This window comes from Pseudomonas sp. L13 (assembly GCF_009935965.1).
In the GTDB taxonomy this organism is placed as follows: domain Bacteria; phylum Pseudomonadota; class Gammaproteobacteria; order Pseudomonadales; family Pseudomonadaceae; genus Aquipseudomonas; species Aquipseudomonas lactis.
Genome location: NZ_QODJ01000010.1, coordinates 1 through 57,671, shown reverse-complemented (window position 1 = coordinate 57,671; position 57,671 = coordinate 1). Strand labels below are relative to the sequence as shown.

Below are 57,671 nucleotides of genomic sequence, written 5' to 3'. Positions count from 1 at the left end.
CTCCTTGGAGATCACCAGGGCGTCCAGGTCGGCACGGCGGTGGGCGTTGACCTTGCGCATTTCCCAGGTGGCCTTGCGTGAGGCCACCAGCGATTGCGCTTGCTTGACGGCAATGCGGTAGTGCTCGGGGTCGATCTGCATCAGCAGGTCGCCTTTTTTCACCAACTGGTTATCACGTACCGGCACGTCCACCACTTCGCCGGTAACATCAGCGGCCACATTAATGATATCGGCACGTACGCGGCCATCGCGGGTCCACGGCGTTTGCATGTAGTGCACCCACAACGTGCGGCCAATCCAGATCGCCAAGGCCAAAACCAGCAAGGTAGCGAGCAGGCTGAAAAACTTTTTCATCGGGGCATTCTCAACGGTAGACGCTCAGCGCCAGGGCGCCGAACAGGCAAGCGAACAGGCTCAGGCGCAGCAGCGCCGGGTGCCAGAAAAACCGGTACAGGTCGAACCCAGCCAGGAAGCGGTCAACCGCCCAGGCCAGCCCCGCTGCGATCAAGAACATCAGGGTCATGGTCGGCATGTAAATGCCATGGAATGCAATTTCACGCGGCATTCGGGGCTCCTTTGAGGGCGGCCAGAGGCGATTGCGGGTCGAGCAACGAGGTGCGAATAAAGTGCAGGTAGCTCTTCACCCGGCGCAGGGCCGAGGTGTCGAAGTGCGGGGCGAAGGGTTCGTCGGTGGCCTGCACGCGGCTGATCGCATGGTCGACAGCAATCAATCCGCGCTCCAGGTTGCTGGCGCTGGGTTGCAGGAACAGCCGCACCAGCGAGCGCCCCATCACACGGATCGCCTGGCGCCACGGCTGGGATTCGGCATACGCCGGGTGCACCGGCAAAATCGCCTGTTCCTTGCGCAGCTCGATGATCGCGTGGCCGACCTCCAGCACCACGAACATCCAGCGCAGCAAATCGCGTTGCACCTGTGGCTGGCCGGCCGCGAGGCCATACGCCTGGTGCAGCAGGTCGCGGGTGCGGCTCTCAAAGCTCGACGCCAGGCCTTTGAGCTTGCCGCTGATCGCATACACCACTTGCTCACGCAGGTCTTGCTCCAGGCGGCGCCACAACCAGCGGCTGTTGGGCGGCAGAATGATCGCCCCCGCCGCCGCGCACACCAGCATGCCGATGACCATGGCGATGTAGTCGTTAATAAAGAGGTAAGGGTTGTAGACGGTGAGGTTATCCGGCACCGAACCGGTGCTGAAGAAGATCAGCAGGCCCACGCCCACACCGGCGTATTGCGGGCGTGAGGACAGGAAGGCACCGAAGATGATCACCGGTGCGAGCATCACGCACAGCAGCGGGAAACCGTCGATCCAGGGGAACACGAAGAACATTTCGACAAAGCCGACCAACGCGCCGATCAAGGTGCCGCAGGCCATCTGGAATGCCATGCGCTTGGGATTAGGCGTGGCGGCAGACAGGCCCACCGTGGCCGCCGCGATCAGGGTCATGGTGGCGCCGCTGGGCCAGGCCGTGGCCACCCAGTAACTGCCCAGCACAACCAGGATAAACGAGGCGCGTACACCGGCCGCAGCGCAGGCCAACCAGTTGGTTTTTGGTGTGTAGGCTTCGTGCCAATCCTCCCGCGCATGACGATGGTCGGCCAGGGACGCGTGGGTTTGCGCGTAGTTGTGCAGGTCGTCGACGAAGCGGTACAGCAGCTCGTAGGCGGTGTGGAAATCCAACTGCTCGGCGTCCGTCGGGTTGTCTTCCTGGAAGCTCGCCCGCAGGCTGCGCACCTTGGCGGGCAAGCCGTCCTTGTAGGCGCTCAGTTGGTTGACCAGGCGCGCGGCATCGGGGCTGGTGAGGGCGCGGCCAGAGAAGCTGTCGAGCACTTCGGCCAGGTCTTGCAGGCCGGGTTTGATCGCTGCCACCACATGGTCGGCCTCATCGGCGCGCAAGCGTTCAAGCAATTGGTGCAAGGCGTTGAAGCGCGTGGTGATGCTCATGAATTCGCTGTTGAGGCGACTGAGCCGCCCATTGCGTCGACGCATGTGCGGGTCTTCAAACACGGTGACGCTACGCAAGCCTTCCAGGCCCACGGCTTCGGCAATAAAGCGCACGTTGCTGGCCTCGAAGCCTTCGCGCTGGCTGCGCCCGCGCAGGCCATCGGTCACGAACAAGGCGAACACGCCAAAGCGCTGGTACAACGCGTTGCGCATGGCCGCGCTGGAGGTCTGCGGCAGGATGGCGGCGCTGACCAGCGTCGAGCACAGTATCCCCAGGGAAATTTCCAACACCCGCCACACCGCCGCCATAAAGGCGCCGTCCGGGTGGGCCAGGGCCGGCAGGCCGACCATCGCCGCGGTGTAGCCGGCGAGCACGAACCCATAGGCGCGAAAGTTGCGGTTGCGCGTGGCGCCAGCGGTGCAAATGCCCACCCAGATCGCCAGCGCACCGAGGAACAGTTCGGTGTTCTGCGCAAACAACGCGATCAGCAGCACCATCACCGCCGAGCCCGCCAAGGTGCCGAGGAAGCGATAGAAGCTCTTGGCGAACACCTGGCCGCTCTGGGGCTGCATCACGATAAATACGGTGATCATCGCCGTGCGCGGTTGCGGCAGTTCCAGGCGCATGGCCAGCCACAGCGTCAGGAACGCAGCGACCAACACTTTGAAGATATACACCCAGGTCACGCCATCGCTGCGTGCCCAGTCGAAGAAACCACGGCGCCACTCAAGGGAATGCAGCCAGCGCAGCGGTGCAGGCAAGGTAGTCATCAAGGCCTACTCAGTGATCAAACACGGCGAGCGCCGCCGGGGTCTTGCTTGGGATTGTCTTGGCATCCGCAGGCACATCGTCGCCCGCACCGAGGCCGCCGCCCAGGGCGGTCACCAATTCGGCATGGGCGCTCAGGCGTGCCGCCTGCACCTGTTGTTCGATTTGCTGCTGACGAAACAACAAGGTTTGGGCGTTGAGCACGTTGAGGTAGTCAGTGAGGCCACGTTGATAGGCGATCATGGCGATGTCGTAGGTCTTCTGCGCCGAGGCCACTGACTGCGCGGCGAAGGCCGATTGCTTGTCCATGGACTCGCGACGGATCAACTGGTCGCTGATGCCCTTGAGCGCATTGACCAGGGTCTGGTTGTACTGGGCCACCGCGATGTCATAGCCGGCACTGGCTTCACCCAATTGCGCACGCAGGCGGCCGCCGTCGAAGATCGGCAAGGTGATCGCCGGGCCGACGTTGTAGTTGAATTTCTTACCGGCCAGAAACTCCAGCATGCCGCCGCCAGTGGCCATGTAGCCGAGGCTGCCGACCAGGTCGACGTTGGGGTAGAAGCCTGCATGAGCCACATCGATACCCCGCGCCTGGGCCGCTACCTGCCAGCGACTGGCAACCACGTCCGGGCGTTGGCCGAGCAACTGCGCGGGCAGGCTGGAGGGCAGTTTCAACGGCGCGGCGAGGGCCAGGGTCGGACGCTGCAATTGCGCGCCCTCCCCCGGGCCTTTGCCGGCCAACGCCGCCACTTGGTTACGGCTCAGGGCGATTTCCTCGTCCAGGGCATCCAGTTGGCGATGGGTTTCTGGCAGCGGGGTTTCGGCCTGGCTGACGTCAAAGTGAGTGCCGATCCCGGCGCTCAGGCGTTTGTTGGCCAGGTCCAGGATCTGCTGTTGCTGGGCCAGGGTGGCGGCCGCGATGTCGCGGTTGGCGTAGTGCAACGACAGCTGGATATAGGCGCGCACCACGTTGTTTTGCAGTTCGAGTTGCGCCAAGCGCGCTTCGGCGGCGCTCATGTGCGCCAGGTCGACGGCGCGTTCGGTGCTGTTGCTTTCCCGGCCCCACAGGTCAAGGGCGTAGCTCAGGCCCAGGGACGAGTTGTTGTCCCAGGTGTTGGCGCCGCTCAGTTCGCCGGGGCCGTAGAACTGATCCTTGGGCCAGTTGTGGCGCTTGAGGGTAGTGTCGCTGTTGATCTGCAGCGACTCGGCCGACTCGGCCACCCCGGCCAGCGCCCGGGCTTGGCGCACACGGGCGGCGGCCACGGCGAGACTGGGGCTGTTATGGGTGGCGAGTTCGACCCAACGGTTGAGCTGCGGGTCGCCGTAGGCCTGCCACCATTGGGCGGTAGGCCAGTGGGCGTCGCGGGCGGCGCTCTGGATCGCGGCGTCGGTGGCCAGGCTATTGGCGTTGATCGCCTGCCCTTGGGGGGCGATTCCTCCGGTTCCGATGCAACCGCTGATGACTGACGTTAAAGCCCAAACACTGAGAGTCTTCAGCTCTCTACTGATGCGACGCGGCACGGCAAGCGAATTCCTGAGAGGGTGTTGCGCAAGAGGTGGCGCAATTCTAGGCGGCGCCATGGAGGACGATAAGCTGGCATTCCTGTGAATCTTTGTTACCGTTCAGGCGATAATCCGTTGGTAGGGATCACTGAAAGCGTAACTTTCTGTCACAATTTGCTATCTCCCTTGAGAACACTCCATGGACACTTTGCAAAACATGCGCGCCTTCAGTTGTGTGGCCGAGGCCGGCAGCTTCACCGCCGCCGCCGTGCAACTGGACACCACCACGGCCAACGTCTCGCGCGCGGTCTCCAACCTTGAGGCCCACCTGCAAACCCGCTTGCTCAACCGCACCACCCGACGCATCGCGCTGACCGAAGCCGGCAAACGCTATTTGCTGCGCTGCGAGCAGATCCTCGCCTACGTCGAAGAGGCCGAGGCCGAGGCCAGCGACGCCCACGCACGCCCGGCCGGGCAGTTGAAAGTGCACACCATGACCGGCATCGGCCAGCATTTCGTCATTGATGCGATTGCCCGCTACCGCCGCACCCATCCCGACGTGACCTTCGACCTGACCCTGGCCAACCGCGTGCCGGACCTGCTCGACGAGGGCTACGACGTGTCCATCGTGCTGGCCAGCGAACTGCCGGACTCAGGTTTTGTGTCCCAGCGCCTGGGCATCACCTACAGCATCGCCTGCGCCTCGCCGGACTACGTCAAGGCCAAGGGCTGCGCGCAACGGCCCCAGGACTTGCTCAACCATGCGTGCCTGCGCCTGGTCAGCCCGGTGGTCCAGCTGGACAAATGGACCTTCAACGGCCCGGAAGGCCAGGAAAGCGTGGCGATCAACAGCTCGCCGTTCCTGGTGAACTCGGCCGACGCGATGAAAACCGCGATCACCAGCGGCATGGGCGTCGGCCTGCTGCCGGTGTACGCCGCCATCGAAGGGCTGCGCAACGGCACACTGGTACGGGTGATGCCGACCTACCGTTCCCAGGAGCTGAACCTGTACGCCATCTACCCCTCGCGCCAATACCTGGATGCGAAGATCAAGACGTGGGTGGAATACCTGCGCGGTTCGTTGCCGGAAATTCTGGCGGCGCACCAGGCGGAGTTGGTGGCGTATGAGTTGAGCGGTGGTGTGCGGATGGCGAACTGATTTTGAAATGCTGCTTCCCACCCCCTAAAAATTCATTGTGGGAGCTGGCTTGCCTGCGATGACGGTGGATCAGCCAACACAATAGTGGCTGACACACCGTCATCGCAGGCAAGCCAGCTCCCACATGTTGAGTGGAGTTCTGCAATGAAAAAGACTGTCCTGGCCTTCAGCCGTATCACCCCACCGATGATCGAACGCCTGCAACAGGATTTCGAGGTGATCGCGCCTAACCCCAAGCTGGGTGACATCAATGCTCAGTTCAACGAAGCCCTGCCCCATGCCCACGGTTTGATCGGCGTGGGCCGCAAGCTGGGCCGCGAGCAACTGGAAAGCGCGAGCAAACTGGAGGTGGTGTCCAGCGTATCGGTGGGCTACGACAACTACGACGTGCCGTACTTCAACGAGCGCGGGATCATGCTCACCAACACCCCCGATGTGCTCACCGAAAGCACTGCCGACCTAGCCTTTGCGTTGCTGATGAGCAGCGCACGCCGCGTGGCCGAATTGGATGCCTGGACCAAGGCCGGCCAATGGAAAGCCAGCGTGGGCGCGCCGTTGTTTGGGTGCGACGTGCACGGCAAGACCCTGGGCATTGTCGGCATGGGCAATATCGGCGCAGCCGTGGCCCGGCGTGGGCGCCTGGGCTTCAATATGCCGATCCTTTACAGCGGCAACAGCCGCAAGACCGCGCTGGAGCAAGAACTGGGCGCGCAGTTTCGCAGCCTGGATCAGCTGCTGGCCGAGGCGGATTTCGTTTGCCTGGTGGTGCCGTTGAGCGACAAGACCCGTCACCTGATCAGCACCCGGGAGCTGGCGTTGATGAAGCCCAGCGCGATCCTGATCAATATCTCCCGTGGGCCGGTGGTGGATGAGGCGGCGCTGGTCGAAGCCCTGCAAACCCAACGGATTCGTGGTGCCGGGCTGGATGTGTATGAAAAGGAACCACTGGCTGAATCGCCGCTGTTCCAACTGAGCAATGCCGTGACCCTGCCGCATATTGGCTCAGCCACCGGTGAAACCCGCGAAGCCATGGCCAATCGCGCGTTGGACAACCTGCGCAGCGCGCTGCTGGGCCAACGCCCGCAGGACCTGGTGAACCCCCAGGTCTGGAAGGGCTAATACCCCGCCCCACTGTAGGAGCGAGCTTGCTCGCGAAAAACGTCAACGATAACGCGCGGAATCTGTTTTAACGCGGCGCTTTGAAGTTCTTCGCGAGCAAGCTCGCTCCTACAGTTTTCGGGGCCAGGGTCGATAACGGTGTATAGATCGTCATCCCTGATCCACAGAAGGTTTTTATGTCCACCACCAAAGCCCGCGCAGACTCACTCTCGCTTCTGCTCTTTACCTTGCGCAGCGGCAAGCTGATGGCCATCAACCTGTTGAAAGTCAGCGAGATAATCCCCTGCCCGCCGCTGACCAAGCTGCCGGAGTCTCACCCGCACGTCAAAGGCATCGCCACCTTGCGCGGCGCGTCTTTGTCAGTGATCGACCTGAGCCGCGCCCTGGGTGAAATGCCCTTGCAAGACCCGGACGGCGGCTGCCTGATCGTCACCGATGTCAGCCGTTCCAAGCAGGGCCTGCATGTGCAGGCGGTGAGTAAGATCGTGCATTGCCTGACTACCGATATCCGCCCGCCGCCCTACGGCTCCGGCGGCAATCGGGCGTTTATCACCGGGGTTACCCAAGTGGAAGGTGGCCTGGTGCAGGTGCTGGATATCGAGAAAGTCATCCATGGCATCGCCCCGGCACCGGTTGAAGCGGCGCCGACCGACCTGACCATGGAAGAAGCCGAAGTGCTGGGCAACGCCCGCATCCTGGTGGTGGACGACAGCCAGGTGGCCTTGCAGCAATCGGTACACACCCTGCGCAACCTCGGCCTGACCTGCCACACCGCCCGCAGCGCCAAGGAAGCCATCGACGTGTTGCTGGAGCTGCAAGGTACGGTCGAACAGATCAACGTGGTGGTGTCGGATATCGAAATGTCCGAGATGGACGGCTACGCCCTCACCCGCACCCTGCGCGAAACCCCGGATTTCCAGAACCTCTACGTGCTGTTGCACACCTCCCTGGACAGCGCGATGAACAGCGAAAAAGCGCGCCTGGCCGGTGCCGACTCGGTACTCACCAAGTTCTCATCCCCAGAGTTAACCAAATGCCTGGTCATCGCCGCGCAAACCGTGGCGCAAAAGGGCCTGTAAGCCTTGGCCGAGTATTACCAGCTACTGCGTCGCGACCTCACCGGCAGCCTGCCCGCCCCGCAGTGGCCAGCGGATACCCGGCTGGATCATTATCGCGATGAACTGGCCCCGGCGATCCATGCCGTACTGCGCATGACCCAGGACCAGGGCGGCGGCCGTGTCGGCCACCTGGAGGAGTGGCGCCAGCAGTTCGTCACCGATGCCGAGTACGACCCGACGCTGTGCCTGGTGGCCAGTAACCGCGACGGTATTCTCGCAGTGGCGCAGTGCTGGACCAGCGCCTTTATCAAGAACCTGGCCGTCCACCCCTGTGCCCAAGGCCAAGGGCTGGGCCGCGCCTTGCTGCTGCACAGCTTCCAGGTGTTCAAACAGCGCGGCGAACCCTATGTAGACCTCAAGGTGCTGGAGAGCAACCTGCGCGCCCGGCACCTGTATGAAAGTGCGGGCATGCGATTTGTACTGCGCGACATCGTATCCAAGGGCTGACCCTCACTGGCGCATAACTTGCTTCCAGAGCCCCTGAGCGGTCGATAGAGGTAAAAACCCGTCACCCCTCAAGCGTGCCCTCTGACCTTGCCTGGTGACAGATCCGCCATGAACACACACTTTTCCTGCGTCGGTTGCGGCAAATGCTGCAGCGACCATCACGTGCCCCTGACCCTCGAAGAAGCCCGCAACTGGGCGGCGGACGGCGGCAACGTCATCGTTCTGGTCGAGGGCTTTCTCGGCAACGGCCTGGGCCTGCCCCTGCAACAACGGGAACACGCCGAGCGCCGTTCAGTGATCGTGCCCAGCGGCAATACCGAGGCGTTTGTGGCAATCACCTTTGCCGCCTACAACGCCGGACGCTGCCGGAATCTTGACGAAGACAACCGCTGCCGCATCTACGAACGGCGCCCGCTGGTATGCCGCATCTACCCGATGGAGATCAACCCGCATATCCCACTGAACCCAAGCGCCAAAGACTGCCCGCCGGAATCCTGGGAGCAAGGCCCCACGCTGATCGTCGGTGGCGAGTTGATGGACGCGCAACTGGCCGAGCTGATTCGCCGTTCACGCCAGGCCGACCGTGATGACGTACAGACCAAGGAAGCCGTATGCGCGTTGCTCGGCATCCGCACGACCGCCCTCAAGGGCGACGGGTTTACCGCGTACTTGCCGGACATGCAGGCGTTTGCCCAGGCCATTGAACTGGCGATTGAACAGCCAGCGGTGGCCAATGAATGGGTGTTTCACGTGTCCGGGATGGACATCGCCGAACAGGTGCTGGATGCCGGGGCGCAAATTGCCACTGAGGTGCCGGCCAATTATGCGTTTATCTCGTTGAGAGCGGCTTAGGCCACTGCGGCCTGGCGGCATAGAGAACGACACAATTATAGTTCGCAGCAACCGACGGTAATCACGATGCGAAGCGAGCCGCTCTTGATCTTGATCTTGATCTTGATCTTGATCTGCTTTTGATCTTAGGCGCCCCGTTAAACCACGCTGGCCGGAATTCGACAGGGATTTGGGGGGTAAACCGGCAGGGATGCCGGTTTAGCCGCCCCGCGCCATGGATGGCGCGTGGCGGCGGCCCCCCAAATCCCTGGCGGATTACGGGCACACCGAGCCTAGGCGAGGTGCCGAGTGGTGGGGCAAGAGCCCTTTGGTTACTTTGGGGCTTTTCCAAAGTGACCCGCTGTCAGAGCGGAACCCTAAGTGGCCGTTACCGCAGCAATGGATATGTACACAATCCAACCGTGTTGACTGCCAGGCCGCCTTCGCGAGCAAGCCCGCTCCCACAGTTGGATCGTTGGGGTGTCAGGTAGAAAGTCGTGGCTGTCAGGTCGTCATCGCAGGCAAGCCAGCTCCCACAGTTGGATCTTGGCGTGTCAGGTAGATATGCGCCGGATGCAGAGCGGCACTCACAGATTCGCGATCATGAATGGGGCGGCAATACATCGAGCCGATACGGCTGAAGGATGCGTTGGTACTCGCCATTCTGCATCAATTGTTCAAGCGCATGATTAAGCTCATTACGCAACGCAGTATCAGTTTTTCGCACCGCAATCGCCACGCTATTACCCAGCAGGCCCGACGACACAGGCGGCCCCATATAATCGAAGTCCAGCCCCTGGGGCGTGTCGAGCAGGGCTTCACGGATCTCCACCGCGCCTTGTAGGGTCGCATCGATATCGCCCGAAACCAGGCTCTGCACCAGTTGGTCGTTGAGCCAGAAACTCCTGATGATCACCCCCGCCGGCGCCCATTGCGACAGGGCAAAGGCTTCACGATTACTGCGCACCAGCACCCCGACACGCTTGCCCTTGAGGGACCGTCGATCAGGACGCAGGCCCGAGATTTTACGCGCCACCAGCCGGGTGGTGATCGGGTAAAGGTCATCGGTGAAGCTCACCCGTTGCCGCCGACGGCAGGTGGTCGCCATGCCCATGATCGCGTCGAATTGCCTGGCCTCGAGGGCCGGGAAATTTTCCATGACGATTTGGTCAACCCAAGTACAGCGCACGTTGAGCTGCTCGCACAGGGCATTGCCCAGTTCGATATTCAGCCCCACCAATTGCCCTTGGGCATTGCGGCTTTGAAAGGGCGGAAAATGCGCGGCAACGGCGAAACGGATTTCTCGCCGCGGTTGAACGTCGGCGGCGACGGCGCTCGTCGAGAGCAAGAGAGCAAGCACTGCACAGAGGTGTATCAGGGCCACGGGAATGTCCTTTTCCGGAAAGCTGACTCGCCACGCCCCGATGAGTGTCATCGGGACGAAACAAACGCTGTGCAGCTTTCAAGAATCGGTGGCGGCTCTACAAGTAGAAATGTCTACGCACAATGTAGGCAACTGCCTATAACGCACTCAACACTTTAATCTCAGCGTTTACCCATCGAGCGGCGAGTGCCCGGCGGCGCCATGCCTGGCGTCTTGGTATGGCCGTTCTTGGCGCCGCCTTTGTACCAGGGCTGGCTGGCATGCTTGGCGCCAGCCAGTTCACCTGGGTTGAAAGGGAACTTGAACGCCGGGATCTCGGCTTTTTCAACGCCGTCGGCGGTGGCCGGATCGACGAGGTCGGCCGCGTCGACAGCGGGTTGGGTTGGGGAAGTCATAAGGGCTCCGGCGCAGCTATTGGTGTAAAAGCGCAAGTATACGGGGCCGGAGCCGCAAGCGGTGAGCTTCAAGCTGCAAGTAAAAAGCGTTAGCTGTCGCGGCTGTCAGTTTGGCGTCACCGTGCTGACCGTATTGCCGGGCTATAAAACAGCTACCCAACCTTCAACTTGCAGCTTGCAGCTTAAAACTTGCAACTGCGCCCCCGGCGCCTCCTATGCAGATCAAACGAAACGTGGCCCTGATGCTGGGTGCTCTCCTGATACTGGCCGTTGCAGCCTGGGCGTTAACCCGGCCGGCCAAGGCCCGCCTGGCAGCGCCTACCGCCATTCCTGTGCGGGTGGTGAGCGTGACGCAACAGGATGTGCCTCGGTTTGTCAGCGGCATCGGCTCGGTGTTGTCGTTGCATAGCGTGGTGATTCGCCCGCAGATCGACGGCATCCTCACCCAACTGCTGGTCAAGGAAGGCCAATCGGTGAAGGCCGGCGACCTGCTGGCCACCATTGATGACCGCTCGATCCGCGCCAACCTCGACCAGGCCAGGGCGCAACTCGGTGAAAGCCAGGCGCAGTTGCAAGTGGCGTTGGTCAACCTCAAGCGCTACAAAGCGCTGAGCATCGACGACGGTGTGTCGAAACAGACCTATGACCAGCAACAGGCGCTGGTCAACCAGCTCAAGGCCACTGCGCAGGGTAATCAGGCGGCCATTGATGCGGCTCAAGTACAACTTTCCTACACCCAGATTCGCTCCCCGGTCAGCGGCCGAGTGGGCATCCGCAATGTGGACGAAGGTAATTTCCTGCGCATGAGCGATACCCTGGGGCTGTTTACCGTCACCCAGCTCGACCCGATTGCCGTTGAGTTTTCCTTGCCACAGCAGATGCTGCCAACCTTGCAGGGCCTGATCGCCGCCCCCACCCGGGCCACCGTCGACGCCTACCTGGGCGCCGACACCGATGGCCAGACCGGCGACCTGCTCGGCGAAGGCCATCTGAGCCTGATCGACAACCAGATCAGTTCCACCACCGGCACCCTGCGGGCCAAGGCCGAGTTCAGCAACCCGGCGCATAAGCTTTGGCCTGGGCAACTGGTGACCATCAAGATCCAGACGGCCCTCGACAAAAGCGCTCTGGTGGTACCGCCCACCGTGGTGCAGCGCGGCCTGGACTCACATTTCGTGTACCGCGTAAGTGCTGACAAAGTCGAGGTGGTGCCGGTGCAGGTCGCCTACCAGAACAGCGCTATCAACATCATCAAAGGCGTGCAGGCCGGCGATGTGCTGGTCAGCGATGGGCAATCGCGGCTCAAGGCCGGTGCCCAGGTGACGGTGCTCAAGGAGCCGCCGCAAGTGATCCACACCGCCAACACCCAGGTGCAACCATGAGCGCCAGCCGGTCGCCCTCGGCCTGGTGCGTTGATCACCCGGTCGCCACCCTGCTGCTGACCTTCGCGTTAGTGCTGCTGGGGATCATTGCCTTCCCGAACCTGGCCGTCGCGCCACTGCCGGAAGCGGAATTCCCGACCATCCAGGTCACCGCGCAACTGCCAGGCGCCAGCCCGGACACCATGGCCTCCTCGGTGGCCACGCCCCTGGAGGTGCAGTTCAGTGCCATCCCCGGCATGACCCAGATGACCTCCAGCAGCGCCTTGGGCTCCAGCCTCCTGACCCTGCAGTTCACCCTGGAAAAAAGCATCGACACTGCCGCCCAGGAAGTGCAGGCCGCGATCAACACCGCGTCCGGCAAGTTGCCCAGCGACATGCCGAGCTTGCCCACCTGGAGAAAGGTCAACCCGGCGGACAGCCCGGTGCTGATCCTCAGCGTCAGTTCCAGCAGCATGCCAAGCACCGAGCTGAGCGACTACGTGGAAACCTTGCTGGCGCGCCAGATCAGCCAGATCGACGGCGTCGGCCAGATCAACATCACCGGCCAGCAACGCCCGGCGATTCGCGTGCAGGCGGCACCCGACAAGCTTGCGGCCATCGGCCTGACGCTCGCCGATATACGCCTGGCCATCCAGCAGTCGAGCCTCAACCTGGCCAAGGGCGCGATCTATGGCGAAAACAGCGTATCCACCCTGTCGACCAACGATCAGCTGTTTCACCCGGAGGAATACGGCCAACTGATCGTTTCCTACAAGGACGGTGCGCCGGTTCAACTGCGCGATATCGCTAATGTCATCAACGGCTCGGAAAACGCCTACGTACAAGCCTGGTCCGGCGATACCCCCGGGGTGAACCTGGTGATTTCGCGCCAGCCCGGCGCCAACATCGTCGACACCGTCGACCGCATCCAGGCCGAGCTGCCGCGCCTGCAAGGCATGTTGCCGGCCTCGGTGCAGGTCAGCGTGTTGACCGACCGTACCAAGACCATCCGTGCCTCATTGCATGAAGTGGAAATGACCCTGCTGATCGCCATCCTGTTGGTGGTGGCGGTGATGGCGTTGTTCCTGCGTCAACTGTCGGCGACGCTGATTGTGTCTGCGGTGCTGGGTGTCTCGCTGGTGGCCAGTTTCGCCCTGATGTATGTGATGGGGTTCAGCCTGAACAACCTGACCCTGGTGGCCATCGTGATCGCCGTGGGCTTTGTGGTGGACGACGCGATTGTGGTGGTGGAGAACATTCATCGGCACTTGGAAGCCGGCCTGGGCAAGCGTGAAGCGGCGATCAAGGGCTCCGGCGAAATTGGCTTTACGGTGGTGTCCATCAGCTTCTCGCTGGTGGCAGCGTTTATTCCGCTGTTGTTCATGGGCGGCGTGGTCGGGCGATTGTTCAAGGAGTTTGCGCTGACGGCCACCGCGACCATTCTGATTTCAGTGGTGGTTTCGCTGACATTGGCACCGACACTCGCCGCCCTGTTCATGCGAGCCCCCACCCACCCTGCCCACGCCAAGCCCAGTTTCAGCGAACGCCTGCTGGCCGGCTATGCGCGCAACCTGCGCCGTGCCCTGGCGCATCAACGCAGCATGGCCGCGATCTTCGTGGTGACCCTGGCGCTGGCGGTGGTCGGCTATGTGTTCATCCCCAAGGGGTTCTTCCCGGTGCAGGACACCGGTTTCGTGCTCGGCACCAGCGAAGCGGCGGCCGATGTGTCGTACAAGGACATGGTCGCCAAGCACAAGGCCCTGGCCGAGATCGTCAAGGCCGACCCAGCGGTGCAGGCGTTTTCCCATTCGGTCGGCGTCACCGGCAGCAACCAGACCATCGCCAACGGCCGCTTCTGGATCGCCTTGAAAGACCGCAGTGAGCGCGACGTGTCCGCCAGCCAGTTCATCGACCGCATCCGCCCGCAGCTGGCGAAGGTGCCGGGCATCGTGCTGTACCTGCGCGCCGGTCAGGACATCAACCTGAGCTCCGGCCCCAGCCGCGCCCAGTACCAATATGTGCTCAAGAGCAACGACGGCCCGACGCTGAACACCTGGACCCAGCGCCTCACCGAAAAACTGCGCGCCAACCCGGCGTTTCGCGACCTGTCCAACGACCTGCAACTGGGCGGCAGCATCACCCATATCAGCATCGACCGCCAGGCCGCCGCGCGTTTCGGGCTGACCGCCACCGATGTCGACCAGGCACTGTACGACGCCTTCGGCCAGCGCCAGATCAACGAGTTCCAGACCGAGATCAACCAGTACCAAGTGATACTCGAACTGGACAGCCAACAGCGCGGCAAGGCCGAAAGCCTCAACTATTTTTACCTGCGCTCGCCATTGACCAACGAAATGGTGCCGCTGTCGGCCTTGGCCAAAGTCGACCCGCCCACGGTCGGGCCGTTGTCCATCAGCCATGACGGCATGTTCCCCGCCGCCAACCTGTCGTTCAACCTGGCGCCCGGCGTGGCCCTGGGCGACGCGGTGATTATGCTCAACCAGGCCAAGAACGAAATCGGTATGCCGAGCACGATCATCGGCAACTTCCAGGGCGCGGCCCAGGCGTTTCAGAGCTCGCTGGCCAGCCAACCCTGGCTGATCCTCGCGGCGCTGGTGGCGGTCTACATTATCCTGGGTGTGCTGTATGAGAGTTTTGTGCACCCGCTGACGATCATTTCCACCCTGCCCTCGGCGGGCCTCGGTGCGCTGATCATGCTGTGGCTGCTGGGCCAGGACTTTTCGATCATGGCCTTGATCGGCCTGGTGCTGCTGATCGGCATCGTGAAGAAGAACGGTATCTTGATGATCGACTTCGCCCTGGAGGCCCAACGTGTGCGGGGGTTGCCGCCAGAGGATGCGATTTATGAAGCCTGCGTCACGCGGTTCCGGCCGATCATCATGACCACCCTTGCCGCGTTGCTCGGCGCCGTGCCGTTGATGCTCGGCGCAGGCCCGGGGGCGGAACTGCGCCAGCCGCTGGGCATCGCGGTGGTCGGTGGCTTGCTGGTGAGCCAGGCGCTGACGCTGTTCACCACGCCGGTCATATACTTGTACCTTGAACGTTTTTTCCACAGGCCCAAACCAGCGCTGGCGCTGGCGACCACACACTGAGGCGGTCATGCGCGTCCTGATTATTGAAGATGAAGAAAAAACCGCAGACTACCTGCACCGCGGCCTGACAGAGCAAGGCTACACCGTTGATGTAGCCCGCGAAGGCATCGAGGGCCTGCACCTGGCGCTGGAGAACGATTACGCGGTGATCGTGCTCGACGTGATGCTGCCCGGCCTGGATGGCTTCGGTGTATTGCGCGCCTTACGCGCCCGCAAGCAGACGCCAGTGATCATGCTCACCGCGCGCGAACGCGTGGAAGACCGCATCCGCGGCCTGCGCGAAGGCGCCGACGATTATCTGGGCAAGCCATTTTCGTTCCTGGAACTGGTGGCCCGCCTGCAAGCTCTGACCCGCCGTAGCGGCGGCCATGAACCGGTGCAGGTCACCGTCGCCGACCTGTGGATCGACCTGATCAGCCGCAAGGCCAGCCGCAACGGCCTGCGCCTGGACCTGACCGCCAAGGAGTTCTCGCTGCTCAGCGTATTGGCGCGGCGCCAGGGCGAGATCCTGTCCAAGACGGCGATTGCCGAGATGGTCTGGGACATCAATTTCGACAGCGATGCTAACGTGGTGGAAGTGGCGATCAAGCGCCTGCGCGCCAAGCTCGATGGGCCGTTCGAACACAAGCTGCTGCACACCATTCGCGGCATGGGTTATGTGCTGGAGAACCGTATGCAGGAAAACCACAGTGGTCGCTAATTCCATCGCCCTGCGCCTGAGCGGCATGTTCACCCTGGTGGCGCTGCTGATCTTCCTGTTGATCGGCGGCGCGCTGTACCAGCAGGTGGACCGTGGCCTGGGGTTGCTGCCTGGGGCCGAGTTGGATGCGCGCTATAGCGTGCTGGAATCGTCGATCAATCGCTTCGGCACGCCGGAGCATTGGGCCAAGATCAGGTCCAAGCTCAAGCTGTTGGGCGAAGAAGACAAGCGCATCCGTTTCTGGGTGGTCAGCAGCGACCCGAGCTACGAATACGGTGAGCCGGATGCGCAGATTCGAGCCTTTGCCGAAGGCGCCACGGGTAAGCGCGACCTGCGCCTGCCCGGTCACGATTATCCGTTCAAGGTGCTGGTCAGCCAGTTTGCAGCCAAGGACCAGCGCCCGGCGCTGCGCTTCATGATTGCCATCGACACCGAGAACTTTCGCGCCACCCAGCATCACTTGCTGGTGGCGTTGATCAGCCTGGCGCTGGTGGGCGTCATAATGGCGGCGCTGTTGGGGTTCTGGGTCGCGCGTATCGGCCTCAAGCCCCTGGGCAAACTCTCGGATGAGGCGCAAAAACTTGCGCCGCCGAAACTCTCCGGGCGCCTGCAATTGTCACCCTTGCCGCCCGAGCTGAGCCAGTTCGTCAATTCGTTCAACGCCACCCTCGACCGGGTCGAGCAGGCGTATTCGCGCCTGGAATCGTTCAACGCCGACGTCGCACATGAACTGCGTTCGCCGCTCACCAATTTGATCGGCCAGACCCAGGTGGCCCTCACTCGCGGCCGTTCGGCAGAGCAATATTTCGAGGTGCTGCAATCGAACCTGGAAGAGCTGGAACGGCTGCGCTCGATCATCAATGACATGCTGTTCCTCGCCAGCGCCGACCAAGGCAGCAAGGCCACCAAGCTGATCGAAAGCGCCCTGGCCGATGAAGTGGCCACTACCCTTGACTACCTGGACTTCATCCTCGAAGACGCCCAGGTCGAAGTGCACGTGCACGGCGATGCCGTGGTGCAGATCGAAAAAGCCCACCTGCGGCGCGCACTGATCAACCTGCTGAGCAATGCCGTGCAACACACAGCGCCGGGGCAAGTCATCGACGTGCGCATTGAAGTGCAGGCACACCAGGTGACGATTGGCGTGACCAACCCCGGCGAGGCCATTGCCAGCGAACACTTGCCACGCCTGTTCGAACGCTTCTATCGGGTGGATGCCTCGCGCAGCAACAGCGGGGCCAATCACGGGCTGGGGCTGGCGATCGTCAAGGCGATTGCGTTGATGCATGGGGGGGATGTGTTTGTGCGCAGTGAGGGCGGTGGCAATACCTTTGGTATCACCCTTCCGGTCTAAACACCTCGGTCAAAATGTGGGAGCTGGCTTGCCTGCGATAGCATCACCTTGGTGCGCCTGGCATACCGAGGTGTCTGCATCGCAGGCAAGCCAGCTCCCACACTGTTGCGGTTTGGGCAATAGTTATTATCTTGTTACACTCTGTATTGCACCGCTCGCCTGCGTTACTTTGACGCATCGATGAGCGCGACGGCAAAGGCAGCTGACTACTCACCCGAATTTCCCTCGACTTTTTTCCAGGGCTCTACACTGGGAATCTGTCTTAAAGCCGCTGACTTTCAGCGGCTTTTTTTTGCCGTAAAAAAAGGCCGGGCACACCCTCACGACACTGGCCGTTATGGATTGACCAAAGGAGCTTTACCGGTGAAGAACTCGCTGACGTTCACCCCGTTATTCCTCGCGATTGCAGCAATGATCGCCCCACTGGCCCACGCGGCAGACACTACCCCCAACGACGGTTTCGTCGAAGGCTCCCACCTCACGATCAACACCCGCAACTACTACATGAACCGCGACCGGCGCGACATTCACCAGGATGACAGCAAGGAATGGGGCCAGGGCTTTATCGGCACCTTCGAATCCGGCTACACCCAGGGCACCGTCGGCTTCGGCCTGGACGTCAACGCCATGCTCGGCCTCAAGCTCGACGGCGGTGGCGGTACGGATGGTTCCAGCATCCTTCCGTACGGCAGCGGCAACGGCAAGGCGCCGGGTTCGTTCTCGACGGCCGGCGGCACCTTGAAGATGCGCGCCTTCGACACCGAACTGAAAGCCGGCGACCTGTTCCTCAACAACCCGGTGATCGCCGGCGGCATGACGCGCATGTTGCCGCAGACTTTCCGTGGCGTGAGCCTGACCAACCACAGCTTCGACGGCTGGATGTTCGAAGGTGGCCAGGCCAGTTTCACCAAGCTCTACAACCAGAGCGGCCATCGGCGCATCGGCACCAGCTACGGCACGCTGCCCGCCAATACCGACAGCCAGCACCTGGACTGGGCTGGTGTGTCGTTCAGCGGGATCGAGGGGCTGACCAGCAACCTGTACGCCTCCGAACTCAAGGACGTCTGGCACCAGTATTACTATGACCTGGAATACACCTACGCCCTGAACGACTTGGTCAGCCTGACCCCCGGCCTGCACTACTACCACACCCAGGACACCGGCCAATCGCTGCTGGGCGATATCGACAACAACACCTACAGCCTGCATTTCACCGTAGGGGTGGGCAACCACAGCGTCACGGCCACGTATCAGCGGGTCAACGGCAACACGCCGTTCGACTACATCACCCAGGGCGACAGCGTGTACCTGGACAACTCCCAGCAGTACTCGGACTTCAACGGCCCCAACGAGCGCTCCTGGAAGCTCAAGTACGCCTACGACTTTGCCGGCCTCGGCGTGCCCGGCCTGACCTCCGCAGTGTCGTACATCAGCGGTAAGACCGACCTGACCAAGGTCGACCCCAACAGTCGCGGCTACAGCAACTGGTACAGCGCCGATGGCAAGGACGCCAAGCACTGGGAGCGCGATATCGACCTGAAATATGTGGTGCAGGGCGGCAAGGCCAAGGACTTGGCCGTGCGCCTGCAATGGGCCACCAACCGCGGCAGCAATGGCTACTCGGCGGTGGACCGCGATGTGGATGAGTACCGCGTGATCGTGGATTACCCGATCAACGTGTTCTGATTACAGGTAGGAGCGAGCTTGCTCGCGAAAAACGTTAACGATGACGCGTGCTTCCTGAATAAACGCGGCGTCTGTGAGTTTTTCGCGAGCAAACTCGCTCCTACAGCCATATTCAAGAGTTGCTACTACGCTAAGGGCATTCTCAACGCAGAAGTGTGCCCGATGAGTTCAAGTCCTACCCGCCCCAACCGCCGCCCGGAGCGCCTGCTGATCCTGGGCAGCACGCTCACGGTGTTGCTGATCGTGGGGGTCGTCACTGCGCTGCTGATTCGTGAACATGCCAACACCCTGCAAACGGCCAAGCGCACCGCCAATACCATCACGCAATTGATCGACGCTGATGTGCTGCGCAATGTCGAACTGTACGACATGGCCCTCAAAGGCTTGATCACCGCTACCGAGCGCACTGACTTGCAGGACGTCTCGGAGAGTATTCGCCACCTGGTACTGTTCGACCGTTCCGCCGCAGCGCCCTACAAGGGCGATATCCTGCTGCTGGACCCGGCCGGCGAGGTGATTGCCGATTCGTCCCTGCTCACGCCCAAGCTGGGTAACTTTGCCGACCGGGACTATTTTCAGGCGCACCGCAACAACCCCGACCTGGGCTTGTATATCAGCCGTCCGTTCATGGCCCGCTGTCAGTGTGACGACCCCTGGCGCATCGCATTCAGCCGTCGCGTTTCGTCAGCGGACGGGCGTTTTCTGGGGGTGGCAGTCGCGTCCATGCGCCTGTCGTACTTTCATCAGTTATTCAGCAGCTTGAACATCGGCAACAACAGCACGATCAACCTGCTGAACCACCAAGGCATCCTGCTCGCGCAAGAGCCTTTGCTGGAAGTGGATATCATCGACAAGGACCTGAGCCAGCGCCCGAATGTAGCGCGCATGCTGCGCGAACGGGACGGCAGCTTCCAAAGCATCTCCAGCGTCGATCGCCAGGCACGGCTCTACAGCTTTTCTAATGTGGGCGACTTGCCGCTGATCGTGGCAGTGGCCTTGTCTAGCGATGAAATGTTCGCACCCTGGCGACGTGCGGCGTGGTTGGTCAGCATGGCGACCGGAGTGTTGTGCGTGGGCTTGTTATGGCTGACCTGGGCGCTGTGCATGGAGCTGCGTCGTCGCCATCGCGCCGAACAGGTGCTGTCAGAACTGGCAGCCACCGACGCCCTTACCGGCCTGGCCAACCGCCGCACCCTGGACGAACGCTTGCGGCTGGAATGGGACCGGGCACAACGCTCCACCGAGTCGTTGAGCGTGCTAATGATCGATGTGGACCACTTCAAGGCCTTCAACGACCGTCATGGTCACCAGGGCGGCGATGAGGCGTTGCGTACAGTCGCACAGGTGATCGCCAGCCATATCCGTCGCCCTGCCGACCTGGCGGCACGTTATGGCGGTGAAGAATTCGCGGTGGTGTTGCCCAATACCGACGCCGGGGGGGCATGGGTGATCGCCGAGCATATCCGCGAGGGGGTCCAGCACTTGCCGAGAGTGGCCGGGGACGAGCAACCGATCACGGTGAGCATCGGCCTGAGTACCTGGCAGAAGCACAGCCGTATTTCCCTTGAAGACCTGCTGCTCAAGGCTGACCAGGCGCTGTATCAGGCCAAGCACAGCGGCCGTAACCGGACAATGGATGTTTCAAAGACCTCCAACTGATGAGGTCAAATGTGGGAGCTGGCTTGCCTGCGATGGCGGTGGGTCAGCTACCTACAAGCTAACTGGCAGGCCGCTACCGCAGGCAAGCCAGCTCCCACATTTGGATATTCGTCAGGTATAAAAAAAGGCCACCCGAAGGCAGCCTTTCAAAACTAAAGAAAGAGAGTTGTTACTTACACCGCCGCAACGGGACGCATGTAAGAGATCGGTGCGGTGCTGGCATCTTCGAAGGTCACGACTTCCCAAGCGTCTGTCTGCTCAATCAACTTGCGCAGCAGCTGGTTGTTAAGGGCGTGGCCCGACTTGAAGCCTTTGAACTCGCCTATCAGGCTATTGCCCAGCAGGTAGAGGTCACCGATTGCATCGAGAATCTTGTGCTTCACGAATTCGTCTTCGTAGCGAAGGCCGTCTTCGTTCAGTACACCATCCGCGTCGACCACAATGGCGTTTTCCACGCTGCCGCCGAGTGCGAGGTTGTGCTTGCGCAGGTACTCGATGTCACTCATGAAACCAAAGGTACGGGCGCGGCTGACTTCTTTTACAAACGAAGTGCTGGAAAAATCCACGCTTGCACTTTGGGTGCGGTCACGGAATACCGGGTGATCGAAATCGATCTCAAAGCTCACTTTAAAGCCTTCGAACGGGACGAAGGTGGCGCGCTTGTCGCCGTCTTCTACTGTCACTTCCCGCAGAATGCGAATGAACTTCTTGGCTGCGTCCTGCTCTTCCAGGCCGGCAGATTGAATCAAGAATACGAAGGGGCCAGCGCTGCCATCCATGATCGGGACTTCGGACGCGGAGAGCTCGACGTAGGCGTTATCGATGCCCAGGCCAGCCATGGCCGAGAGCAAGTGCTCCACCGTGTCCACTTTGACGTCACCGTTGACCAATGTGGTCGACATAGTGGTTTCGCCAACGTTTTCCGCGCGAGCAGGAATCTGCACCACAGGGTCCAGGTCGGCACGCACAAACACGATGCCGGTGTCGACAGGTGCAGGCTTGAGGGTCAGGTATACCTTCTCCCCGGAGTGCAGACCTACACCTGTGGCACGAATAATATTCTTCAGGGTGCGTTGTTTAATCATGGCTTGGACCGCTTCAGCGCAAATTGCGAACTGGTATCAACAAAGGCTGGCGATAATAGCAGACCAGACCTTTGCTGAACACCAATCACCTTCATAGCCCTGATACATTCCATTAATCGGCCTGACGACGCAGGAATGCCGGGATGTCCAGGTAGTCCAGGTCATCTTGCGGATTCGGGCTACGGGACGCCGCAGCACCGGCCTGAGCCTGGTTGCGCATCACGGTCGGACGGTCCAGGTCACGGTAGTTCACCGACGGCAGTTCCTGGCGAGCAGGAGCTGGAGCGGCAGCTGCCTGGCTGGCCTGGCTGGTATGCAGGGTGTTGTCGATGACCTTCACAGGCTTCTCGATTTTCGCACCCAGGCCGGTAGCAACCACGGTTACATGCAGCTCATCGCGCATGTCCGGATCGATAACGGTACCGACTTTGACCATGGCGTGCTCGGAAGCGAAGGCTTCGATGATGCTACCCACGTCGGAGTACTCACCCAGGGACAGGTCGGGACCTGCGGTGATGTTCACCAGGATGCCACGTGCACCTTGCAGGTTCACGTCTTCGAGCAACGGGTTGCGGATGGCCGCTTCGGTGGCTTCGCGTGCACGGTTCGGACCGCTGGCGCAGCCAGTGCCCATCATCGCCATGCCCATTTCGCTCATGACAGTACGTACGTCGGCAAAGTCGACGTTGATCATGCCTGGGCGCTTGATGATGTCGGAGATACCGCGAACGGCACCGGCCAGTACATCGTCAGCCTTGGCGAAGGCGGACAGCAGGCTGGCATCCTTGCCCAGGATGGTCAGCAGTTTCTCGTTGGGGATGGTGATCAACGAGTCGACGCTTTCAGACAGCAGACGGATACCTTCGTCGGCGATCTGCATGCGCTTGCGGCCTTCGAACGGGAACGGACGCGTCACGACAGCAACGGTCAGAATCCCCATTTCCTTGGCCACTTCGGCAATGATCGGTGCAGCACCGGTACCGGTACCGCCGCCCATGCCGGTGGTGATGAACACCATGTTGGTGCCTTGCAGCACTTCGGCGATACGCTCGCGGTCTTCCAGGGCGGCTTGACGGCCGACTTCCGGATTGGCGCCAGCGCCGAGGCCCTTGGTCACCGCGGTGCCCAATTGCAGGATGGTCCGCGCGCCGATGCTTTTGAGCGCCTGGGCATCAGTGTTGGCGCAGATGAACTCAACGCCTTCAATGTTGCTCTTGACCATGTGGTTGACAGCGTTGCCGCCGCCACCGCCGACACCGATTACTTTGATAACCGGGCTAGCGGGGATATTGTCTACGAGTTCGAACATGTTCCCTCTCCTTTCATTTTCTCTAGTTTTTTCGCCTACTGCTTGTTGCGGGTGTTGCGGTGTCGCGGTAAATCTTTAGAAATTGCCTTTTACCCAAGCCTGCAGCCGCTCGAGCAACGGCGCTTTCGCTTCGTCATCGCTGCGGTAGCTGTCACGGATGCTCGGGCCCGACAGGGAAATGCCGTCGGTCTGCTTTTGCAGCCCGTACAACAGCAAGCCCACACCGGTGGAATAAATCGGGTTGCGCACCACGTCGCCCAGGCCCTTCACGCCATGGGGCACGCCCAGGCGCACCGGCATGTGGAAGATCTCTTCGGCCAACTCGACCGCGCCTTCCATCTTCGAGGTGCCACCGGTCAGCACGATGCCGGCCGGGATCAAATCTTCGTAGCCGCTGCGGCGCAGTTCAGCCTGGATCAGGGTGAACAGCTCGTCGTAACGTGGCTCGACCACTTCGGCCAGGGCCTGGCGCGACAGCTCGCGGGGTGGACGATCACCCACGCTTGGCACCTTGATGGTCTCGCCGGCACCGGCCAGCTTGGCCAGGGCGCAGGCGTAGCGGATCTTGATTTCTTCGGCGTACTGGGTCGGTGTGCGCAGCGCCATGGCGATGTCGTTGGTGACCTGGTCGCCGGCAATCGGGATCACGGCGGTGTGACGGATCGCACCCTCGGTGAAGATCGCGATGTCGGTGGTGCCGCCGCCGATGTCCACCAGGCACACGCCCAGCTCTTTTTCGTCGTCGGTGAGTACCGAGTAGGCCGAGGCCAACTGCTCGAGAATGATGTCGTCGATTTCCAGGCCGCAGCGACGCACGCATTTTTCAATGTTCTGTGCGGCGTTGACGGCGCAGGTCACCACGTGGACCTTGGCTTCCAGACGCACGCCCGACATGCCCAGAGGCTCACGTACGCCCTCCTGATTGTCGATCACGTAGTCCTGCGGCAGGGTGTGCAGCACGCGCTGGTCTGCCGGGATCGCCACGGCCTGGGCAGCGTCGAGGACGCGCTCAAGGTCGGCCGAGCTGACTTCACGGTCGCGGATCGCCACGATGCCGTGGGAGTTCAGGCTGCGGATGTGGTTGCCGGCCACGCCGACGAACGCCGAGTGAATCCGGCAACCGGCCATCAGCTGCGCTTCTTCGATGGCGCGCTGGATCGATTGCACGGTGGACTCGATGTTCACCACCACGCCCTTCTTCAGGCCCCGGGACGGATGCGTGCCAATACCGACGATTTCGATCGCGCCGTCTTCCCCGACCTCGCCCACCAGCGCCACCACCTTGGAGGTGCCGATATCGAGACCGACGATCATTTTGCCGCTTTGCACGTTTGCCATGGGTCCTGCCTCTTCTTAATTCTTCGCGACAGCGGGTTGTGCTGCCGTGGGCGCAGCCGGTGTACGCCAGCCGACGGCCAGGCCGTTGGCGTAACGCAGGTCGACGCTCGCAATGTTCGTAATCTGTTCTTTCAAGGTTTTTTCATAGATGGCAATAAAGCGGCGCATCTTTTCCACCAAGCGGTCGCGTCCCAGCAACAACTCGATGCCCGGGCCGGAACTGCCTGCCCCGGTCGTCAAAAACCAGCTGCCCCGCTCACGCAATTCCAGGCGTGCAATGGAGAAGCCCAGTGGCCGCAGCATCTGGCTCAAGGCCTGGTACTGCTGCATCACTTGCTGCTGCGCCCGCTGCGGCCCGAACAGCTGCGGCAGGTGTTCATAGTTGGCCAGCTCACGCGGGGTGAACGCCTGGCCCTGGTTGTTCAACAGCGCTTCATCGCCCCAACGGGCCACGGGCAGTTGTTCTTCCAGGCGGATCGTCACCTGGTCCGGCCATACACGGCGAACTTCGGCGTGGGCGATCCACGGCATCTGCTCCAGCTCCGAGCGCATGCCCGCCAGGTCGATGGTAAAGAAGCTCGCCGCCAGGTATGGGCCGATGCGCTGCTGTACCGCTTGCTGGCTGATGTAGCTCAGGTCGCCCTGCACGCTGATCTTGGTGATCGGCCGGTCGGCATACGGCAACAGGCGCTGTGCGCCTTCGTACGTACCAAAGCCCAACACCACCAACAGCACCGGCCAGAACAGCGCCTTGATAAAACCAAAGTTGGCTTTTGGCAGGCGCGAAGACATCGGCTCTTTAGCCACCATTCGGCTTGCACCCCGTGGCACCGGCTTGCGGCTCGGTGCTTGTGGGGGCTGATGACGAAGCGATGCGCCGTTCATGTGTTTAGCCTCTTGGCTCAATGCTGTCGGCCAGGATCGCCAGCACTAACTGCTGGAAATCCAGACCGGCGGCACGGGCTGCCATGGGAACCAGGCTGTGGTCGGTCATGCCCGGTGCGGTGTTGACTTCAAGGAACCAGAAATTCCCTTGGTCATCCTGCATCACGTCTGCCCGCGCCCAACCGGCGATACCCAGCGCCTCACAGGCTTTCGCCGTGAGGTCCATCAATTGCTGTTCCTTGGTCGCTTCGAGGCCGCATGGGATCCGGTACTGAGTATCGGAAGCCAGGTACTTGGCGTCGTAGTCATAAAAGGTGTGGGGCGTGCCCAAAGCGATGGGCGGCAATACCTGGCCACGCAGGGTGGCGATGGTGTACTCGGGACCTGAAATCCACTGTTCCACCAACACTTGCGAATCGTAGGTACTTGCCGCTTTCCATGCGTCGATCAATTCAGCGGCCGAGTTCACTTTAGCCATGCCGATACTGGAGCCTTCATGGGCTGGTTTGACGATCAAAGGCAGGCCCAGTTCCTTGGCCGCAGAAATACAATCGTCTTCGCTGCACAACACGGCGTGACGCGGGGTCGGAATGCCCAGGCTGTGCCACACCTGCTTGGTGCGCAACTTGTCCATCGCCAGGGCCGAGGCGAGGATGCCGCTGCCGGTGTAAGGGATGCCGGCGCATTCGAGCAGGCCCTGCATGCTGCCGTCTTCACCGCCGCGGCCGTGAAGAATGAGAAAGGCGCGGTCGATCTTTTCGGCCTGCAGACGGGCGAGAAAATCATCGCCTACATCGATACCGAAGGCATTCACGCCAGCACTTTGCAGCGCTTCAAGCACCGCATTGCCAGACTTGAGCGACACTTCGCGCTCGGCGCTCTTGCCGCCGAACAGCACGGCCACGCGACCGAAGTCGGCAGGCGCAAGGGTGGAAAACAGGGAGCCGTAGTCAGTGGTCATTTCGACTTCCCCTTGGCGGCAGCTGCAAACAGCGGGCTCGCCAGCAACTTGGGCGCAAGGCCACCGATATCACCGGCACCCTGACACAGCAGGATGTCGCCGGCACGCAGCAGCGGCTTGACGATAGGCGCCAGGTCCACGCCACGCTCGATGTAGATCGGGTCCAGCTGGCCGCGCTGGCGGATGCTGTTGCACAGCTTGCGGCTGTCGGCGCCCGGGATCGGTTCTTCACCGGCCGGGTAGACTTCCATCAGCAGCAGCACGTTGGCATCGGCCAGTACATTGACGAAATCGTCGTACAGGTCGCGGGTACGGCTGTAGCGGTGCGGCTGGTACACCATCACCAGGCGGCGCTCCGGCCAGCCACCGCGCACGGCCTTGATCACGGCCGCAACTTCGGTCGGGTGATGACCGTAGTCGTCCACCAGCATCACGTCACCGCCTTCAACCGGCAGTTGGCCGTAGACCTGGAAGCGACGGCCCACACCGGCAAAGCGCGACAGGCCTTCGACGATGGCTTCATCGCTGACGCCTTCATCGGTAGCAATGCAGATGGTTGCCAGGGAGTTCAGCACGTTGTGGTTGCCCGGCATGTTCACCGACACATCCAGCGGCTCGCGATCAGGACGCAGCACGGTGAAGAAGGTTTGCATGCCTTGCTGGCGCACATTGATTGCGCGCACGTCGGCGTCTTCGCTGAAGCCGTAGGTCACGGTCGGGCGCTTGACCTGGGGCAGGATTTCACGCACCACCGGGTCGTCCAGGCACACCACCGCCAACCCGTAGAACGGCAGGTTGTGCAGGAAGTCGACGAAGGTTTTCTTCAGTTTGTTGAAGTCACCGTCGTAGGTCGCCATATGGTCTTCGTCGATGTTGGTGACGACGGCGACCAGCGGTTGCAGGTGCAGGAAGCTCGCGTCACTTTCATCGGCTTCGGCAATCAGGTAGCGGCTGGTGCCCAGTTGGGCATTGGTGCCGGCTGCATTCAGGCGGCCACCGATGACGAAGGTCGGGTCCAGGCCACCGGCGGCGAACACCGAGGCGATCAGGCTGGTGGTGGTGGTCTTGCCATGGGTACCGGCGACGGCGATGCCGTGGCGATAGCGCATCAGCTCGGCGAGCATCTCGGCACGCGGCACCACAGGGATACGGCGCTCAAGGGCGGTGGCCACTTCCGGGTTGGAGGTGTTCACGGCGCTGGACACCACCAGCACGTCAGCCTCGGCGGCGTTCTCGGCACGGTGGCCGATAAAGATCTGCGCGCCGAAGGACTTCAGGCGGTCGGTGACCGGCGACTCTTTCAAGTCCGAGCCGGACACCTGGTAGCCCAGGTTCAGCAACACTTCGGCGATGCCGCACATGCCCACGCCACCGATACCGACGAAGTGAATACGACGAATGCGGCGCATCTCGGGTTGCGGCATGGCTTTCTGATTCTCAACCATGGGCCACCTCCAGGCAGATATCGACCACGGTGCGGGTTGCGTCAGGTTTGGCCAGGCGGCTTGCGGTGCTCGCCATGCTGTTGAGTCGTTCCGGTTGCATCAAAACCTCGGTCAGGCGTGCGGCCAAATCGGCGGCGCCAGTCGTTCTTTGCGGCAGCAGGAAGGCAGCGCCCTCCCCGGCCAAATATTCGGCGTTGCGGGTCTGGTGATCGTCGATGGCATGGGGCAAAGGCACCAGCAAGGACGGCAGACCGGCAGCGGCCAGTTCACTGACGGTCAGCGCACCAGCGCGGCAGACCACCAGGTCGGCCCAGCCATAGGCTTGGGCCATGTCTTTGATGAAAGGCTGTACGTTCGCCTCTACACCGGCCTCGCGATAACGCGCGGCGGTGACTTCATCGTGGTTCTTGCCGGCCTGGTGGAAGATTACCGGGCGCACATCCTCAGGAAGTTGCGCAACGGCTTCAGGCAGCAATTTATTCAGCGGCTCCGCGCCCAGGCTTCCGCCCAGGATCAGCAGGTGCGCCTTGCGCCCCGCCAGCGCGTCACGCGCAATGGTCATGAACAGTTCGGTACGCACCGGGTTGCCGGTAGTGCGAAGCTTGTCGGAGGCGGCGAAGGTTTTCGGGAAGGCTTCACACACCCGCGCAGCCAACGGCACCAGCAGGCGGTTGGCTGTACCGGCGACGGCGTTCTGTTCGTGGACGATCACCGGCACGCCCGCGAGTTTCGCCGCAACGCCACCGGGGCCGGTTACATAACCGCCAAAGCCGAGCACACACACCGGCTTCAACTCGCGAATGATCTTGCGCGCCTGCATGACCGCCTTGAGCAACACGAACGGCGCCTTGAGCAGGGACAACTTGCTCTTGCCGCGCAGACCGGTGACGTTGATCAAATGCAGCGGCAAACCGGCATTGGGCACCAATTCGTTTTCGATGCCACGGGGCGTACCCAGCCAGTGCACGGTGTAGCCACGGTTCTGGAATTCACGGGCGCAGGCCAGGGCCGGGAACACATGGCCCCCGGTGCCGCCTGCCATGATCAGCACATTAGCGCCCATGGGTCGGCTCCTCGGCGAAGTCGCTCTCGCTGAACTCCATCTCTTCGCTGCCCAGGTGGGTACGACTCTCCCACTCGATACGCAGCAACAAGCCGAGACAGGCGCAGCAAATCACCAACGAACTGCCACCGTAACTGAGGAACGGCAAGGTCAAGCCCTTGGTCGGCAGCAGGCCGACGTTCACGCCGATGTTGATCAGGAACTGGCCGATCCACAGGAAGGCCAACCCATAGGCAACGTAGGCGGCGAAGAACTGCTTGGCCTTCTCGGCCCACAAGCCGATGTACATGGCGCGCACGCAAACGAATACAAACAGCGCAACGGTGCACAGCGAACCCACTACGCCCAGCTCCTCGGCCAATACCGAGAACACGAAGTCGGTGTGGGCTTCCGGCAGGTAGAACTGCTTCTGCACACTGTTGCCCAGGCCCACGCCCAGCCACTCACCGCGACCGAAGGCGATCAGCGCCTGGGTCAACTGGTAGCCGGAGCCGAACTGGTCGGACCAGGGGTCGGTGAAGGTGATCAAACGCGCCATCCGGTAGGGCTGCGCCTGTACCAGGATGGTCACGGCCGCGACTGCCAGCACCACCATCAAGGTGAAGCGGAACAAGCCGACGCCGCCGAGGAACAGCATGGCCGCCGCAGCGCCCATCATCACCACCGTGGCGCCGAAGTCGGGCTCCATCAGTAACAGGCCAGCCATGGGCAGCAGCACGATGAACGGCTTGAAGAAGCCCATCCAGCTTTCGCGTACTTCTTTCTGACGGCGCACCAGGTAACCGGCGAGGTAGATCACCACGAACACCTTGGCGATTTCCGAAGGCTGCACGTTGAACGCGCCGAAGCCGATCCAGCGCATCGAACCGTTCACCTCGCGGCCAATGCCCGGGACGATCACCATGACCAGCAAGCCGAACGCACCGATCAGCATCAACCAACCCAGACGCTGCCAGGTAGCAATCGGAATCATCATGGTGACGATGCAGGCGCCGAGGCCGATCACCAGGTACACCAGGTGGCGGATCATCATGTACAGCGTGTTGCCCGACTGCACGGCCGCCACTTCGGAGGACGCCGAGGTGATCATCACCAGGCCCAGGCCGAGCAGCGCCAGGCAACCGGCGAGCATAGGGAAATCAAGATCAATGCCGCGCCCAGTAATGATCGGCGACGGGTAGGGCTTGATGATGTTTCTCAGGTTGAGGCTCATGCCAAAGCCTCCACGGCGCGGGCGAACAATTGGCCGCGCTCTTCATAGTTCTTGAACATGTCGAAGCTGGCGCACGCGGGAGACAGCAACACCGCATCGCCGGGCTGGGCCAGGGCTTTGCACTGGGCAATGGCGTCGTCCAGGGAAGCTGCGCGCACTTGCGGTACGGCTTCACCGAGGGCGGCGGCGATCAGGTCCGAATCGCGACCCATCAGCACCACGGCGCGGCAATGGGCAGCCACTGGAGCTTTAAGGTCCTTGAAGTCGGCGCCCTTGCCATCGCCACCGGCGATCAGCACCAGCTTGCCGTCTATATCGGCACCCAGGCCTTCGATGGCCGCCAGGGCTGCACCGACGTTGGTGGCTTTGGAGTCGTTGTAATAGCTCACGCCATTGAGGTCGCGCACCCACTGGCAGCGATGCTCAAGCCCGGCAAAGGTGCGCAGGCTGGCGAGCATGGCGTCAAATGGCAGGCCAACCGCATGACCGAGCGCCAACGCCGCCAGGGCATTGGACTGGTTATGTGCGCCACGGATTTTCAGTTCGCGTACCGGCATCAGGTTCTGGAATTCGAAAGCCAGGTATTTCTCGCCGCTCTCTTCGCGAATGCCGAAGCCTTTGAAATCCGGTTTGCCCAGGCCGAAAGTCCAGCAAGGCATGCCCTCGCCCATCAGCGGACGGCTCAGGGCATCCTGGCGGTTGACGACAAATTGCCTGGCGCCACGGAAGATCCGGTGCTTGGCCAGGTGATAAGCCGGCAGGCCGCTGTAGCGGTCCATATGGTCTTCGCTGACGTTCAATACCGTCGCCACTTCAGCGCCCAGGTCGTGGGTGGTTTCCAGCTGGAAGCTCGACAATTCCATCACGTACAGCTCGACTTCGTCGTTGAGCAGGTCCAGGGCCGGCACGCCAAGATTGCCGCCGACGGCCACACGCTTGCCCGCCGCCGCTGCCATCTCGCCGACCAGGGTGGTGACGGTGCTTTTCGCGTTGGAACCGCTGATGGCCACGATCGGCGCCTTCGCGTTGCGTGCGAACAGGTCGATATCGCCAGACAGCTTCACGCCACGGGCCGCAGCCGCTTGCAGGGCCGGTGTCGCCAGGGCCAGGCCCGGGCTCACGTAGAGCTCGTCGGCACGGCACAGAAACTCGACATCCAGCTCGCCACAACGCACTTCCACGTGCGGGTAGTCACGGCGCAGCGTGACCAGCTCCGGTGGATTTTCCCGCGTATCGGCCACGGCAAACGACGTGCCCCGGTTCGCCAGGAAGCGAACCAGGGACATGCCGCTCTTGCCGAGGCCGACAACGATGCGGAAGTGGTCTGAAGCGATCAGGGACACTCGTTTCTACCTCAGTTTCAGGGTGGCAAGGCCGACCAGTACCAGAATCACGGTGATGATCCAGAAGCGGACAATCACGCGCGGCTCAGGCCAGCCCTTGAGTTCAAAATGGTGGTGAATCGGCGCCATGCGGAACACGCGGCGCCCGGTCAACTTGAAGGACGCCACCTGGATGACCACCGACAGGGTTTCCATCACGAACACGCCGCCCATGATGAACAGCACGATTTCCTGGCGAACGATCACCGCGATGGTGCCCAAGGCCGCGCCCAGCGCCAGTGCGCCGACGTCGCCCATGAAGACTTGTGCCGGGTAGGTGTTGAACCACAGGAACCCCAGGCCGGCACCGATCAGCGCGCCGCAGAACACGATCAGCTCGCCGGCGCCCGGTACATAAGGAATCAGCAGGTATTCAGCGAATTTCACGTTACCTGACAGGTAGCAGAAGATGCCGAGCGCGCCGCCCACCATCACCGTCGGCATGATCGCCAAGCCGTCGAGGCCGTCGGTCAGGTTCACCGCGTTGCTGGAGCCGACGATCACGAAGTAGGTCAACACCACAAAACCGACACCCAGCGGGATGCTCGCATCCTTGAGCATTGGGATGATCAAGGTGGTTTCCACAGCACTTGGCGCGGTGGTGTACAGGAAGATCGCGGCGGCCAGGCCGAACACCGACTGCCAGAAATACTTCCAGCGGCTTGGCAGCCCCTTGGAGTTTTTCTCGATCACTTTGCGGTAGTCATCCACCCAGCCGATGGCACCGAACAGCAGGGTCACCAGCAGCACCACCCACACGTAGCGGTTATGCAGGTCGGCCCACAGCAAGGTGCTGACGCCGATGGACGACAGGATCAGCGCGCCGCCCATGGTCGGAGTGCCAGACTTGGACAGGTGCGACTGCGGGCCGTCGTTACGAACCGATTGACCAATTTGCAGGTTCTGCAGGGTGCGGATCATCCACGGCCCTAAAAACAGCGACAAAGACAGCGCGGTCAGCACACCCAGGATCCCGCGCAGGGTCAGGTACTGGAAGACCGCGAAGCCTTTGTGGAACTGTTGCAGATACTCAGCCAGCAGCAGCAGCATTAATGTTTCTCCGTACTTGAGCCACACAAGGCTGCGACGACGTTTTCCATCACCGCGCTGCGCGATCCCTTGATCAAAATGGTTGTGTGTTTGTCATGTTCAGCCGCCGTCAACGCCTGGATCAGCTCGGCCTGGCTGGCGAAATGCCGGGCGCCAGGGCCGAACGCGTTGACCGCATGGGCCATGTTCGTGCCAACGGCGTACAGCGCGTCCACTTTGCCGGCGGCATAGGCGCCAACTTCACGGTGGCCTTGTTCAGCCCAATCGCCCAGTTCGCCGATGTCGCCCAGTACCAGAACCTTGCGCCCCTCAAAGCCTTTGAGCAGGTCCACAGCGGCATTGATGGAGGACGGGTTGGCGTTGTAAGTGTCATCAATCACGCGCATGCCGTTGCCAGCCAGTTGCGCCACGGTGCGGCCCTTGACCGGCTGCACCGCGCCCAGGCCCGTGGCAATACCGAACAGCGACACACCCAGGGCATGGGCAGCAGCAGCGGCGGCCAAGGCGTTGGCGACGTTATGGTTGCCCAGCAGGTTCAACTGCACGTGCTCGTCACCTTGCGGGGTGTGCAAGGTGAAGGACGGGCAGCCACGGGCATCGACATTGATGTTGGAGGCGTAAAAATCGGCTGCGGCATTGCGCACCGCAAACGTCAGGACCTTGCGACCGGCGGCGCGTATACGCCAGGTCTCGAAGGCCTTGTCATCCAGGTTCAGTACCGCAGTGCCCGAAGCGTCGAGGCCTTCAAGGATTTCGCCTTTGGCTTCGACGATTTTTTCCGGGCCGCCGAACTCGCCGACATGGGCGGTACCGGCATTGTTGATGATCGCCACGTGAGGCTGGGTCAACGCTACGGTGTAGGCGATTTCGCCGACGCGCGAAGCCCCCAGTTCAATCACTGCCGCCGTGTGTTCCGGGGCCAGTTCGAGCAGGGTCAGCGGTGCGCCGAAATCATTGTTCAGGTTGCCACGGGTGGCGAGTACCGGCCCGCGCGTACGCAAGACGCCGGCTAGCAGTTCCTTGACCGTGGTCTTGCCACTGGAACCGGTAACGGCCGCCACCGGTTTATCAAAAGCGGCACGGTTAAGCGCCCCCAGCTGGCCCAGGGCCAGGCGGGTGTCGGCTACCAGCAATTGCGGCAAGGCAGAATCGGCCACTTCACGCTGTACCAGGGCACCGACGGCACCTTTGGCGGCAACGTCGTTGAGGTAGTCGTGACCATCGAAACGCGGGCCGGCCAGGGCAACAAACAGTTGCCCCGGCTGGATGTTACGGCTGTCGATACTCACGCCATTGAATGTGCAGTCGCTCGACAGCACACGGGCCGACAGGGCCTGGGCCAGCTCGCTGAATGTCATCGCTTTAAGCATGGGCAACCTCCCAGGCGGTCAGGGCGTGATCCGCCTCGACCAGATCGGAGAAGGCATGGCGCTCACCGTTGATTTCCTGATAGTCCTCGTGACCTTTGCCCGCCAGCACCACTACGTCGTCCGCGCCGGCACTGGCGATCAACTGGGCGATGGCGGCGCCACGGCCCGCGACGAAGGTGGCCTTGGAGGCATCTTTGAAGCCGACACGGATGTCATCGAAAATCTGGCTCGGGTTTTCGCTGCGCGGGTTGTCGTCGGTGACGAGTACGCCATCGGCCAAGCGCTCGACAATCTCGGCCATCAATGGGCGCTTGCCGCGATCGCGATCACCGCCGCAACCGAACAGGCACAGCAGCTTGCCCTTGGCATGTGGGCGCAGGGCTTCGAGGACTTTTTCCAGGGCATCCGGTGTATGGGCGTAATCGACCACCACCAGCGGTTGCGTGCCGCCACCCAGGCGCTGCATGCGACCGGCCGGGCCTTCCAGCTTTGGCAGTACCCGCAGGATTTCATCCAGGGCGTAGTCCAGGCCCAGCAGTGCGCCGATAGCGGCGAGCACGTTGCTCAGGTTGAACCGCCCGAGCAAGGTGCTGCGCAAGTGGTGCTCGCCCTGCGGCGTCACCAACGTGGCGCGCACGCCTTCGTCATTGAATTGGGCTTCGCGGCAATACAGGTAGGCACTGGCATCTTGCAGGCTATAGCTGATCAAGCGCGCATCGCTGTCTTCGCCCGCCAGTTGGCGGCCGAATGCGTCGTCGAGGTTGACCACCCGGCACTTCAGGTCATTCCAGGCAAACAGCTTGGCCTTGGCGGCGGCGTACGCCTCCATGGTGCCGTGGTAGTCGAGGTGATCGCGGGACAGGTTGGTCATCACCGCCACGTCAAAGGCCAGGGCAGTGACTCGCCCTTGGTCCAGGCCGTGGGAAGACACTTCCATGGCAACCGCCTTGGCGCCGGCCTTTTTCAGGTCGGCCAGGGTCGCTTGCACGGCAATCGGGTTCGGCGTGGTGTGCAGGCCGCTTTGCAGCGCGCCATAGAAACCGGTGCCCAGGGTGCCGACGATGCCGCAGTGCTGACCCAGCAGGTCCAACGCCTGGGCGACCAATTGGGACACGCTGGTCTTGCCGTTGGTGCCCGTCACGCCCACCAGGTTGAGTTGGCGGCTCGGGTCACCGTAGAAGCGCCCGGCGATGTCGGACAGTTGCGCAGCCAGCCCCTTGACCGGAATCAACGGCACATCGGTGATCGGCAGCACGGTGGCGCCTTCCACTTCATAGGCAACCGCCGCCGCACCGCGTTGCAAGGCATCGGCGATATGCGCACGGCCATCAAGCTTGCCGCCAGGTACCGCCAGGAACAGGTCACCGGCGCGCACATTACGGCTGTCCAGGGTCAGCTCACGAATCAGCAGATCGTGGCCGGCATGGGCAAAAATCTTGTTCAGGCTAAGAGACATCAGCCGCGCCCTCCATTGGCTTTGACCGCGGCGGCCGGTGGGCCCGCGTTGGCTTGTTGGGTCGGCGGCAGGTTGTCCGGCGTGATGTTCATCAGGCGCAGGGTGCCGGACATCACTTTGCTGAACACCGGCGCCGAAACCAGGCCACCGAAGTAGCCGGCTTTACTAGGCTCGTCGATGACCACGACGATGGCGTAGCGTGGGTCGCTCATTGGGCCGAAGCCGGCGAACAGCGAACGGTAGGAGTTCTCGGCATAGCCTTTGGTGCCCACCGAAGTCTTACGCGCCGTACCCGACTTGCCCGCAACGTGGTACGCCGGCACCTGGGCGCGGAATACGCCACGCGGTGCCTCGATCACTTGTTGCAGCATGCCTTGCATGGTCTTGGCGACGTTTTCCGGGATCACTTGGGTGGCTTTTGGCGCTTCGTCGACATGAATCAGGCTCAGTGGAACCATGCGGCCGTTATTGGCCAATACCGAGAAAGCGTGGGCCAACTGGATGGCGGTCACCGACAGGCCGTAGCCGTAGGACAGCGTGGCAGTCTCGGCTTTTCTCCATTCGCGGTAGTTCGGCAGGTTGCCCACGCGTTCACCTGGGAAATCGAGACCGGTGGGTTGCCCCAGGCCGATTTTTTGCGCCAGGTGATAGATCGTTTCACCGCCAATGTCGAAGGCAACCTTACTCATGCCCACGTTACTGGAGTTGATCAGGATGCCTGTCAGATCCAGCACCGGACCTTCAGTGCGGGATACGTCACGAATGGTGTATTTGCCCAACTGCAAGGTGCCTGGGTAAACCTCGACCTTGTCGCTGGGTTTCCAGCGGCCGGTTTCCAGGGCAGCGCTCATGGAGATGGCTTTCATGGTGGAACCGGGTTCGAACACGTCGATCATCGCGCGGTTACGCATCATCGCCGGCTGCAGGTTGCGACGGTTGTTGGGGTTGTAGGTCGGCTGGTTGACCATGGCGAGGATCTCGCCGGTCTTCACGTCCATGATCACCAGGCTACCGGCCTTGGCGCCGTTCTCGATGATCGCGTTACGCAGTTCGCGGTTGGCCAGGTATTGCAGGCGCAGGTCAATCGACAACGCCAAGGGCTTGCCAGCCTTGGCGTTCTTGGTGACCTGGACGTCCTTGATCAGTCTGCCGCGCCGATCCTTGATGACCTGCCGCTTGCCGGGAACCCCAGCCAGCCACTCGTCATAGGCCAGTTCGACCCCTTCGCGACCATGGTCATCGATATCGGTGAAGCCCACCATGTGCGCGGTGGTTTCACCGGCCGGGTAGAAACGACGAAACTCCTCGATGCCGTAGACACCGGGAATTTTAAGGTCGAGCACTTGCTGGCCTTGCTCAGGGGTAAGCCCGCGCACCAGGTAGATGAATTCTTTGTTGGCCTGGGCTTCCAGGCGCTCGGTCAGGGCCTTGCGGTCTTGCCCCAGGGCAGCCGCCAGTTCAGGCCACTTGTCCTTGGCAACTTGCAGCTCCTTGGCGTTGGCCCACAGGGTGGTCACCGGGGTACTGACAGCCAGGGGCTCGCCATTACGGTCGGTGATCAGGCCGCGGTGTGCAGGAATCGGAATATGCCGCAGGCTACGGGCGTCACCCTGGCCGATCAGGAAGTCACGGTCGACGACCTGCAGGTCGAAGATACGCCAGACAATCGCGCCCACCATCAATGCCAGCAAGCCGAGCATCAGGCGGAAACGCCATGGGTAGAGTGCCCCTTCGAGCTTCATCATGGCGCCACCATGCGGACTTCAGCCGCGCCAGGGATGTGCATCTTCAGCTGTTCGGTGGCCAGCACTTCGATACGGCTGTGGGCCGTCCAGGTGCTTTGCTCCAGGATCAACCGACCCCACTCCGCCTGGGCTTTGTCACGCACGCTCAATTCCCCGTACAGGGTATTGAGCAACTGACGGTTCCAGTGGGCGCTGTAGGACACCGCAATCGCGGACACCAGCACGCCGACAAACAGCAGCAACATAAAGAAGCTGCCGCCCGGGAGGGGCTTGGCGAAAAGCTTGCTCACCGCAACTTCTCCGCAACACGCATGACGGCGCTACGGGAACGTGGGTTGGCCTTGAGTTCGGCTTCGGAAGCGAACTGCGCTTTGCCATGGATTTTGATTTTCGGCACAAAGGCTTCGAAACGCACCGGCAGGTTACGCGGCAGGTTGTCGGATTCGCCCTTGACCAGACGACGCATGAAGAGTTTGACGATGCGGTCTTCCAGGGAGTGGAAGCTGATCACCACCAGGCGACCGCCCACTTCCAAAGCATCCAGAGCGGCTTCGAGGCCGGCTTCCAGATCGCCCAATTCGTTGTTGACGTGAATGCGCAGGCCCTGAAACGCACGGGTCGCCGGGTTCTTGCCCTTTTCCCAGGCCGGATTGGCGACCTTCAGCACTTCGGCCAGGTCAGCGGTGCGTTCGAACGGCTGGATTTCGCGGCGCTCGACCACGGCACGCGCCATGCGACCGGCGAAGCGCTCTTCACCGTATTCCTTGAACACACGGGCGATTTCTTCCACCGGCGCGGTGGCGATGAACTGTGCGGCACTGACCCCACGGGTAGGGTCCATGCGCATGTCGAGGGGGCCGTCGCTCATGAAGCTGAAGCCGCGCTCCGGGTCATCGAGCTGCGGCGAAGACACGCCCAGGTCGAGCAGAACCCCGGCCACCTTGCCCGCCACACCGCGCTCAGCAACTTCGGCGCCCAGCTCGGCAAAGCTGCGCTGCACAACGACAAAGCGGCCGTCTTCGGCCGCTAGCGCTTGCCCGGTGGCAATCGCTTGAGGGTCTTTGTCGAACCCGAGGAGTTTGCCGTCGGAGCCGAGCTGGCTGAGTATCAACCGGCTATGCCCGCCCCTGCCGAATGTGCCATCGACATAGCAGCCATCGGCACGTACGGCGAGAGCCTCAACGGCTTCGTCAAGCAGTACGGTGATGTGGTTAAAGCCGCTATCAATAGTCACAGGATCAAATCACGCAGTTCATCAGGCATGGCGCCCGGTTGTTGAATAGCAGCCAGGTCCGCTGCAGACACAGCATCCCAGGCATCTTCGTCCCACAATTGGAACTTGTTCAGTTGGCCTACCAGCATTGCGCGCTTGTCCAGCTTGGCGTACTCGCGCAGTCGCGGAGGCACCAGGAAACGACCGCTGCCATCGAGTTCAAGGTCGACGGCATTACCGATCAGCAAACGCTGAAGGCGGCGGTTTTCTTCACGCAATGAAGGCAGCGCGCGCAACTTGGTTTCAATCAACTCCCACTCGTCGAGGGGGTAAACACACAAACAGGGGTCAACGGCGTCAATCGTGATGATTAACTGCCCTGAACTTCGCGAAATGAGCTCGTCACGATACCGGCTCGGCATGGCGAGACGGCCTTTTGCATCGAGACTGATAGCGTTAGCTCCGCGAAACACAGATGCGTTTCTCCAAATTTTAGCGTTTTACGTTCAAAAAACCCACTTTGTGCCACTTTCCGCCACTTGCGCACACTATAGGAATGCGCCCACCACACCGTCAAGGCGCGTATTCAAGGAAAAGCCTTACAGAACGGAGATTTAGGAAGGTAAAGGGAGGAGAAACGAGAGTTTTGCGATGTTTTTGACTCAACAACAGCAAACAGCTCAAAGAGCTAGGACTTAAAGTTAAAGTGATTTATTAAGAGTAAGATTTTTTTGGTATTACGAAGATGCATCTGCCAATGATTTGGCAGGGAGGGATTCTTGCGTTACTACCGGGTTTGCGCACGAGATTCGAACGCAAGGAAAAAAGGTGGAGAGTCGATCTGTAAGCCGGGTTCTGTCTTGAACAGTCATTCGTCTACGATGGCCATCACTGGACATCTTTAGCAACCTACCCGGTCCCAGCGCGGGCCACGCCTTGGGACCCTATTTGGTCTTGCTCCAAGTGGGGTTTACCTAGCCACGAACTGTTGCCAGTCGTGCGGTGCGCTCTTACCGCACCTTTTCACCCTTACCGGCACCGAAGTGCTTAGGCGGTTATTTTCTGTGGCACTTTCCGTAGGCTCACGCCTCCCAGGCATTACCTGGCACTTCGCCCTATGGAGCCCGGACTTTCCTCCCCCCCCTAATTTTCATAGAGGGCAGCGACTGTCCAATCGACTCTCCGCCGCGAAGGTTAACGGCACGGCGGCTTGAGGACAAGTATTAAAAGTGCAGCATTGCCATCACGTTCAGACGAAATACAGTTTTGGCCCAGGAACTATTCGGCCTTCTGTTTATCGAGCGCGACCTGATACAACACATTCTTGCGCACCCCGGTAATTTCGGCAGCCAGGGCGGCGGCGCGCTTGAGTGGCATTTCCTTGAGCAACAAATCGAGAACGCGCATGGCCTCGCTGCCCACCGCGTCTTCATTCTCCGGCGCGGTCCAGCCGGCTACCAGCACCACGCATTCGCCGCGCTGCTGATTGCTGTCGCCCTCGACAAACGCCCGCAACGCCTCCAGCGGCAGCCCCTTGAGGGTTTCGAAGGTCTTGGTCAACTCCCGGGCCAGCAAGGCCAGGCGCTCGCCGCCAAACACCAGTTCCATGTCTTGCAGGCATTCAAGAATGCGATGCGGGGCCTCATAGAAGATCAAGGTGCGCGGCTCTTCTTTAAGTGCCTGCAGACGCGCCCGACGCCCTACGGCCTTGGCGGGCAGGAAGCCTTCGAAGATAAAGCGGTCCGAGGGCAACCCGGCGGCCGATAATGCAGCAATCAGCGCGCAGGCTCCTGGAACAGGCACTACATTGATACCAGCGGCGCGCGCCTGGCGGACCAGGTGGTAACCAGGGTCGGAAATCAGCGGCGTGCCCGCGTCGGAAATCAGTGCGACGTCATCCCCCGCCAAAAGGCGCGTGATAAAGCGGCTACCCTCTTCACGCTCGTTGTGTTCGTGGCAGGCGGCTAATGGCGTGCTGATACCAAAATGCTGCATCAACCGTTGGGAGTGCCGCGTGTCTTCTGCCGCGATCAATTTCACCTCGCGCAACACCTTCAGCGCCCGGGCACTGATGTCGTCCAGGTTGCCAATGGGCGTCGCCACCACAAAAAGCGAGCCAGCAGTGGAATTCAAAGGACCTGGAGCAGTCAAAGCGCACACCTCGATGGTTGGCAAAAGTCACATTGTAGCGCGTAGAAGCCTTGAAAATGTGCCATCACGGCCGATGCCGTTTCAGCCACCGTCAGCTATTGGCAACATTTGCACGACCTAAATCCACGGTTTAACGCCATGAACATCGCGCCTGGGCCAGTGCTTGGGTACACTTCCACGCTAATTTGATCGGTATCAGGAACACTTACATGATCGCTTGCCTGCGGCTGCTCTCCGCCCTCTGCCTCGCTGCCTTGCTGGCCGCTTGCGCCAGTTCGCCCTCCTCCAGTCTTGGCGAACTGCCACGCACGCCCGACGCCAGTATCGAGCAACTGCTCGAACAGGCGACGAACGCCAAGACGCCAGAAAAAGCCGCGTTGCTGCGCCTGAGCGCGGCAGACCTGGCCTACCAGCAGAACAATCCCGGCCGCTCCTCGCAGATCCTTGCGCAAGTGCCCCTGGACGCCCTGAAGCCAGCCGCGCAAGTATTTGCCAGCACCCTGGCCGCAGAACTGGCCATGGGGCGCAACCAGCCCAAGGCGGCCTTGGCAGCGCTGAACCACCCCAGCCTGCAAAGCCTGAAGGAACTGCCGACCGACCAGCAGATCCGTACCGGCACTGTGCATGCACGCGCCTATGAAGCCGACGGCCAGACCCTTGCCGCCGCTCGCGAGCGCGTGGCCATGGCGCCCCTGCTGACGGGTGAGGCTGCCAGCAGCAACCACGAAGCCATTTGGGTATTGATTGCCGCGCTGCCAGCCGAACAGCTGCAAGCCACCGGCAACCCGACACTCGATGGCTGGATCACCCTGGCCCAGGCGGTCAAGGGCGCCGGTACGCTGGAGCAGCAACAAGCCGCCATCGACACCTGGCGCGCGCAGAACCCGGGCCACCCGGCGGCGGTGCAACTGCCAGCGCCGCTGACCAAGCTCAAGGAACTGGCCAGCCAGCCCCTAAGCAAGATCGCCCTGCTGCTGCCACAGGAAGGCCCCCTGGCTGCTGTGGGCAAAGCGCTGCGCGAAGGCTTCATGGCGGCTCACTACCAGGCTGAGCAAGCCGGGCAGAAGCCACCGGTCATCGAGTTCTATGACAGCTCGCGCCTGACCTCCCTCGACGACTTCTACGCCAAGGCCCAGGCCGCCGGCGTGCAACTGGTGGTCGGCCCGCTGGAAAAACCGCTGGTCAAGCAACTCAGCGCACGCCAGCAGTTGCCGATCACCACCCTGGCCCTGAACTACAGCGAGACCGATCAAGGCCCGGCGCAATTGTTCCAGTTCGGCCTGGCCGCTGAAGACGAAGCCCGCGAAGTATCGCGCCGCGCGCGTGCCGATGGCCTGCACCGCGCCGCCGCCATGGTGCCCCGTGGCGAATGGGGTGAGCGTGTGTACAAGGCGTTCCGCCAGGATTGGGAAGCCAATGGTGGCACCGTCATGGGCGTGGAGTATGTCGATCAGCCTGTGGCCCTGGCCCAGCAGATCGCCGATCTGTTCCAACTGCGCAAGAGCGAAGGCCGCGCCAAGAGCCTGCAAAGCACAGTCGGCACCGACGTTGCCGCCCAGCCTTCGCGTCGCCAGGACATCGAGTTCATCTTCCTGGCTGTCACGCCGCAACTGGCCCAGCAGATCAAGCCGACCCTGAACTTCCAATACGCCGGGGATGTGCCGGTGTACGCAACCTCTCACGTGTTCAGTGCCAGCGGTGACCGTAACCAGTACCTGGACATGACCAACGTGATGTTCTGCGAGACCCCTTGGCTGCTTAACACCACTGACCCACTGCGTAACCAGGTCGCCGCACAATGGCCGCAAGCCAATGGCAGCCTGGGCCGCCTCTACGCGATGGGCGTGGATGCCTACCGCCTGGCGCCACGCCTGGGCCAGCTCAAGGCGCTGCCGGACACCCGTGTAGACGGCCTCTCGGGCAACCTGGGCATCAGCGCCAACCAGCGCGTCGATCGCCAGATGCCGTGGGCGAAGTTCGTCGGCGGCGACATTCAGCGCCTGCCTGATACCCCACGCTGATGCCCGAGCGGTCCAGCGCACAAAGCGGCAAGGATGCCGAACTGCATGCACTCAATTACCTGCAACAACAGGGTCTGCGCCTTCTGGCGCAGAACTGGTTATGTAAACGCGGCGAGCTTGATCTGGTCATGCTTGACGGCGATACAGTAGTATTCGTCGAAGTCCGCTACAGAAAACACGCACAATGGGGTGGCGCGCTCGCCAGTATCGACGGGCGCAAGCGTCAAAAGCTGATACTCGCTGCGCAGTTTTTTCTGCAAAAAGAGCATCGCTGGGCTGACTGCCCCTGCCGTTTCGATGTGGTCGCCATGGAAAGCACCCCGTCAGGCACAGTTGATCTGACCTGGCTCAAAAATGCCTTCGACAGCTGATTCGCCGGGCACCTTCACCACTCATTTTTGCTCTTTGCTTTGCGGGCTGCACATTACCTGTGCCAAACAGCCGCGCTACTTAAGGTCACACAGATGGACATGCAATCCCGAATTCGCCAGCTTTTCCAGGCCAGCATCGACACCAAGCAACAGGCGATGGACGTACTTGCACCGCACATCGAGCAAGCCAGTCAGGTCATGGTCAATGCCTTGCTCAACGAAGGCAAAATGCTTTCGTGCGGCAACGGTGGTTCGGCCGGCGATGCCCAGCATTTTTCCTCCGAGCTGCTCAACCGTTTCGAACGCGAACGCCCGAGCCTGCCGGCCATTGCCTTGACCACCGATTCGTCGACGATCACCTCGATTGCCAACGACTACAGCTATAACGAAATCTTCTCCAAGCAGATCCGCGCCCTCGGCCAGCCGGGCGATGTATTGCTGGCGATTTCCACCAGCGGCAACTCGGCCAATATTATTCAAGCGATCCAGGCCGCACATGATCGCGAAATGATTGTCGTAGCGTTGACCGGTCGCGACGGCGGCGGCATGGCTTCGCTGCTGCTGCCAGAGGACGTGGAGATTCGCGTCCCGGCCAACGTCACTGCACGTATCCAAGAAGTTCATCTGCTGGCGATCCACTGCCTGTGCGATCTGATCGACAGCCAACTGTTCGGGAGTGAAGAATGACCGTTAATCGCCTCAGTCTTTTGGCCATCACGCTGTGCGTCGCCATCAGCGGCTGCAGCTCGGCTATCACCGCTACACGGGACACCCCTATCCAGGACGACCGGGGCACACGCACCTTCGGCAGCACCATTGATGATTCGCTGATCGAAACCAAGGTGAAGGTCAACGTCGCCAAGGCCGCTACCGACCTGGGCAACGGTGCCTCCCGCATTGTAGTGACCAGCTTCAACGGCGTGGTCCTGCTGGCAGGCCAAACGCCCCGCGCCGACCTCAAGGCCCAGGCCGAGCAAGCCGCCGCCGGCGTGCAACGCGTCAAGAAGGTCCACAACGAACTGCAGGTCATGGACCCGATCACCCTGCTGGCTATCAGCAACGATGCCTTGCTGACCACCAAGATCAAGACCCAGATGCTGACCGACCGTGCAGTGCCAGGTTCGCGGATCAAGATCGTCACCGATAACGGCATCGTCTACATGATGGGCCTGCTGACCCAGGCCGAAGCCACCCGCGCCGCCAATTTGGTGCAGGGCGTGTCGGGCGTGCAGAAGATCGTGAAGGTGTTCGAATACATCGACTGATGTAGATCGACGCCACAAAAAAGGGCGCCGTGCATTGACTGCACGGCGCCCTTTTTAGTACCCAGGGTTTACTGGTATTGCTGGTACGGATTGCCCTGGAACTGGTTGTTCTGCTGTGGCGCCTGCTGCTGGCCAGGCTGGCCGTATTGCTGGCCAGGGATCGGGCCGAGGTTAACCTCGACACGACGGTTCTGGGCGCGGCCATTCACGTCGGCGTTACTGGCAATCGGGTTATCCGGGCCGGCACCGCGAGCGCTCAGGTTGGTAGGACTGACACCCTGGGAAGTCAGGTAGTTGGCCACGCTCTGCGCACGGCGCTGGGACAGGTCCATGTTCAGTTGGCGGCTGCCGGTGCTGTCGGTGTAGCCAACGATCTGGATGGTGTTCTGGTTGAACTGCTTGAGGGAGTTGGCCAGGTTGTTCAGCGGCTGGTAGAAGCTGCTGGAGATCGCATCCGAGTTGGTGGCGAAGGTAATGTTGCCCGGCATGATCAGCTTGATCTGGTCGCCCTGGCGCTGCACCTCAACCCCGGTGTTGGCCATGCTTTCACGCAATTTTTTCTCTTGCTGGTCGGCGTAGTAGCCATAGCCTGCCGCACCAGCACCCGCAACCACTGCGCCAATCAGCGCGCCCTTGCCACGGTTGTTATGGTCGATGGCCGCACCGGCCAATGCGCCAGCCAGCGCACCGAGGCCGCCGTACTTGGCGGTTTTGCTCATGCCGCTTTCGGAACCATTGCTGGCCTGTCCCTGGCTGCCGTCATAAGGGTTAGGTGAGGCGCAGCCAGACAACAGGGCTACGGCGGTAGCGACAACAAGCAGACGACGCGGAGTGAACATGAAGGAAGCTCCTACTTTTGCATTCTGTGATGCAGAGGACATTGGCAATGGACCTGTGCCGAGTTTGGAACGCGACAAACGGTAAAAATTCCGTGGAGGGGTGCGTAAAGCATAGCTGTCTTTGGCTCGGGCCTGTGCCACAGTCTCCACCGACTGATAATCCAATCACGCTCGCACAAACGGATTCTCGCGCATCTCATCCCCCAGACACGTATCCGGCCCATGCCCAGTGACCACCGTCGCGCCTTCGTCCAGCGTATACAGGCGCTGCTTGATCGACCGCACAATCGTCGCCTGGTCGCCGCCCCATAAATCCGTACGCCCTACCCCACGACGAAACAAGGTATCGCCGGCGATCAACAGCTTGGCGTCAGCAAACCAGAAACTCATCGAGCCCGGTGTATGCCCAGGAGTATGCAAGGCTACGCCGCAGCCGCAGGCCAATTCTTCGTCATGCTCGAGCCAGCGATCTGGCGACGGCACCGGCACGTAAGGCACGCGAAACATCTGGCATTGCATTTCCAGGTTGTCCCATAGAAATTGATCCTCTTTGTGCAGGTGCAGCGTGGCGCCGGTCTTTTCTTTCAATTGGCCGGAGGCCAGGAAGTGATCAAGGTGAGCATGGGTGTGGATAATGCTCACCACCTTCAGGCCCAGTGCATCAAGGCGCGCGAGGATCAACTCGTGATTGCCGCCGGGGTCGACTACGATGGCTTTTTTAGTGATCGGGTCGCCAATGATGGTGCAGTTGCACTGCAATGGGCCGACGGGGAAGGTTTCGCGAATCAACGGTTGTTTTTCGGTATTCATGGGTGTCCTGCAAGCCTCTGGCGCGTTCCAAGTGCAGTATGGTGTAGCTTGCCTCTGCGCGGGAAGGCGTCGATTGCGCGGTCTATCCGCTGTTAAGCTACACAAGCGCCATTGAAATCCCCCGCTGCAGTCAGTCGCATTTGGAGCAACACCCATGGCGAATCAACAGATCATCTGCGAACACTGCGACTGCGTGTACGAGAAAGTCACGCTCGCCAAACATCAAAAAGCCCTCTGTGTACGCTGCGGGGGCGTGCTGCAGCGCTATAACGGCCTGTCGGTGCAGCAACGTCTGGCCCTGACGGTGACTGCCGCAGTGCTGTGGACCTTTGCCAACTTTTACCCGGTGATGAGCATCAGCCTGCAAGGCTTGAAAAACAGCGCGACCCTCTGGGACTCAGTAGTTGCACTGAGCCTGGGGCCGATCACGTTCATTGCACTGGTGGCGGCAATTTCCATCATTATCGCGCCGGTGTTTCAACTGCTGTTGCTGATCTGGGTGCTGAGTTTCGCCTTAGTCGGTAGGCGCTCGCCGGCGTTCAAGCTGTGCATGCGCTGGCTCGAAGCACTCCGGCCTTGGAGCATGCTGGAGGTGTGCCTGTTGGGCGCGATGGTTGCGGTATTCAAGCTGGCCGGCATGCTGGATGTGATCCCTGGCATCGGCCTGTTTGCCTTGGCCGCCCTGAGCCTGTTGCTGATCCGCATTGCCGGGCGCGATGTGCGCGACCTGTGGGACACCGTATGAACTCACCGCCTACCGCCCGCGAGCTGAACCTGTGCCTGTGCCACACCTGCGGCCAGCCCTGCGACATGCGCCTTGAACCCACCGAGTGCGAGCGCTGTGGCGCCGCGCTGCATCGGCGCAAGGTGCAGTCCCTGACCCGAACCTGGGCCTACATGCTCACCGCCCTCGCCTTTTATATCCCGGCCAATTTACTGCCGGTGATGAACACCACCATGCTCGGCTCGGGCGCAGACAGCACCATCATGAGTGGCGTGCTGGAGTTTTGGCAGCATGGCGCCTGGGACATTGCGCTGATCATTTTCATCGCTAGCATTGCCGTGCCGGGCATCAAGTTCTTGTCCCTGGGGCTGCTGCTGGTCACCGTGCAGCGCAATAGCCAATGGGCGCGCAAGGAGCGCTCGAAGCTTTTTAGGTTTATCGAACTGATCGGCTACTGGTCGATGCTCGACGTCATCGTGGTTGCCCTGGTGGCCGCGCTGGTGAAGTTTCAAGCCCTGGGCACGATAGAACCGCGCCTGGGTATTCTGTTTTTTGGCCTGGTGGTCGTGTTTACGATGCTCGCGGCCATGAGTTTTGATCCCCGGCTAATCTGGGAAAACCCACCTAACGAGGAGACCTCGGATGAGCTCATCCAAGGCTGAAACCCCTGCGGGGCAACCCGTGATCAAGACGCGTCGTTTCAGTGTCTCGCTGGTCTGGATCGTACCGATCGTCGCCGTGCTGGTGGGCATCTCGCTGGTGATTCACAGCGTCATGCAACAAGGGCCGACTCTCGTCCTCAACTTCAAGACCGGCAGCGGGCTGGTTGCCAATAAAACCGAGGTCAAATACCGCAACGTGGTGATCGGCCACGTAACCGCCGTGGCCCTGAGTGATGACCAGAAAAGCGTCAATGCCACCGTCGAGTTGGTCAAACAGGCCGAAAGCTTCACCCGCGAAGATTCGAAATTCTGGGTGGTACGCCCGCGCATTGGCGCAGGCGGCGTGTCGGGTATCGACACGTTGCTGTCCGGCGACTACATCGGCGCAGACATTGGCCAGTCCGAGACTCGCGCCAAACACTTCACCGGTTTGGAAAACCCGCCGCCCATCACTTACGGCGAACCGGGCAAGCGCTTCACGCTGCACACCCAGGCCCTGGGTTCCCTGGACATCGGCTCGCCGGTCTATTACCGGAAGATCCCGGTAGGCCAGGTAGTGGCCTATGAGCTGGACAACGAGGGCAAGGGCGTGAATGTCGAAATCTTCGTACATGCGCCCAATGATGTGTACATCACTGAGAACACGCGGTTCTGGAACGCCAGCGGCGTCGACTTGAGCGTCGGCGCCAATGGCTTCGCGCTGAAAACCGAATCCTTGTCGTCCATGTTGATGGGTGGGATCGCCTTCCAGGCGCCGCCCTACAACCCCAATGACAAACCGGCCGAAGAAAGCCGCAGCTTTGAATTGTTCGAAGACCAGCAAAGCGCCCTCGCCCCACCCAACGGCAAGGGCCAATATATGGTCCTGCGTTTCGATCAGGCTCTGCGCGGGCTGAAAGTCGACGCACCGGTGGAGTTCCTCGGCGTCGAGTTCGGCAGGGTTGTATCGATCAACCTGGATTTCGATGCGAAGAAGCGCACCTTCCCGGTCAATGTCGGCATCGTGATCTACCCACAACTGCTCGGCGAGGCCCACACCAAGCTGCTCAAGGCCATGAACAATAACCCTGACGATGAGGCAGCCGGCGTACGCCTGATCGGCACCTTCATCGAAAACGGCCTGCGCGCCCAGGCCCGTAGCGGCAACTTGCTGACTGGCCAGCTGTACATTGCCCTGGACTTCTACCCCAAGGCCGAGAAAGTCGCGTTCGACCCGAACCAGCGCCCCGTGGGCATCCCCACGATCCCGGGCAACCTGGAACAGTTGCAAGAGAAGTTCGAAGGCATCGTCAACAAGATCAGCCAACTGCCTGTGGAGCGCATTGCCGGCAACCTCGACGCCAGCCTGGTCGAACTGCGCAAAGGCCTGGCGCAATTCAACGCCAAGACGCTGCCGGGTGTGCAGACGACCTTGACCGACGTGAGCAAGACCCTGCAATCGGCCAGTTCAACCCTGGCCGAAGACTCGCCGCAACGTGAGCAACTGACCCAGACACTCGACGAGTTGGGGCGCATGTCGCGCTCCCTGCGCGAGCTTTCGGATTACCTGGGCCGGCATCCGGAGTCGCTGATTCGCGGCCGCCCCGATAACGCCGCACCGACGGACCTGCAAGGGCCACCCCGTAAATGACCATTGGAGCCGCCATGACATTGCCGTTGAAGATCACGTTACTGAGCGCCCTGCTGCTGCTCGGTGCCTGTCGCAGTGAGCCCATCGCCTTTCACACCCTGACCCCGGCGCACTTGAGCCCGAGTACGCGTGCAGATGCCGGCGGTGTTCGCATTGAGAGCATCAGCGTGCCGCCTCAGGTCGACCGCGCACAGATAGTGATTCGCCAGGGTGACAGCGGCCTGGCGATTCTTGAAACCCAGTGGTGGGCCGCTACCCTCGCCGATGAGCTGAGGAGCGCGTTGGTGGATCAATTGGCCAACAGCAATGCCCGCCAAGCCGTGGCTTTGCGCGTTGAGGTGCAGCGATTTGACTCGGTACCGGGGCAGTACGCGTTGCTGGATGTGCGCTGGCGCCTGAGGCAAGTCAATAGCGATCGCCCAGCGTTGACCTGCCGCACCACCTTGCAGTCGCCCGCCGGGCCGAGCATCGACGAACTGGTGGTGGCGCATCAGAACAACCTCAAGCGCTTCGCGGCGCTGATAAATCAGACCGTCGACACCTCACTCAAAGGCTGCCCGACCACGCTATAACCCCTGGCCTCAGGCCAACAAGCCCATGGACTTGGCCCGCGCCACCGCTTGGGTTCGACGCTCCACGCCGAGCTTGCTGTTGATATGGCTGGCGTGGGTCTTCACCGTGTGCAGGGAGATGAACAACTGGTTGCTGATTTCCTGGTTTGAACAGCCTTGGGCAATCAGCTGCAGCACCGCCAACTCTCGGGTGCTGAGGGTTTCCTGTTGAGGTGAGGCTTCAACCGCGATGGCCTGGGGCAGCAACGCCAGCAAGCTCTGGTTGAGCAGCCCATGGGAGTCCTTGCCCAACTGCTCGCGCATCCACTGCGGGTAACCTTCCAACAAGCGTTGAAACGGCTGCAACGCACCGCCCGAACCAGCGTGCAGGGCACGGGCGAATACCGGCCTGGCCTTGGCCTCCTGGCCATTCTCCAGAAGCAACTGCACCAGTTGGGCCAGCGCCATCAGGGCAATCATCTGGCGCCCGCTGTCATGGGCCTGTTGGGCCAGCGCTTCGAGGCGTTGCAGCGCACTGTCGGGTTGATGGCGAGTGGCATCGAGCGCGGCTTGTTGCAGCTCGATATGTTGCGGCAAGTGTGGATGAAACTCGGGGGCGGCCGCAGCGTGCTCGCCGTTGTAGGTCTGCCCCAGGCGGGCCAGCCAGGCGTCGGCCAGGTCAGTGCGACCCTGGGCCAGCCACAGCTCGCATTTGATCAGAGTGATCATCGCCAGGTAATAGATCGGCGGCACATCCCAGATGTGCATCAAGCGCTCGGCCTCGGCCAGTTCGGCAAAGGCATTGGCAAACTCCCCACGCCGCCCTTCGAAACTGGCGATGACGCAATGCCCGATCAGCACGCTGATATCGCGGCAGGCGCGGGCTTCGGCCAGGCCGGCGCGCAAACGCGCAAGGCCGGCTTCGGGCTGGCAACGCACCAGCAGCAGGTAACCTTCGTACAGCGACAGCCGTGCGCGCACGGCGTACAGGCGCTGGGGTGCCAGCCCATGCAGGCGCTCCAGGCCTTGGCGAACTTCATCCAGAGAACGCAGGATCTCACCCCGCGACTGCAACACCCGGGCCCGGTCGTAATGGGCCAACGCTTCAAACAAAGGGTTACCGACGCGCTGCGCCAGTTCCAACGATTCGCGGTTCAGGCCACGAGCGCGCCACAAGTCGGCATCGACGATCGCCAGGTTGGACAAGGTCGAGAGGCACATCAGGCGCTGGCCGTAACGCTTTTGCGGCAGGCTTTCCAACGCCTCCTGGCAATAGCGCTGGGTCAGCTCACGGTCTCCGCGCCCACGGGCGATGATCCCGCTCAGCGCCAACCATTGGGCCAGCATGGATTTTTGCGCGGTGGCCGACGGGGCCGGCAGGAAACGGCTGAGATAACTGGACAGCTCCTGCGCTGCATCCAATTGGCATGCGAGCCCAAGCGCCCAGCTGTACAGCACGATCAAACGCGGCGTGCTGATCAGCAAGCTGTCGGGCAGGTCCATCTTCCAGCGCAGCAGCATGCCGATATTCTGTTCTGCCAGCAGTTGTTCTTCGGACAGGTTCTGCACCAGGTTCGCCGCCACATCCAGGTGCCCGGCCCGCAGCGCCTGCTCCACCGCCTCATCGATCAAGCCCTGGGCGTTAAACCAGCGACAAGCGCGCAAGTGCAAGCTGGCCGGCGGCAAGGTGGCGCTCTTCTCGCGGCGGGTACGCAGCAGGTCGGAGAATAAATGGTGATAGCGGTACCAGTGCCCTTGCTCATCCAACGGCACCAGGAACACTTGATGAGCCTGCAGATAACGCAGGATTTCTGCGCTGTCATGGGCCTCGCGAACGGCGTCGCACAATTCACTGCAAAAACGCTCCTGCGGGGCGGTGTCGTACAAGAACGCTTGCACCTCCGCGGGCAGGCAGTCGATGACTTCTTCGAGCAGGTAATCGCGAATCAGCCCCTCGCCACCGTGCAGGTTTTGCGGCAAGGCGCTCTCACTGCCGGCTTCGGAGGCCGCCAACAACCAGAAGCGCAGGCCGGCGACCCAGCCCTCGCTACGGCGAATCAGGTTTTCCAACGCCTCACCGCGCAACGCATTGCCGTGTCCATCCAGCACCGCCAGGGATTCGTCGTGGGTCAGGCGCAGGTCTTGCTCATGCAGTTCCAACAGGTGCCGCGACAGGCGCAGGCGTGCCAGGTGCCAGTCCGGTCGCTGCCGGCTGGTGACCAGCACTACCAGGCCGTCAGGCAAATGATTGAGGAAAAATTGCAGGCAGCGATCCAGCACCGGGCCCTGGGCCAGGTGATAGTCATCCAGCACCAGCAATAACGGCGAACGCACGGACAGATGCACAGCCAACTCGTCGAGCAGGCCGTCGAGCCATTCTTCGAAGGCAAAGGGTTGGTGACGCTGGCGCATTTTCAGCAAGCCCAGGGATTGGGCGCCGAGTTGCGGGAAATACTGTTGCAAGCCGTCAAGCAGCCGCTCCAGGAAACGGCCGGGGTCACTGTCCCGTGGGCTCAGGCCCAGCCACAGGCTTTGCCACTGGGCTGGCAACCCCTGACAGAACTCCACCGCCAACGAGCTTTTGCCAAACCCGGCAGGCGCGCTGACCAGCAACAGTCGCCCATCAAGGCCCGCATTCAGCCGTTCGCACAGGCGCGGGCGCAGCACGTAGCCGTCAGGCAGTGGGGGCCTGTAGAAGCGGCCTTCCAGGGTCGGCATCACCACACTGGCAGGCCCATGGGTTCGGGACAGATCAGTCATCGCCGGGCTCTTGTAGAAGGCTGTTGTCGGCATTGCAGATGTCCGCAGACTAGCGGTAAAAGCGGCGGGATTGTAGATCTTTGCAACAAATGGCTGAAAAAGAACTGCGACAAGAAATATCCCTTCCAGCCGCCAAGAAAGCTATAGGAGCGAGCTTGCTCGCGAAGCACTCAAAAAAAACGCGCCCATCCAGGATGGGCGCGTGATCGTTGGCGACCCTCGCGAGCAAGCTCGCTCCTACTGGTGATCAGCTCCGCGTGGGAGCGATCATTAGCAGGGGTTAGCGAACACCGTCCTGGCGCAGGGCCGCTGGGGTGAAGTCGCTGGTGGTGGCGGTGAAGCCGAAGTCATAGGCCTGCTTCTCTTCGTTCTTCATGCCCAGGGCCAGATAGCGGCCGGACTGCAGGTCGTAGAGGGTTTCCAGGGCGTACCACGGCACTTGCTTGTCGTAGTAGTTCTCGGCATGGGCTTCGGCGACGCGCCACAGTTGGCCGCGACCGTCGTAGTGGTCGATCACCGCGGCTTGCCAGGTGTCTTCGTCGATGTAGAAGTCACGTTTGGCGTAGATGTGGCGCTGGCCTTCCTTCAAGGTGGCGACCACGTGCCAGACACGGCGCAGCTCGTAGCGAGCCAGGTCCTGGTTGATGTGGCCAGCCTTGATGATGTCGGCGTACTTGAGCTTGGGATCGTCGACCTTGTAGCTGTTGGAGGCGATGTACATCTCTTTCTTGCCTTCCAGCTTCCAGTCGTAGCGGTCCGGCGCACCGTTGTACATGTCGAGGTTGTCGGAGGTGCGCAGGCCATCGGCGGCAGTACCCGGGCCGTCATAGGACACTTGCGGCGCCCGACGCACGCGGCGCTGCCCGGCGTTGTAGACCCAGGCCGAACGCGGCTCTTTGACTTGGTCCAGGGTTTCGTGCACCAGCAGTACACCACCGGCCAGGCGCGCTGGCGCAGTCACTTGCTGCTTGAAGTAGAACAGCACGTTGCCTGGGTTTTTCGGATCGAAGTCCTTCATCTTGTCGCGGAACACGAACTGGTCGCGGAAGTACACCAGGCTGTAGGAACCGTTGGTTTGCGGGGTGGCCTGGGTGACCAGGCGGGTCACGCTGCCGCCGCGATAACGGGTGATGTGGTTCCAGATCACTTCAACACCGCTCTTGGGAATCGGGAACGGGACGGCGGTTTCGAAGTTTTCCAGGCCGTTTCCGCCGGACACCAGGTTGGTGGTGGTGGCGTTTTTCTTGATCGAGGCAAACACCTCAGCCGGTACCGTGGCACCGCGATGGGTCGGGTACACCGGCATCTTGAAGCTGTCCGGGTAGCGCTTGAACATCGCGTATTGCCCTGGGGCCAGCTTGTCTTTGTATTGCTCGACGTTCTGCGCGGTGATGGTGAACTGCGGTTGCTCGCTGGCGTACGGGTTGGCGAGGAAACCACGGGCGTCCACCGCGCCGGCATTGGTCGGCAATGGCGACCATTTCGGAATGGTGCCGGCCGCGTTACCGGCCATCTCGGCGCCCATCGGGGTCAGGGTCGTGCCGAGCTTGGCGGCTTCATCTGCCGAGACTGCCGCCATGACGTTGCTCGCCAGGATCGACAGCCCAAGCACACCCACGTGCAACAGACTTTTTGTTATTTTCATGCTCTGGTCTTCCTGAATACATGCCACTTGAAAAGAGTGTGCTTAGAAGTTGGCGCCGAAGCTCAACGCGACAAAGTCGCGGTCATCCACGGTGCTGAACTTGCCACCAAAGAAGTTGGTGTACGCCAGGCTCGCGGTGTAGGTGTTCTGGTATTCGGCATCCAGGCCCAGGCTGACCGCCTTGCGACCTTCCTCAAAGTTGCCGCCAGGGCCTGGCGAGTAACCTTTGACGTCATGGGACCAGGCCACGTTGGGCTTGAGGTTCACGCCCGCGAACACATCCGGGTATTCCCAGATGGCACGGGCACGGTAGCCCCAGGACGTTGCAGTGGTATAGCCGTCGTTATTGCAGTTGGTGTTCAGGCCGGCAGCGTTGGGCAAGCCGGCGCCGTTGGCGGTGGAGTTGTTGAGGGCGTTGCAAAACCCACCTGGCAGCGTGCCTGGGCCGAACACCGGGTCGCGGCCGTAACGAGCCTGGGATTTGCTTTCCAGGCCACCCACGTGGGTCACGCCGATTTCACCGACGGTGGTGAGGCGGCTGGCGCCCATCACCTGATCGAAGAAGTGCGTGAAGGTGGTCTGGAACTGGGTGACTTCCTTGCGGTTGTAGCCGTGCAGGTCCTGGCCCGGCGTGCCCTTGAGCACGGACGCATTGCCAAAGCCTGGGATCGGCGTGACGCCGGCGAACAGAATATCCGTGGTGCTCAACTGCACCGGCGCATTCGGACGGTAGCTCAACTCACCGCTCCAGGCGGTGCCGGTAGGCAAGGTGGTGGAGAAACTCAGGCCGTAGAGGCGGATATCTTCCGGGTACTCGACGAAGTAGTTCGAGCTACCCGCCACGATCAACGGCCGCAAGGCCCCCAGTGGCCCCAGCGGACGCGTGTAGGCCGCCGATGGCGCGCCCTGCGCACTGAAGATCGGCGCACGGCTGTGGTAGTTCATGAAGTAGGCGCCGAATTCGGTATCCAGCGGTTCGAAGTTGTAGCGCATGGCCACGCCGAACTGGCCGCTGTCGCGTGCATCACGGTCCGGCCCACGGCGCACCAGCACGCCTTCGCTGTTGACGTCCACACCCAAGGCCCCCAGGGTCGGCAGGGCGGCGGCAGGAATGGTGGAACGCTTGTTCAGTACCCGCAGGTTATTGCTGCAACCATCGGAGATCACGTCCGGCTGCGAGAAGAACGTGCCGCAGTTATCGGTCACGGTCTGGTCCCACTCCAGCTGGTAAAACGCCTCGGCCGACAGATTGTCGGTGAGCGACTGGGACACGTAGAACATGTTCACCGGGATCAAGCCTTCCTTGATCTCGGCCCCCGGACGACGAAACGCCGACACGTCGATCGGGTTGATGGAGTTGATGCCGCCACCGATGAAGGTGCTCTCACCCCAGCTCACCACCTGCTTACCAAAACGCACGGAACCCGGTGCATCGGCAATCGAGTAGTTATGGTAGACGAATGCATCGAGAATCTGCCCGCCCGAAGACTTGGCGCCCTCTTTGCGGTTGTTGTCGCTGATGTCCTTGAACGGACGGCTTTCGTCCTTGAGTTCGAAGTCGTACCAGTACTTGCCACGCACAAACACACCGGTGTCGCCGTACTTCAGTTCCAGGTCGTGGATGCCCTTGAAGATCTTCGAGAACGTCTCGCCGCGCTTGAAGTTCAAGTGGCCGTCATCGGAGGTCTGGGACAGGCCCTTGCCGCCGTTGTTGGCACCGATCAGGTCACGATTGGGTTTGGCTGTGGACCAGCTAGCGCCCACGGAAAGCGACGAGTCAAAGCTCCCTTCGATTTCACCAATGTTGAAACTGACGCCGAATGCCGGCCCGGCGAGCGTAGAAGCGAGGCTGACGGCCAGGGGCAGTCTTGCCCGGCGCCAGAACTGGTTTACTGAGGTCATCGACGCTACTCCATGTGCATATTTTATTGTTATGGCAGTGAGCCCTTTCTTCAGATGTAACGGCCGGGATACAACGATTCCAATGCCGCATCGCCACCGAGCCTCCATGGCTCGAAGCGCAACATCCGCGAAAAACTCTGAAAGGGACTATAGCCAGAGGGGGGTAGTGCTTGATCCCTCTAAAGTGTGATTTGCATCACCAACCTGTCTGCCACAACCCTTTCGCCACGCCGACGAAGGTCGACGCCGGAAGAATGGCTGAAATTCGGCAAATCACAAGTAAAGGCTTGATATAGAGCATTGCCGCGCCCGAACGGGCGCGGCGAGAGGGTTCAGAGCGTGGACAGGAACGTGCTGTTGTTGGCCTGCCACTCGATGATGTCGACGCGGATACGTTTCTTGTCGAGCTTGCCGACACTGGTCTTGGGAATTTCAGTAACAACGGCGATCTGGCTCGGGATCGCCCACTTGCTCAAATGCCCCAGCTCGACAAAAGGCTTGAGGTGCTCCTTGAGCTCTCGCGCATCGATCACATGCCCTTCACGCACCACCAACAACGCGAAGGGACGCTCGCCCCATTGCGGATCGGCAATGCCCACCACCGCCACTTCCCGCACCGCCGGGTGACGACTGACCAGGTCTTCCAGAGCCAGGGAAGAGATCCATTCGCCGCCGGTCTTGATCACATCCTTGATGCGGTCACGGATATCAATCACGCCGAAGGCATCCAGCGTAGCCACATCACCGGTGTGCAACCAACCACCGGCCCAGAGTTCGGCGCCCTTTTGCGGCTCTTTGTAGTAACCCTCGGTCAGCCACGGCGCGCGCAGCACCAGTTCGCCCTGGGTTTCGCCATCGGTGGGCAAGAAATGACCGTCGGTGTCCATGATTGCCGCCTCAACCAACGGGCCCGGCACACCGGCCTTGATGCGGTAGGTGGTGCGCTCATCTTCGCTGCCGGCCATCAGCTCATCATTGAGGTGAGCGCAGGATACCAGCGGCCCGGTCTCGGACATGCCATACGCGGCGGTCAGTTGAATGCCTCGGGCCTTGGCGGCTTCGTACAGCGAACGGTTGAGGGCGCTGCCGCCGATGACGATTTTCCACCCGCCGAAATCCACGTTCTGCGCCGCCTTGGCGTTAAGCACCATTTGCAGGATGGTCGGCACACAGTGGGAGAACGTCACCTTTTCCTTGCGCCACAGTTCCACCAGGTATTCCGGGTCGTAGCGGCCGGGGTACACCTGCTTGAGCCCGAGCATGGTCGCCACATACGGCAAGCCCCAGGCGTGTACATGGAACATCGGCGTGATCGGCATGTACACGTCGTTGGTGCCCAGCAGCCGCACGCTGTCGACGCTGCCCATGATGGTCGCCACGCCAATGGTGTGCAGCACCAGTTGCCGATGGGTGAAGTACACACCTTTGGGGTTACCGGTGGTGCCGGTGGTGTAGAAGGTGGTGGCGACCGAGTTTTCGTCAAAATCCTCGAAGTCATAGCTGGGGCTGGCGGCGGCCAGGAGGGTTTCGTACTCACCGACCAAGTTGGGTAGCTCGGCGGTGTGGGTGTCACCATCGGTAATCAACAAGGTCTTGTCGACAGTAGTGAGCTGCCCGGCAATCGCCTGGTAGAGCCCCACGAACTCACTGTTGACCAGCACAAAGCGGTCTTCGGCGTGGTTCATGGTGTACAGAATCTGCTCCGGCGACAGACGCACGTTAATGGTGTGAATCACCGCGCCAATCATCGGGATGGCAAACATGCACTCCAGGTAACGGTGGCTGTCCCAGTCCATCACCGCCACGGTATCACCGGCCTTGACCCCGGCTTCGGTCAGCACATTGGCCAGGCGCGCAACGCGCTCGATCAGCGTCGGATAGCTGTAGCGCAGCTTGTCTCGATAGATAATTTCCCGGGTCTTCTCGTAGCGAGTCCCGGACATCAACAGGCGCTTGATCAACAGCGGATACTGGTACGCACCTTCGGCGGGCGGGATAACACGGGTCTGCAACATAAGAATCCCTTTAATGACTGCACGGTCTTGGCTTGAAGACCTGCACTGTAGAGCGCTTATGGTTCAGCCAAATCAGCCAAAGGAATGATTTGCAGGCGCCAGCAAATGCTAGCTTTGCGCCACTATCCGGACGTCATGGCGTTCCAATTTTGGAGGGGGCTTGGTCCCGATGGCGACCCAACTCTGTAGCGATCGACGGTAACCACGATGCGAAGCGAGTAGCTCTTGCTCTTGCTCTTGCTCTCGCC

48 protein-coding genes and 1 other RNA gene (1 of these 49 running past the window's edge) are annotated in these 57,671 nt (G+C 61.4%); 19 read left to right on the top strand and 30 right to left on the bottom strand.

All coding sequences use genetic code 11. The annotated features are described in order from the left end of the window. The 4 genes in view from DK871_RS08390 to DK871_RS08375 are tightly spaced (at most 10 nt apart) and all read right to left on the bottom strand, a layout consistent with a single transcriptional unit that may run on beyond the window. On the bottom strand, nucleotides 1-354 hold the 5' end (the start) of the coding sequence (locus DK871_RS08390) for an HlyD family secretion protein (RefSeq protein WP_044270477.1). Its footprint begins 507 nt before the window's first position; 354 of the gene's 861 nt are visible here — the first part of the coding sequence; its start codon is at nucleotides 352-354; its stop codon lies beyond the left edge, outside the window. Between the two features lie 10 nt (nucleotides 355-364). Continuing rightward, entirely contained in the window at nucleotides 365-565 is a 201-nt protein-coding gene (locus DK871_RS08385) for a DUF1656 domain-containing protein (RefSeq protein ID WP_003188711.1), read from the bottom strand. After that, complete coding sequence (locus DK871_RS08380) at nucleotides 555-2,732, bottom strand: FUSC family protein (RefSeq protein ID WP_161904656.1); 2,178 nt, start codon at nucleotides 2,730-2,732, stop codon at nucleotides 555-557. The genes DK871_RS08385 and DK871_RS08380 overlap by 11 nt, the downstream gene beginning before the upstream one ends. A gap of 10 nt (nucleotides 2,733-2,742) precedes the next feature. Then, entirely contained in the window at nucleotides 2,743-4,254 is a 1,512-nt protein-coding gene (locus DK871_RS08375) for an efflux transporter outer membrane subunit (protein WP_161904655.1), read from the bottom strand. Between the two features lie 181 nt (nucleotides 4,255-4,435). On the opposite strand from DK871_RS08375, the gene DK871_RS08370 reads away from it, so the two are divergent. The 5 genes from DK871_RS08370 to DK871_RS08350 all read left to right on the top strand — a co-directional run bounded on the left by DK871_RS08370 (nucleotide 4,436) and on the right by DK871_RS08350 (nucleotide 8,931). Beyond that, nucleotides 4,436-5,395 carry a LysR family transcriptional regulator gene (locus DK871_RS08370; RefSeq protein ID WP_034126355.1) on the top strand — a complete coding sequence of 320 codons (960 nt, stop codon included), beginning with the start codon at nucleotides 4,436-4,438 and terminating at the stop codon, nucleotides 5,393-5,395. A 144-nt stretch (nucleotides 5,396-5,539) separates the two neighbouring features. Next, nucleotides 5,540-6,514, top strand: coding sequence for a D-glycerate dehydrogenase (locus tag DK871_RS08365; protein ID WP_161904654.1), 975 nt, complete (start codon nucleotides 5,540-5,542; stop codon nucleotides 6,512-6,514). A gap of 176 nt (nucleotides 6,515-6,690) precedes the next feature. After that, nucleotides 6,691-7,593, top strand: a complete 903-nt coding sequence (locus DK871_RS08360; RefSeq protein ID WP_161904653.1) for a chemotaxis protein CheV — start codon at nucleotides 6,691-6,693, stop codon at nucleotides 7,591-7,593. A gap of 3 nt (nucleotides 7,594-7,596) precedes the next feature. After that, the gene (locus tag DK871_RS08355) at nucleotides 7,597-8,079 is read left to right on the top strand and encodes an N-acetyltransferase (RefSeq protein WP_161904652.1); all 483 of its coding nucleotides are present in this window, start codon (nucleotides 7,597-7,599) and stop codon (nucleotides 8,077-8,079) included. Nucleotides 8,080-8,187: 108 nt separating this feature from the next. Further along, a complete protein-coding gene (locus DK871_RS08350; RefSeq protein WP_161904651.1) occupies nucleotides 8,188-8,931 on the top strand; it encodes a YkgJ family cysteine cluster protein in 744 nt (247 codons plus the stop codon). A gap of 580 nt (nucleotides 8,932-9,511) precedes the next feature. On the opposite strand, the gene DK871_RS08345 is transcribed toward DK871_RS08350, so the two are convergent. Together DK871_RS08345 and DK871_RS08340 are read right to left on the bottom strand one after the other, a co-directional pair. Beyond that, a complete protein-coding gene (locus tag DK871_RS08345; protein WP_161904650.1) occupies nucleotides 9,512-10,294 on the bottom strand; it encodes a transporter substrate-binding domain-containing protein in 783 nt (260 codons plus the stop codon). Nucleotides 10,295-10,455: 161 nt separating this feature from the next. After that, on the bottom strand, nucleotides 10,456-10,689 hold the full coding sequence (locus DK871_RS08340; protein ID WP_044271955.1) for a hypothetical protein: 234 nt from the start codon (nucleotides 10,687-10,689) through the stop codon (nucleotides 10,456-10,458). A gap of 215 nt (nucleotides 10,690-10,904) precedes the next feature. Between DK871_RS08340 and DK871_RS08335 the strand changes: the two genes are divergently transcribed. From DK871_RS08335 to DK871_RS08310, 6 genes are all read left to right on the top strand, one after another. Continuing rightward, entirely contained in the window at nucleotides 10,905-12,071 is a 1,167-nt protein-coding gene (locus DK871_RS08335) for an efflux RND transporter periplasmic adaptor subunit (protein WP_161904649.1), read from the top strand. Beyond that, nucleotides 12,068-15,163, top strand: coding sequence for a multidrug efflux RND transporter permease subunit (locus tag DK871_RS08330; RefSeq protein WP_161904648.1), 3,096 nt, complete (start codon nucleotides 12,068-12,070; stop codon nucleotides 15,161-15,163). Before DK871_RS08335 ends, DK871_RS08330 begins: the two co-directional genes overlap by 4 nt. Nucleotides 15,164-15,170: 7 nt before the next feature. Next, entirely contained in the window at nucleotides 15,171-15,863 is a 693-nt protein-coding gene (locus DK871_RS08325; protein ID WP_003188690.1) for a heavy metal response regulator transcription factor, read from the top strand. Then, nucleotides 15,853-17,217, top strand: a complete 1,365-nt coding sequence (locus DK871_RS08320) for a heavy metal sensor histidine kinase (protein WP_161904647.1) — start codon at nucleotides 15,853-15,855, stop codon at nucleotides 17,215-17,217. Before DK871_RS08325 ends, DK871_RS08320 begins: the two co-directional genes overlap by 11 nt. A gap of 363 nt (nucleotides 17,218-17,580) precedes the next feature. Further along, nucleotides 17,581-18,903, top strand: coding sequence for an OprD family porin (locus DK871_RS08315; RefSeq protein ID WP_161904646.1), 1,323 nt, complete (start codon nucleotides 17,581-17,583; stop codon nucleotides 18,901-18,903). Between the two features lie 162 nt (nucleotides 18,904-19,065). Next, nucleotides 19,066-20,562, top strand: coding sequence for a diguanylate cyclase (locus DK871_RS08310; RefSeq protein WP_161904645.1), 1,497 nt, complete (start codon nucleotides 19,066-19,068; stop codon nucleotides 20,560-20,562). A 173-nt stretch (nucleotides 20,563-20,735) separates the two neighbouring features. On the opposite strand, the gene lpxC is transcribed toward DK871_RS08310, so the two are convergent. The 18 genes from lpxC to rsmI all read right to left on the bottom strand — a co-directional run bounded on the left by lpxC (nucleotide 20,736) and on the right by rsmI (nucleotide 40,228). Beyond that, nucleotides 20,736-21,647 (bottom strand): UDP-3-O-acyl-N-acetylglucosamine deacetylase, encoded by a 912-nt coding sequence (gene lpxC, locus DK871_RS08305; RefSeq protein WP_003171886.1) that lies wholly within the window; start codon nucleotides 21,645-21,647, stop codon nucleotides 20,736-20,738. A 112-nt stretch (nucleotides 21,648-21,759) separates the two neighbouring features. Next, entirely contained in the window at nucleotides 21,760-22,956 is a 1,197-nt protein-coding gene (gene ftsZ / locus DK871_RS08300) for a cell division protein FtsZ (RefSeq protein WP_003188685.1), read from the bottom strand. A gap of 75 nt (nucleotides 22,957-23,031) precedes the next feature. After that, nucleotides 23,032-24,294, bottom strand: coding sequence for a cell division protein FtsA (ftsA, locus tag DK871_RS08295; protein WP_161904644.1), 1,263 nt, complete (start codon nucleotides 24,292-24,294; stop codon nucleotides 23,032-23,034). A gap of 15 nt (nucleotides 24,295-24,309) precedes the next feature. Beyond that, nucleotides 24,310-25,179: a cell division protein FtsQ/DivIB gene (locus DK871_RS08290; protein ID WP_032893516.1), complete on the bottom strand. Its 870-nt coding sequence runs from the start codon at nucleotides 25,177-25,179 to the stop codon at nucleotides 24,310-24,312. Between the two features lie 4 nt (nucleotides 25,180-25,183). After that, a complete protein-coding gene (locus DK871_RS08285) occupies nucleotides 25,184-26,140 on the bottom strand; it encodes a D-alanine--D-alanine ligase (RefSeq protein ID WP_161904643.1) in 957 nt (318 codons plus the stop codon). After that, on the bottom strand, nucleotides 26,137-27,585 hold the full coding sequence (gene murC / locus DK871_RS08280) for a UDP-N-acetylmuramate--L-alanine ligase (RefSeq protein WP_161904642.1): 1,449 nt from the start codon (nucleotides 27,583-27,585) through the stop codon (nucleotides 26,137-26,139). The genes DK871_RS08285 and murC overlap by 4 nt, the downstream gene beginning before the upstream one ends. Next, nucleotides 27,578-28,648 (bottom strand): undecaprenyldiphospho-muramoylpentapeptide beta-N-acetylglucosaminyltransferase, encoded by a 1,071-nt coding sequence (gene murG, locus DK871_RS08275; RefSeq protein ID WP_161904641.1) that lies wholly within the window; start codon nucleotides 28,646-28,648, stop codon nucleotides 27,578-27,580. The genes murC and murG overlap by 8 nt, the downstream gene beginning before the upstream one ends. Beyond that, nucleotides 28,638-29,861 carry a putative lipid II flippase FtsW gene (ftsW, locus tag DK871_RS08270; protein WP_003188673.1) on the bottom strand — a complete coding sequence of 408 codons (1,224 nt, stop codon included), beginning with the start codon at nucleotides 29,859-29,861 and terminating at the stop codon, nucleotides 28,638-28,640. The genes murG and ftsW overlap by 11 nt, the downstream gene beginning before the upstream one ends. Continuing rightward, nucleotides 29,858-31,204 carry a UDP-N-acetylmuramoyl-L-alanine--D-glutamate ligase gene (murD, locus tag DK871_RS08265; protein WP_161904640.1) on the bottom strand — a complete coding sequence of 449 codons (1,347 nt, stop codon included), beginning with the start codon at nucleotides 31,202-31,204 and terminating at the stop codon, nucleotides 29,858-29,860. Before murD ends, ftsW begins: the two co-directional genes overlap by 4 nt. Nucleotides 31,205-31,210: 6 nt before the next feature. Beyond that, entirely contained in the window at nucleotides 31,211-32,293 is a 1,083-nt protein-coding gene (mraY, locus tag DK871_RS08260; protein ID WP_161904639.1) for a phospho-N-acetylmuramoyl-pentapeptide-transferase, read from the bottom strand. Next, nucleotides 32,293-33,663, bottom strand: coding sequence for a UDP-N-acetylmuramoyl-tripeptide--D-alanyl-D-alanine ligase (gene murF / locus DK871_RS08255; protein ID WP_161904638.1), 1,371 nt, complete (start codon nucleotides 33,661-33,663; stop codon nucleotides 32,293-32,295). Before murF ends, mraY begins: the two co-directional genes overlap by 1 nt. Further along, a complete protein-coding gene (locus DK871_RS08250; protein WP_161904637.1) occupies nucleotides 33,656-35,119 on the bottom strand; it encodes a UDP-N-acetylmuramoyl-L-alanyl-D-glutamate--2,6-diaminopimelate ligase in 1,464 nt (487 codons plus the stop codon). Before DK871_RS08250 ends, murF begins: the two co-directional genes overlap by 8 nt. Further along, nucleotides 35,119-36,861: a penicillin-binding protein 2 gene (locus DK871_RS08245; RefSeq protein ID WP_019816949.1), complete on the bottom strand. Its 1,743-nt coding sequence runs from the start codon at nucleotides 36,859-36,861 to the stop codon at nucleotides 35,119-35,121. The genes DK871_RS08250 and DK871_RS08245 overlap by 1 nt, the downstream gene beginning before the upstream one ends. Continuing rightward, a complete protein-coding gene (gene ftsL, locus DK871_RS08240; RefSeq protein WP_003188663.1) occupies nucleotides 36,861-37,154 on the bottom strand; it encodes a cell division protein FtsL in 294 nt (97 codons plus the stop codon). The genes DK871_RS08245 and ftsL overlap by 1 nt, the downstream gene beginning before the upstream one ends. Further along, entirely contained in the window at nucleotides 37,151-38,098 is a 948-nt protein-coding gene (gene rsmH, locus DK871_RS08235) for a 16S rRNA (cytosine(1402)-N(4))-methyltransferase RsmH (RefSeq protein WP_161904636.1), read from the bottom strand. Before rsmH ends, ftsL begins: the two co-directional genes overlap by 4 nt. After that, on the bottom strand, nucleotides 38,095-38,550 hold the full coding sequence (gene mraZ / locus DK871_RS08230) for a division/cell wall cluster transcriptional repressor MraZ (RefSeq protein ID WP_003171868.1): 456 nt from the start codon (nucleotides 38,548-38,550) through the stop codon (nucleotides 38,095-38,097). The genes rsmH and mraZ overlap by 4 nt, the downstream gene beginning before the upstream one ends. A gap of 355 nt (nucleotides 38,551-38,905) precedes the next feature. Next, nucleotides 38,906-39,259, bottom strand: an RNA gene (rnpB, locus tag DK871_RS08225) — RNase P RNA component class A. A gap of 96 nt (nucleotides 39,260-39,355) precedes the next feature. Beyond that, nucleotides 39,356-40,228: a 16S rRNA (cytidine(1402)-2'-O)-methyltransferase gene (rsmI, locus tag DK871_RS08220; protein ID WP_032897619.1), complete on the bottom strand. Its 873-nt coding sequence runs from the start codon at nucleotides 40,226-40,228 to the stop codon at nucleotides 39,356-39,358. Nucleotides 40,229-40,437: 209 nt separating this feature from the next. Here rsmI and DK871_RS08215 point away from each other — a divergent pair, with 209 nt between their 5' ends. The 4 genes from DK871_RS08215 to DK871_RS08200 all read left to right on the top strand — a co-directional run bounded on the left by DK871_RS08215 (nucleotide 40,438) and on the right by DK871_RS08200 (nucleotide 43,885). Then, the gene (locus tag DK871_RS08215) at nucleotides 40,438-42,249 is read left to right on the top strand and encodes a penicillin-binding protein activator (RefSeq protein ID WP_161904635.1); all 1,812 of its coding nucleotides are present in this window, start codon (nucleotides 40,438-40,440) and stop codon (nucleotides 42,247-42,249) included. Further along, complete coding sequence (locus DK871_RS08210; protein WP_116667176.1) at nucleotides 42,249-42,620, top strand: YraN family protein; 372 nt, start codon at nucleotides 42,249-42,251, stop codon at nucleotides 42,618-42,620. The genes DK871_RS08215 and DK871_RS08210 overlap by 1 nt, the downstream gene beginning before the upstream one ends. Before the next feature lie 93 nt (nucleotides 42,621-42,713). Next, nucleotides 42,714-43,307, top strand: a complete 594-nt coding sequence (locus DK871_RS08205; RefSeq protein WP_007904374.1) for a phosphoheptose isomerase — start codon at nucleotides 42,714-42,716, stop codon at nucleotides 43,305-43,307. Then, on the top strand, nucleotides 43,304-43,885 hold the full coding sequence (locus tag DK871_RS08200) for a BON domain-containing protein (protein WP_161904634.1): 582 nt from the start codon (nucleotides 43,304-43,306) through the stop codon (nucleotides 43,883-43,885). Before DK871_RS08205 ends, DK871_RS08200 begins: the two co-directional genes overlap by 4 nt. A gap of 68 nt (nucleotides 43,886-43,953) precedes the next feature. Here DK871_RS08200 and DK871_RS08195 read toward each other — a convergent pair whose 3' ends face one another. Next, on the bottom strand, nucleotides 43,954-44,724 hold the full coding sequence (locus tag DK871_RS08195) for an OmpA family protein (RefSeq protein ID WP_161904633.1): 771 nt from the start codon (nucleotides 44,722-44,724) through the stop codon (nucleotides 43,954-43,956). Nucleotides 44,725-44,889: 165 nt separating this feature from the next. Continuing rightward, the gene (locus DK871_RS08190) at nucleotides 44,890-45,534 is read right to left on the bottom strand and encodes an MBL fold metallo-hydrolase (RefSeq protein WP_161904632.1); all 645 of its coding nucleotides are present in this window, start codon (nucleotides 45,532-45,534) and stop codon (nucleotides 44,890-44,892) included. Between the two features lie 154 nt (nucleotides 45,535-45,688). On the opposite strand from DK871_RS08190, the gene DK871_RS08185 reads away from it, so the two are divergent. The 4 genes from DK871_RS08185 to DK871_RS08170 are packed head-to-tail and all read left to right on the top strand — an operon-like array spanning nucleotide 45,689 to nucleotide 49,122. Continuing rightward, complete coding sequence (locus DK871_RS08185; protein WP_161904631.1) at nucleotides 45,689-46,279, top strand: paraquat-inducible protein A; 591 nt, start codon at nucleotides 45,689-45,691, stop codon at nucleotides 46,277-46,279. Continuing rightward, nucleotides 46,276-46,920: a paraquat-inducible protein A gene (locus DK871_RS08180; protein WP_161904630.1), complete on the top strand. Its 645-nt coding sequence runs from the start codon at nucleotides 46,276-46,278 to the stop codon at nucleotides 46,918-46,920. Before DK871_RS08185 ends, DK871_RS08180 begins: the two co-directional genes overlap by 4 nt. Further along, nucleotides 46,901-48,550, top strand: coding sequence for an intermembrane transport protein PqiB (locus DK871_RS08175; RefSeq protein WP_161904629.1), 1,650 nt, complete (start codon nucleotides 46,901-46,903; stop codon nucleotides 48,548-48,550). Before DK871_RS08180 ends, DK871_RS08175 begins: the two co-directional genes overlap by 20 nt. Nucleotides 48,551-48,564: 14 nt before the next feature. Beyond that, complete coding sequence (locus tag DK871_RS08170; RefSeq protein WP_161904628.1) at nucleotides 48,565-49,122, top strand: membrane integrity-associated transporter subunit PqiC; 558 nt, start codon at nucleotides 48,565-48,567, stop codon at nucleotides 49,120-49,122. 9 nt (nucleotides 49,123-49,131) lie between these two features. Here DK871_RS08170 and DK871_RS08165 read toward each other — a convergent pair whose 3' ends face one another. From DK871_RS08165 to DK871_RS08150, 4 genes are all read right to left on the bottom strand, one after another. Next, nucleotides 49,132-51,861 (bottom strand): LuxR C-terminal-related transcriptional regulator, encoded by a 2,730-nt coding sequence (locus DK871_RS08165; RefSeq protein ID WP_161904627.1) that lies wholly within the window; start codon nucleotides 51,859-51,861, stop codon nucleotides 49,132-49,134. Nucleotides 51,862-52,141: 280 nt separating this feature from the next. Continuing rightward, nucleotides 52,142-53,506 (bottom strand): DUF1329 domain-containing protein, encoded by a 1,365-nt coding sequence (locus DK871_RS08160; RefSeq protein ID WP_161904626.1) that lies wholly within the window; start codon nucleotides 53,504-53,506, stop codon nucleotides 52,142-52,144. A 42-nt stretch (nucleotides 53,507-53,548) separates the two neighbouring features. Continuing rightward, complete coding sequence (locus DK871_RS08155; RefSeq protein ID WP_003188640.1) at nucleotides 53,549-55,408, bottom strand: DUF1302 domain-containing protein; 1,860 nt, start codon at nucleotides 55,406-55,408, stop codon at nucleotides 53,549-53,551. Between the two features lie 332 nt (nucleotides 55,409-55,740). Further along, the gene (locus tag DK871_RS08150) at nucleotides 55,741-57,423 is read right to left on the bottom strand and encodes a fatty acid--CoA ligase (RefSeq protein WP_161904625.1); all 1,683 of its coding nucleotides are present in this window, start codon (nucleotides 57,421-57,423) and stop codon (nucleotides 55,741-55,743) included. Nucleotides 57,424-57,671: the final 248 nt, after the last annotated feature.

What these genes read in the sequence shown, in the direction of transcription:
- murF (WP_161904638.1), bottom strand. Translation starts at nt 33,663, where the DNA reads ATGCTTAAAGCGATGACATTCAGCGAGCTGGCCCAGGCCCTGTCGGCC.
- DK871_RS08330 (WP_161904648.1), top strand. Translation starts at nt 12,068, where the DNA reads ATGAGCGCCAGCCGGTCGCCCTCGGCCTGGTGCGTTGATCACCCGGTC.
- ftsA (WP_161904644.1), bottom strand. Translation starts at nt 24,294, where the DNA reads ATGGCAAACGTGCAAAGCGGCAAAATGATCGTCGGTCTCGATATCGGC.
- DK871_RS08210 (WP_116667176.1), top strand. Translation starts at nt 42,249, where the DNA reads ATGCCCGAGCGGTCCAGCGCACAAAGCGGCAAGGATGCCGAACTGCAT.
- DK871_RS08290 (WP_032893516.1), bottom strand. Translation starts at nt 25,179, where the DNA reads ATGAACGGCGCATCGCTTCGTCATCAGCCCCCACAAGCACCGAGCCGC.
- murC (WP_161904642.1), bottom strand. Translation starts at nt 27,585, where the DNA reads ATGGTTGAGAATCAGAAAGCCATGCCGCAACCCGAGATGCGCCGCATT.
- DK871_RS08245 (WP_019816949.1), bottom strand. Translation starts at nt 36,861, where the DNA reads ATGAAGCTCGAAGGGGCACTCTACCCATGGCGTTTCCGCCTGATGCTC.
- DK871_RS08340 (WP_044271955.1), bottom strand. Translation starts at nt 10,689, where the DNA reads ATGACTTCCCCAACCCAACCCGCTGTCGACGCGGCCGACCTCGTCGAT.
- DK871_RS08185 (WP_161904631.1), top strand. Translation starts at nt 45,689, where the DNA reads ATGGCGAATCAACAGATCATCTGCGAACACTGCGACTGCGTGTACGAG.
- DK871_RS08155 (WP_003188640.1), bottom strand. Translation starts at nt 55,408, where the DNA reads ATGACCTCAGTAAACCAGTTCTGGCGCCGGGCAAGACTGCCCCTGGCC.
- ftsZ (WP_003188685.1), bottom strand. Translation starts at nt 22,956, where the DNA reads ATGTTCGAACTCGTAGACAATATCCCCGCTAGCCCGGTTATCAAAGTA.
- lpxC (WP_003171886.1), bottom strand. Translation starts at nt 21,647, where the DNA reads ATGATTAAACAACGCACCCTGAAGAATATTATTCGTGCCACAGGTGTA.
- DK871_RS08285 (WP_161904643.1), bottom strand. Translation starts at nt 26,140, where the DNA reads ATGACCACTGACTACGGCTCCCTGTTTTCCACCCTTGCGCCTGCCGAC.
- DK871_RS08215 (WP_161904635.1), top strand. Translation starts at nt 40,438, where the DNA reads ATGATCGCTTGCCTGCGGCTGCTCTCCGCCCTCTGCCTCGCTGCCTTG.
- DK871_RS08200 (WP_161904634.1), top strand. Translation starts at nt 43,304, where the DNA reads ATGACCGTTAATCGCCTCAGTCTTTTGGCCATCACGCTGTGCGTCGCC.
- mraY (WP_161904639.1), bottom strand. Translation starts at nt 32,293, where the DNA reads ATGCTGCTGCTGCTGGCTGAGTATCTGCAACAGTTCCACAAAGGCTTC.
- DK871_RS08250 (WP_161904637.1), bottom strand. Translation starts at nt 35,119, where the DNA reads ATGTCTCTTAGCCTGAACAAGATTTTTGCCCATGCCGGCCACGATCTG.
- DK871_RS08365 (WP_161904654.1), top strand. Translation starts at nt 5,540, where the DNA reads ATGAAAAAGACTGTCCTGGCCTTCAGCCGTATCACCCCACCGATGATC.
- DK871_RS08350 (WP_161904651.1), top strand. Translation starts at nt 8,188, where the DNA reads ATGAACACACACTTTTCCTGCGTCGGTTGCGGCAAATGCTGCAGCGAC.
- DK871_RS08325 (WP_003188690.1), top strand. Translation starts at nt 15,171, where the DNA reads ATGCGCGTCCTGATTATTGAAGATGAAGAAAAAACCGCAGACTACCTG.
- DK871_RS08310 (WP_161904645.1), top strand. Translation starts at nt 19,066, where the DNA reads ATGAGTTCAAGTCCTACCCGCCCCAACCGCCGCCCGGAGCGCCTGCTG.
- DK871_RS08175 (WP_161904629.1), top strand. Translation starts at nt 46,901, where the DNA reads ATGAGCTCATCCAAGGCTGAAACCCCTGCGGGGCAACCCGTGATCAAG.
- DK871_RS08160 (WP_161904626.1), bottom strand. Translation starts at nt 53,506, where the DNA reads ATGAAAATAACAAAAAGTCTGTTGCACGTGGGTGTGCTTGGGCTGTCG.
- DK871_RS08195 (WP_161904633.1), bottom strand. Translation starts at nt 44,724, where the DNA reads ATGTTCACTCCGCGTCGTCTGCTTGTTGTCGCTACCGCCGTAGCCCTG.
- DK871_RS08190 (WP_161904632.1), bottom strand. Translation starts at nt 45,534, where the DNA reads ATGAATACCGAAAAACAACCGTTGATTCGCGAAACCTTCCCCGTCGGC.
- murG (WP_161904641.1), bottom strand. Translation starts at nt 28,648, where the DNA reads ATGGGCGCTAATGTGCTGATCATGGCAGGCGGCACCGGGGGCCATGTG.
- ftsW (WP_003188673.1), bottom strand. Translation starts at nt 29,861, where the DNA reads ATGAGCCTCAACCTGAGAAACATCATCAAGCCCTACCCGTCGCCGATC.
- DK871_RS08380 (WP_161904656.1), bottom strand. Translation starts at nt 2,732, where the DNA reads ATGACTACCTTGCCTGCACCGCTGCGCTGGCTGCATTCCCTTGAGTGG.
- DK871_RS08360 (WP_161904653.1), top strand. Translation starts at nt 6,691, where the DNA reads ATGTCCACCACCAAAGCCCGCGCAGACTCACTCTCGCTTCTGCTCTTT.
- DK871_RS08180 (WP_161904630.1), top strand. Translation starts at nt 46,276, where the DNA reads ATGAACTCACCGCCTACCGCCCGCGAGCTGAACCTGTGCCTGTGCCAC.
- DK871_RS08335 (WP_161904649.1), top strand. Translation starts at nt 10,905, where the DNA reads ATGCAGATCAAACGAAACGTGGCCCTGATGCTGGGTGCTCTCCTGATA.
- DK871_RS08150 (WP_161904625.1), bottom strand. Translation starts at nt 57,423, where the DNA reads ATGTTGCAGACCCGTGTTATCCCGCCCGCCGAAGGTGCGTACCAGTAT.
- DK871_RS08170 (WP_161904628.1), top strand. Translation starts at nt 48,565, where the DNA reads ATGACATTGCCGTTGAAGATCACGTTACTGAGCGCCCTGCTGCTGCTC.
- DK871_RS08370 (WP_034126355.1), top strand. Translation starts at nt 4,436, where the DNA reads ATGGACACTTTGCAAAACATGCGCGCCTTCAGTTGTGTGGCCGAGGCC.
- DK871_RS08165 (WP_161904627.1), bottom strand. Translation starts at nt 51,861, where the DNA reads ATGACTGATCTGTCCCGAACCCATGGGCCTGCCAGTGTGGTGATGCCG.
- DK871_RS08385 (WP_003188711.1), bottom strand. Translation starts at nt 565, where the DNA reads ATGCCGCGTGAAATTGCATTCCATGGCATTTACATGCCGACCATGACC.
- DK871_RS08205 (WP_007904374.1), top strand. Translation starts at nt 42,714, where the DNA reads ATGGACATGCAATCCCGAATTCGCCAGCTTTTCCAGGCCAGCATCGAC.